This is a genomic window from Streptococcus sanguinis (assembly GCF_020729765.1).
GTDB lineage: Bacteria > Bacillota > Bacilli > Lactobacillales > Streptococcaceae > Streptococcus > Streptococcus sanguinis_Q.
Window position 1 is genome coordinate 346,030 of record NZ_JAJEPD010000023.1, and the last position, 56,054, is coordinate 402,083.

Below are 56,054 nucleotides of genomic sequence, written 5' to 3' on the forward strand. Positions count from 1 at the left end.
GTTGGTTGATGGAATCAAGCCAGCAATGACACCGACTGGAACTCCAACTTCCAAGACTTTCTTTTCCTTGTCTTCGCTGAGAACCCCAACCGTTTTCATATCCTTGATTTCTTCAAGAATACCTTTGGAAGCAAGAGCATTTTTCAACACCTTGTCTTCCCAGCGGCCAAAGCCTGTTTCCTGAGCTGCCATCTTAGCTAGGCGTTCACGCTCATCATAACAAGCTTTCGCTACTACTTTTACAATGGTATCAATTTGTTCTTGGCTCATTTTAGCAAGTTCTGCTTGGGCTTTCTTTGCATCCCGAATCAAATTCCTTACTTCCTGAATCGATACCAAATCTTTATCTTCTAAAAACATCCGCAATTACTCCTCTCCTATTGTTTCCATCAAAGTCTCAACGAGAAGTTTCTTGTTGGCAAATTTGATTTCTTTCTTGCTGAGACGGATACCTTCTTGATGATAGGCAAGGCTGCGTAGTTCGACGACTTTTAGTTTTTCCAGTTCTTCTCTGGTGTAGATCCTTGTCTCTCCTTCAAGCTTCTCTGCCGGTTCAGCCTTAGTTTCCTTTACAGGCTGAGGCTTTTCTTCGATTTTTTCTGAAGGGATTGTTTCCGCCGTAGAAGCAATCTCTTTTTTAGCTGTTTTACTATTTCTCTTTGGTACAAAGAGAAGGTCTGTCTGATTATCCAGCCTAGAAATTACATGGCTGGCCAGATAGTAAGGTTTATCCTGTACCAACTCAACTGCTGCATCAACCGCTGAGCGGACTGCACTGACATCGCCTATCAATTGAACCGTATTCAAACCAGCTTTGACCGTTTCAATATTAAGCAATGATACATTGGCAGCCTTCAAAGCCGCATCTGCCGCAACTACAGCACCTAGATAACCTTTTACTTCAATTAAACCTAGTGCTCTATCTGCCATTTAATCAACTCCTAATCAATAACTTTTAGGATCATTTGCTACTGCGATAACTGCATTCGCAAATGCGTCGCAGGCAGCTCGGCATGCTGACTGTGATCCGACCAGAAGTCCGCCGGCAAAGTTGGTTTCACTTGGTGGTCCGTAGAAGGCTCCAACCTGCACATCTGCCGCTTTCAAAGCCGCATCCAGTGCCACCATTGCTTCACCTGGTGGAGCAATCAAGTAAGCAATTGCTGTTCCTTCTTCTGCATTAGCACCCTCTGACAGGTAAGAACCCGCACGAGAGATACAATGTGCAAAATAAGGAATGCTGTCATCGTCATTAGCACTGTAGAAGCTAGCCCCATTTTCGATTTCATAGACTGCTACATCCAGACCGCTGCGAACTTCTTCTGGGTTTGGACCAGCCAAGATACCGATGACTTCACCAGCCAGCTTAGTTGAAGCGTTGCCTGCACCAGCATACATACTGCGAGCATAGACCACTTCGACATCTGCTGCCTTGGTTGCTTCATCCAAGGCTACATAAGTGACATCATCACAGTCAGAAGTGATAATTCCCAGGCTTCTGTGATGTGGTTTAAGCTCCAAAGAAGCTGCCAAACCTGCATCCACGTTTGAAATCAGAAGGGCACTTAATACATTTGCACCTAATCGATCATTTTTCAAAGCCACTACCTCCTATTATTTCAAATCAATTCCTGATTTCTTATTATCAAGAATCTTCTTAATGATTTCTGCTACATAGGCTCCAGCTTCAACGGCTGGTGTTCCGCCTTTATGAATATTGGAAACAACGGTCCGTTTCGCTTCTGGCATACCAACTGTTGGCTTGTAAGCCAGATAAGCACTCATAGACTCAGCTGTTACCAGACCTGGACGCTCACCGACCAGCATACAGATAACTTCTGCTCCAGTCAGCTCTGCGATTTGGTCCATAGCTGCAACCCGAGCATGCTTGATAAAGAGTACTTCGCCAAAGTCCAGCCCGAACATTTTCAGACCTTGCTTCAGAGCTGGCAGGAAGTCTTTGACGTTAGCCTCGATAGCTGATGAGCTAAGACCATCACCAACGACAATCTGAACTTTAGCATTAGGTTTGCATTTTTCCTTGATAATAGCCTGCTGATCTTCTGGGAAGACCCGGCCAAAATCTGGACGTGTCAAGTATTCATCTTTAGTAGTCGCCTTAGTCTGTACAGGAATGAAGCCCATTTCCTTGATAAAGTCATCTGAGACATAGGAGAAGACCGCATCCTGAGCTGCCGCATGGTCTGCACGGAAACGCAAAACACTTTGTGTCTTGTAACGATCACCTGCCCGCCATAAGCCCAGACGTGCCGGAGTAAATTTCTTAATCTTCCGGTAGGCTTCTTCATTGATGGCATTCGGAACCAAGAACTGTTCCTGAATATCTACTTCCGTTATATCTGGAATGATGCCATCTTCAATCACTGAAGTGTCTTGTTTGACTTCTTCCTGCAGAGAAACCGCAGGTTTTTCAGCTTTGTTCTGGTCAGTCGCTGCTGTTTCTTTAACAGCTGAGTCGCCGCCCATCTCATTTAACAATGAGCGAATCATTTCTTTTAATTGCAATTCATCCACAATGATTTCCTCCTTGCTAATTTGATTTCATAAAGATGGAGCCGTCTCCGCCGATTTCTGTCAGGTGGCCATCTTCCATCAAGCCCATCTTTTCCATCCACTCTTCAAATTCCTTAATCGGACGTTTATTGAGAAGTGAACGCATGGTTGCTGTTTCATGGTAACCAGTTGTTTGATAGTTAAGCATGATATCGTCACCATGAGGAATCGCCATGATGTAGTTAACATTAGCTGCTCCGAGAAGAACCAAGAGATTTTCAGCATCGTTTTGGTCAGCCTTCATGTGGTTAGTGTAGCAGATATCACAACCCATTGAGATGCCGGTCAGTTTGCCCATGAAGTGGTCTTCCAAACCAGCACGGATAACCTGCTTAGAATCGTAAAGATACTCAGGTCCGATGAATCCAACAACGGTATTTACCAAGAATGGATCGAAGCGTTTAGCAAAACCATAACAACGAGCTTCCATAGTCACTTGGTCTGCTCCATGGTGAGCATCAGATGAAAGTTCAGAACCTTGACCTGTTTCAAAGTACATGACATTCGGTCCAGCAGCTGTTCCCACTTTCAGAGCTGTATCCCAAGCTTCTTGAATGATTTTAGCATCAAAACCAAAGGCTTCATTTCCTTTTTCAGATCCAGCGATAGACTGGAAGACCAATCCTGTCGGAGCACCTTGATTCATGGCTTCAATCTGAGTAGTAACGTGAGCTAGTACACAGTGCTGAGTTGGAATCTTGTACTCTTCGATGAAGTCGTTAAACTTATGCAAGACCCGTTTGGTACTTTCTACTGAGTCGTCTACTGGGTTCAATCCTAAGAGAGCATCCCCACATCCATAAGCAAAACCTTCCATAGTAGAAGCCATGATACCGTCTGGATCGTCTGTGGTATGGTTTGGTTGAAGACGAGAAGAGAAGGTTCCCGGCATACCAATCGTTGTATTGGCATGTTTGGTAATGACAATCTTATTGGCAGCTACAATCAAGTCCAAGTTGGTCATCAACTTAGCAACCGCTGCTACCATTTCAGAAGTCAACCCACGAGACAGCCACTGAATGTCTACGTTCTTAGTCTTGTTATCCAAGATCCATTCACGCAGTTCTTCTACTGTCCAATTCTTAATCTTTTCGTAAGTACGAAGATTGACGTCGTCGATGATAATCCGTGTTACCTCATCTTCTTCATAAGGCACTACTGGATTATTGAACAAATCAGACAGTTTTAGCTGAGCTAGTACAACCTTAGCAGCGACACGCTCTTCAGCAGATTCTGCTGCTACTCCGGCTAGCTGATCCCCGGATTTGTACTCATTGGCTTTGGCCAGCACTTCTTTTACGGATTTAAATTCGTAAAGCCGACCAAACAATTTTGTTTTCAAAATCATGGATTACTTCCTCCTTTGTGTAAATAAAAGTTTAATTAAACACCAATGTTTTCACGACAATCGGTAAGACCGATCCTTCAATGACTGGATTACCGATATCGATATAGTCACCATTCTGGACATCCACTGAGTCAATGCAGACAAATGGATAATCCTTAGGCAACTGAGCAAAGAGACATTGACCTAGAACCTTGGCCATATCTTCTCTGACCACCACTAGCAACGGAATTTTCTTTTCAATGCTTTCGCTCATTCCCTTGACAATAGCCTCTGCGTATTCCAAAACCCGGGCGAAGCTTGGGCTTTTTTCTCCATTGATTGCCAAAGCCACCTGCTGGACTTCATTTTCCAGTGTGAACCAGGCCACCTTGTCCTTGATAATCTGCTGCAGCCCCTCCTTGTCCTCATGCTCATCAGAAGCTGCCAGCTTGAGAACTGGAATGTTCTTAATAGGAAGGATATCGGAGATGTAGGTAATGGTGCTGCCGCTGACATCGGTCGTATGGCTGCCCGCTCCAACAACGGTTGCCCGGATGGTCTCAGCTGACTGGATGACTTTCTTTTGATCAAAAATCTTGGATTTGCTCAGCGCCCTGCCTAGCAAGATACCGATATCCCCATAGCGGAAATCATCCGCCGAGGTAGTTTCCAAGTATATTCCATCAGCTACACCACCAGAGAAAGATACGCAGTGGAGATCATAGTTCAACTTGAGACCGTGGTTGGTCTGTAGGAGCTCATAGTAAGGACTGTGATTGTCAATTCCTACAGACTGTTCTAATACGGAGACCATTTCTTGAATCAGCCGATCCAAATCAGCTCGATGGACCGTTTCACCAACTGCCAGCTGAAGCCCCTGCTCTGCAATGATAGTCTGCAGTTTTGGAGCAATATAGCTAATCCGCTGGGTCTGCGGATCCATCTTTATCAGCCGACCTCCGATATCAAAACACCCTGTATCAATCACATCTCCTTCTCGGAAGACTGCCAGATTGGAAGTCCCCCCACCAATATCAATATTGACTACTGATGTATGATGCTCTTGAGAATATTGATGGCTGCAGGCCCCTTTACCAGCGATGATACTCTCAAGGTCTGGACCAGCAGTCGCAACAACAAAGTCCCCAGCGTAGCCACTCAGTGCTTGGAGCACCTGACTGGCATTTTCCTTGCGAGCTGTCTCACCAGTAATGATGACTGCTCCCATCTGAATGTCTTTTTTCTGAATGCCTGCTTTCGCATACTCATTCAGAACAAAGTTTTTGATCTTATCTACCTCGATCAAAAGTTGATCCGAAATTGGTGTGAAGATAATTTCACTTTTATAAAGAACTTTTTTATCTGTAATATAGACACGAGGAATAGTAAACACAGAAGCAATATTCTCGATGGTAAGCTCTGACAAGATCAGCTGTGTAGTGGCTGTCCCGATATCGAGCCCCACACTCAAAATTTTATCTGACATACTAAAAACCTCCAAAAAAAGACGCTCAAAGCAATGCAAACAAACAGAGTTCATTTACATTCTTCAAGCGTCATTGCTTTTTTCGACTGACATCATTGTTAGTCTGGTAGTATTTATTTTTTAAAACGAATGGTCGTTGCCGTTCCCTCATGGTCTGAGTGGATAGACAAGGTTCCAAACAACTTTCCTTGGACAAAGCGTTCCACCAAGAGGAGACCCAGATGATTTTCAAAGGAATGCTCTTGGTTGTAACCGCTACCATTATCCAGTACTTTTAAAGTTATTATATCATTTTTAAGTCCAACCTGCAAACGGATTTGCGGTTTTTCTGGATTTTTTTTGTCCTTAAAAGCATGTTCATAGCTGTTCTGCAGTAATTCATTGACGATTAGCGCCAGTGAAGTGGCCCGGCTACTGTCGAGACAGAGTTCCGGTTCCAGGCTGTAGGTCAAGGTTATTTCCTTATGCCCGGAAAAACAGCGCTGAACATTTTCGATAACTCTCTTCAGCAGATGCTCAATCTGAATGCTGTCATCCTGCTGAGAAGACAGGAGCTCGTGAGTCGCTGCTATGGAGAGCACACGATTCATACTGTCATTAAGAGCTTTTTTTGTGTCTGCTCCTGGACTTTGCTGAGCCTGTAGTCGCAGCAAGGAAACAACGGTTTGCAAGTTATTCTTTACCCGATGGTTCATTTCACGAATGGTAGTTGTATGGGTTAAGAGCTGTGCTTCCTTTTCCTTGATGTCTGTAATATCCTTACAGATCATGACCACATTTTCACTCTCAGCCAGCAGATAGCGTTTGACCAAAAAGCAATAAGTGCCATAATGTACCTCAACTTGGTGAGGTTTTTCTTGAGGGGCTTGCGGTCCCAGTTGCTGGATTTCTTCAAAAGTCAGACTGTCTAAGACCAGATTGCTGTAGTTCATTCCCTCAATCGAGTCCATATAGCCCAGCTTATGGCGATAAGAATCGGCAGCTGCTTGATTGAAATACTTGAGATAGCCCTGCTGGTCAAAGACCAGACAAGCTTCGTCAATATGATCAAATAAAACAAACTGCTCTTGAGCTGAAATCTCAGGAGTGCTCCGCAACCCAAAATCGTCGTCCTCTTTATCCAAAGAAAAGTGGTCCGGTAAAGTCTGAGGAGCATTTTTTTCGATAATCAGCGTTCCGATGACGCGCTCTTCTCTCACTATCGGAAAGACCGTCTGGTGGATGGCTAAGCCCTCCTGCGATCTGGCCGAAAGCCCAATCGAGGGAGCGCCCGTCTCCAAGGTCCGGATAACACCTGGCTCATTTTCCAGGTAAGCCATAGCACCTACGACCGATTTTTCGTACAAGCTGAGCTTGCTTTCCGGTTTTTTGTGAAAGATGACAATGGCATGTTCCGAAAAGATATTCTTTACGTCAATGAAGACATCTTCATTAGCATAAGCTGAGTTTTTCAATAATTCGTCAGCCTGTTGGACAAGATGCTCGATATCAGCCTCATCCAAATTTGTCTGTTCCTGACAAAGCTGCTTTATCTTATCTTTATACATCATTACACATCATCTTGGAGCACCAGCAATTTGGCAATCTCAATCATCGGCACTCTCTTTTGCATACTAATTGTCCGAATGCGCTTGAAAGCTTCTGGCTCTGATAAATGATCACGAGCCATCAGCAAGCCTTTGGCCTTTTCAATCACAATCCGATCGTCTATCTTTTTCGACAGCTTGACCATTTCATTGGACATCTGCTGCAACTGACGGCCCTTCTCAATGCAGACCTCTACCATTGGAATCAAGGACTTGGCATCCAAAGGTTTAACCAAGTAAGCACTAATCCCATTAGTTTTGGCTTTTTGAACATAGTGTTCATCACTGTAGGCTGACAGTAGAATCACACTGTAGGCTAAAGCATCTTCGAGTATCTTCTTACCTGCTGTCAGGCCATCCAGAAGCGGAAGCTTGATGTCCATCATGACCAAGTCACAACGATATTTCTGACACAAATCAATAGCTTCAAAGCCATCGGACGCCTCAGCCACCACTTCATAATCAGCTTCTTCTAATATATTTCGGATATCTAATCTTACAATTGGATCATCATCAACAATTAGTATTCTGCCTTTCATACTTCCCCTCGACAGTTTGATTTTTTATGTCCGCGTTACGACAGTGCTGGAGAAGCCCAAAATCTCTTCCAGACCTTGTAAAACGGCAATGAGAGCTGCCTCAACAGAAGAAACGTCACCTGTCATCACGACAGAGCCGCTGAAACGATCCACAAAACCAACTTGAACATCCGCAGCCTTGGTCGCAATATCAACCGCAATGATAGCCGCTTCACTCGGAGTGATCGTCAAGATTCCAATCGCATCCTTGATTTCTGCCTGCAATCCCAATTTTTCAAAAATGACTTCATCAGGATTAGCGATAAGGTGCGCCAAGGTCACTTGTTTCCCAGGAACGTATTCCTGTATCATTCTTTGTTTTTCTTCCAATTTAGTAAACCTTCTTCATGATTTTAAACGTTCAGAAGTGTACTGCATGCTCTTAATCATTATACAATAATTTTGGCATAACAGCAATTCAGAGGATTAAAACGCTTTCTCTAATACTTTAAGCAGTTCTTCTGCCGTAGGGACACGAGGGTTAGTCGGAGTACAGCCATCATGCAGAGCAGCTTCTGAAATTTCTACCTTGTACTGAGCAAAAGCATCTGCTTTCACACCATATTCTCTGAGAGAAGTTGGCATCTCCAACTTTCTCTGCAGCTTCTTGATAGCTTCAACCAGCTGTCTCACTCCTGACACAGGGCTTGAAGCACTGCATCCCAGTAGTTTGGCAATATCCTGATAGCGACTTGCTACAGTCTTGTCTGTCGCCTGCCGGTTCCGATTGTTGAATTCGATACCAGCATTATACTGAATGACATGGGGCATTAAAATACTGTTTAAACGACCATGAGGTACATGGAACTTAGCTCCTGCCGCATGTGCCAGACTGTGATTGATACCCAAAGAAGCTGTGTTAAAGGCCATACCAGCCAGAGTGGATGCTGCATGCATCTTTTCACGCGCTTCTACATCCTGACCATTTTTGTAGGCTTTAGGCAGGTATTCAAAGACCAGCTTAATTGCCTTTTCAGCCAAGGCATCAGAGAAGTCCGTAGCCTTGGTCGATACATAAGCTTCAATGGCATGGGTCAGTACATCCATTCCAGTGTCAGCCGTGATGTTACCAGGAAGTGACAGAACCAAATCCGCATCTAAGATAGCTACATCCGGAAGGATTTCTTTGGTCACTAAAGGATATTTGGTACCTCTCTCTGCATCCGTGATGACAGAAAAGGACGTTACTTCAGATCCAGTTCCGCTTGTTGTCGGAATGGCGATGAGAATAGCCTCTGAGAAGGCACCCTGCTTCTTGGCAAAATAATACATAGCCTTGGAAGCATCAATGGCAGATCCGCCACCAATAGAAAGCACAATGCTGATTGGCTTGTCTCCTGCACTCTTGATACCAGCCACAACCGTTTCGATTGGCGGATCAGGCACAATGTCTGTGAAAACAACAATGTCATTGCTGTCATCAAAGTTGGCTAAAATGGCATCCAACGTGCCAGATGTCTTCAAAAAAGGATCGGCAACGACTAGAATATGCTCGTTTTTATAATGGCTTAATTGCTGCAGAGCGCCTTTGCCCACATGCAATTCAGTCTTATAGGAAATCTTATACATCTTTTCTCCTTTCTGTTGTATCTATTTTTAAACAAAAAGAAACTATATGAAAATAAGACTGCTCCCCTACACACGTCACAGCATTTTCATATAGCTTCATTGCTTATTTATCTTCAGTACCCCTTTGTACTATATTGAATTATAACACAAAAGCGCTTTCAAGGCAATGAAAAAGTCATTAATATAAGAAATTTTTACTGCCGAATCTCCTTACAAAGCCAAGTTTATTTGAAGAATTAAATTTTTATTAAAATTTAGTTCATTTTCCTTGTAATTCCCTGTGAAAGGTGTTACAATTTAGTTACTAGGAAATTGATTTTAGTACTTTTAAGGGTATGGAAGTCTGGTGCAAATCCAGCGCGGTCCCGCCACTGTGATAAGCTTTTCAGCTTTAAGTCAGGTCTTTATTCTTAAATTTTAGTAGATTTCATGCCTCGATGTAAGGTAGTGATGTCAGTTTGGAACAAACATTTTAGCTTAGTTTCCATTATTGACTCTACGTTTAAGTACGTTAATTTTCTAAAGATGAGGTTTCTCTTGTCTTTCTGCAAAGGAGCAGAGTCAATAATTGGAAAGCTAGTGCTAATCAACGAAGCTTAGCATGAAGATACGATGATGTATAAGCGGCTTTCTTTTTTAGAAGATCAAAATAAGTTCTGTCCTTCCAAGACTTGGTAAAAGTCAATTTGGAAAGACAGAACTTTTTCTGTTTCTTTTTGTCACTGGCGTTTGCTAGCCCAACGCTCAACATCCGCCTTGGTGATATTGTGGAAGACCTTAGCACCTCTTTCGTAGGCGATGTCTTCTTGATGCTTGGTAAAGTTGATTACTCGAGCCAAGGCAAAGAAGTAATCTGATAGACGGTTGACAAAAATCAGGACATTATTGTTAATTTCCGTAGTCCACATAGCCCCTACGATATGACGTTCTGCCCGTCTTGCAATGGTCCGAGCCACATGAATCATGGAAGCAATCTCGTCACCGCCCGGCAGGATAAACCTTTCCAGAGCCGGTGGAATTTCTGCGTAAGTATCAATCCTCTCCTCAATCCAGTCAATCAGCTGCTGATCGACCTTATAAGGGTAAACTCCCTTTGGTGTAGAGAGGTCTGAACCACAGTCAAAGAGATAATGCTGCAGCTGGAGCAGCTCATCTCTCAGCTTATCATCCTTGTCCAGCTTGGTAATAGTATAACCAATCCAAGAGTTAAGCTCATCAATGGTTCCATAAGCATTAACTCGTTCTGCATCCTTGGCGACACTTTGGCCGCCAACTAGCTTGGTCAAGCCCTTGTCACCTGTTTTTGTATAGAGTTGCATATTTTTCCTCCTTTAAGTCACATTTTTGCGAATATCAACATAATCTTCTTCTTTCAAGCTGCCTTCTGCAAAGGTTGGCATGTGCTCCATGGTGTAAACAGCATTTTCCAGCAGAAAGAAAGCCAAAGGACAGCCCGAGCCTTCACCTAGCCGCATATCCAGCAAAAGCATAGGCTCCAGTCCTAGAAAGTCACTGACCAGTCTGTAAGCAGGCTCCGTCGAAGCATGGGAAGCAAAGGTATAGTCCAAGACATGAGGAGTCAGCTGATGGGCAATCAGAAGCCCCGTCAGAGAGATAAGGCCATCCACTACACATGGCAGCCGATAGCGGGCACAGGCAAGATGAGTGCCTGCCATAGCCAGCATATCCAGCCCACCAAGCTTAGCGGTCAGATCCAGAATATCTCCATAAGGAGCGTGGCAATCCAAACACTGCTGGATAACAGCCGTTTTATGAGCCTTCATATCCTGAGTCAGACCAGCTCCATAGCCTGTGACGTCTTCTGCTTTAAGGCCGAGAACCGCTGCAATGACAGCAGCTGAGGTCGTGGTGTTGCCAATCCCCATTTCTCCTGTTCCAAAGAGACGATAGCCGTCTTTGATTAGGGCCTCTGTCTTCTTGTAGCCGACTAGAATTGCCGCTATAGCCTGCTCGCGGGCCATGGCCGGCTCCTTGAGCATATTGCGCGTCCCATGACAAACCTTGTCCTTATTTTCCTCAAAGATATCCTTCTTGCAGCCAATGTCTACCAGGCAGATGTCTGAACCTGCATGTTTAGAAATAGCACACAAGCCTGACTTCCCTGCTAGAATATTGCAAGCAACAGTATAGGTCGTTTCCTGAGGATTGGCAGAAACGCCTTCAGCCACGATGCCATTATCTGCCACGTAGACGAGGACAATCTTCTTCTCCAAATCAATTGGATCAGAAAACATAGCATGCAAGCGAGCATAGATAGTCTCGAGCTTTCCCAAGGAACCTGGTGGCTTTCCTAGCTGATCACAGTAGCACTGGCCTTCTTGAATCTTGTCTTTGTCTAACGGAAGAATCTGTTCAATAATTTTTTCTAAGTCTTTCAAACTAGTCTGTCTCCTCCCTGACCGGCTGCACCCCTTCAAAAATAATCCTGCTCAAGGTCCGAGTCTGATAATAAGCCCCACTGGCTGAGCGAGCTAGTTCAGCCTCTAGCTTGGGAAAGACTTCTAGCTGTTCCTTGTTCAGCAACAAACCAACCAATGTACCACTATGGGCAACATTGAGCCCTAAGCATTGGTATTTTTTTACCAAATTCAGTAATTCTTTCAGATAGGGTTTGGATAGCCGTTGGTTGTTCAACAAAGCACTATAGCTCGCTAAATGGCCAAGTTTTTCCAAACTCTTCTCCTGACAAGCCTCCTGAAAGAGAGGAAGCAAACACTTAGACTCCTCAGCTGGATAGCTAGGACTGTCCTTCATCCGAACCAAGTCAAGAGTTGTCACCATCTCCACAGGCTCCAAGATATAAACATAGAGCTCCGGTCGCCAGTCTGTCTGCCAGACAACTTGACCAGTCAGGGGATTAATAACCGTCCAGTCCGCAAAAGCCACCGAGTCAGTAGGCTCAATCTTGGCACAGAGACGCGTCAAATCTGTCGCCTTTAGAGGCTGCTTTTGTCCCAGAGCAACTGCCTGCAGGCAGCTAATCATATCAGCTGTGCTGCTAGAATAGCCCTTGCTGATGGGCAGGTCTGACTCCTGAACAAAAGAGAAAACATTGGGCTCAGGTAGGAGCTCCAAAGCTCGTCGTACCTTTTCACCTTGAGCTTGCCTTGCGAGAGACGAAGCCCCGTCCAATCTCACTCGACTTCGCTTCTCAATCCCATAGGAGAGCAGAACCTCCTGCTCTCCTACTAAACCTTGAAATAATTCACCGCAGGAACCTGGACAAGACACGATTGCCTTAGTCATAAGGAGCCTCTTTCGCCAAGACCTCTGTCAGACAAGCCAGAAGCTGTTCATTTTCCTGATGGCTGCGGATGGCTATGCGGTAATGCCGTTTTGTCAGATCATGATAATTTTGACAGGAACGGATGAAAATCTTTCTCTGCCGAAGCTCCTGACGCAGGTCCAGCCGACCTAGATACTCAAAGAAGATATAGTTGACACTAGGCTTGACCGGCCGAAGCTGTGAAAATGCAGTCAGTCCTTGAAAAAGGAAATCTCTTTCTACTCGAAGCCACTCCTTGGTAGCTTGCTGATAGGCCTGGTCTTCCAAAAGGACAGGCAGGGCGTGATCCGCCATGGCATTGACCGACCAAGGAGCACGGCTCCCCTCTATCTCATCAAAGCAAGTCGGATGACAGCTGAGAGCATAGCCCAATCTCAGACCAGGAATAGCATAAAACTTAGTCAGAGACCGCACCACTACTGCATTTGGATAGGTGGCCAGACGTGAAACGAAGCTATAGTCCTCCTCATCGTCCAGAAAGTCCATAAAAGCCTCATCCAGTATCAAAAAGATTTGCCGCTCCTGCAGGTCCTCAGCCAGCTTTTCTAACTCAGTACGCCGAATCAAGGTACCCGTCGGATTATTAGGATTGCAGATGAGCACAGCGTCACCTGCAGCCAGTGAATCCAAGGCTGGCATCATATCAGCTAGATTCCACTCATAGGATGGAGAAGGTAGGCTAAAGCGCTCCACCTTAGCCTGCACTTGCGAAAAGGCTTTTTCATATTCCATGAAAGTAGGGCTCAGAGTCAGGACCGTTTTTGGACGCAGGAAGCGGGCCAGCTCATAAAAGACTTCTACCGCACCATTTGCCAGCAGGACATTGTCCTTTTCTAGGCCATGATGATGTGCTAAAAGCTCTCTGGAGTGGCTGTAGCTGATGTCTGGATAATGAACCAGCCAATCAATGGACTCGGTCAGACAAGCCCTCAGCCGCGGAGAAATCCCCAAAGGGTTGATATTGGCACTGAAATCCAGACAGTCTTCTAGAGAAAAACCAAATTCCTCAGCCAAAGCTGCCGCATTTCCACCGTGCTCTACTTTCATAAATAGACATCCCTTCCTCGTTTCCTTGTTAGAATCTAGTATACCATATTCGGCTTTTTCGTCCTTAGTCTGCCTCCAGATAAGCCTGGAGACGGTCAATTCCTTCGTTTTCCGTCGCTGATATTTCAAAAATTTCCTTGGCTCCAGCCGCTTTCAGCTGCCGCCGTGCTTTTTCAATCTGCTCTTCCTTATCAGCCATATCAATCTTGGTGACAATGCCAATCACTTCTTTATTGAAGAGGGAAGAAAATCCTTGAGGAAAGGTCTGCATCTGATTGGAAGCCGCCACCAAGAGACCAATCACATCAGCTTCTGTTGCTGTCACGTTCAGAGCATTATAATACTTACGATGCTGGAGAAATTCTCCGGGCGTGTCAATGATGGCATCATAGAACTCAATAGCCTGAGTCTTAAAGTAGGTCAGCTCCAAACCTTTCAGTCGCTGGGTCAGAGTAGTCTTACCCACTCCGACTGGACCGACAAACATGATTTTTTTCATATCTTGCATCCATTCCTCTCTATGACAGGGGACTGCCCGCTATTTACTGAGCTGGGCTTCCTTACTATCTAGTTTGATAGTTTCCCTGCCGTTGAGCAGTACACCTTTATTTTCATCGCGGCCTTGCAGGTAGTAAAGGGCATCTTCCTGGCCGTAAGTTTCAATTGCCTTAGTTTGCAAAAGACCGATTCCCTTGCTAGGATCTCTCAAAAGATTGAAGATAATACCCATTTGCAGTTTAGGGAAATCCTTGAGCATAGCATAATCACCATTACTGTCACCAGCAATCAGGATTGGTTCTTGATTGTCATGATTGACAGCAATCAGCTTCTTGATGGTCTCTGTCTTGCCCTCACCTTGAGTCTGAGCATAGTTGGTATCGTATTCCGGCTGAATCACACCCTTATCATCCTTTTTCAGGCGCATACCAGTAACATTTTCTTTAGGAATATTGTAGCCATACTTAGAATTGCTAGCATAAGGGATAATCACATCGATATAAGACGCTGAGCAGATATAGACATCAATGCCGTTAGCCATCAGAGTCTTATAGAGATTTTGCATTTCCTTGACCGAGCGAACACCGCGCTTGAAGGTCACAGTGATTTGGCCTGACTCACCTTTCAATCCTTCTGGACTTTCCCAAGTTTCAGAAGTCAGCTTGTCTTGAAGAGCTTGGTCAATAGACTTTTCAGATAGAGCTTGAACTTCTTCAGAAGTCATACCTGCATAGAGGTAGGTCACCCATGGATAGCTGATGTCAGAGCTGAAGGTGTCACCAATCGCTTCGTAAAGATAGCGGAGTTTAGCAGCAAAGTCTTGGTATTCATCGGTCTTTTTGACTTCTTCCAGAGACTTGTCTCCTTGCATTCCCTTATAGCTATTGTAAATAGCCGTGTAATCAGAAAGCAAGTCAGCCGCAATCTTGTCAATGTTCACTGGTTCACCATCTTTGTTATGGAAATCTTCAACAAAATCGTCGCTCGGTATATTGGTCCGTACTGCTTGGTCAAATTCTTCCGGCGTCATCTTAAAGGCTAGATTTTCAATTTGATAGGTAAAGGTTGCTTCGCCAATGTCGTTAATGACGGTCGTATTGTCCCAGTCGAAGACGGCATAAGGCTTTTTATTTTTATCATAGCTAGAGCTGGTGTTCCCATTCTCCTTGATGAGCTTAGTCAGGCGGGCATAAAGCTTGTCTTCCCAAACGCCCTTATCCAAAGTCTTAGCCTTGTCCTTATCCGTTGTCTCTGTCTTAGCCGAGGATGACTCCGTCGTCGTCTTATTATTCCCCGCTTGACAAGCTCCCAGAAGCAAAGCCAAACTACAAAGCAGCACAATTCCTTTTGTCCGCATAGAAACAATCCTCCATAAAAAATAATAGTGCGCAAAAAAATGGCATAGAAAACCCCTTTGATTCTGAAACACTCGCTTCATTGCGATCAAATCAGGCTTCCTTGCCATTTTCTATACTGTTATTATATTATAAACTATCTGATTGACTTTGTCAATGAAGCGCTTTCAGATTTGTAAAAAATAAAGGCAGAGAAAAATTATTTCTCTACCTTACTGATTAAAATGCATATACTCTAATCTTCTCAATCAATGTGTTAGAGGAAACCTAACGTATTCAAGACTAGACAGACAATCCCCTTTAATTCTACCATTTTTCAGGCACTTGATTTCTCCAGCCTGTGAAAACTTGTGCATAGCCCAATAGATACAAGGGCGTCAATGCGATGCTCAAGCCTACCAAGGCAATAATCATATAGATTCCTGACAGCATAAACAAGCGAGTGATGACTGCTACTGCTGCTGACAAGCAGCACAGGACGATGGCGTGAATCTGCAAAATATTGATTTTTTGTTTCTGTTCAAAATATCTCAATTTTGAAACGATCACCATCTGATAGAGCAAATTAATCAACTGATAAGACAAGCTGAGTATGATAAAAATCATAAAAAATGCTAAGTGGTTCTCACCAAAAAAGATGGAGCCCCAAAAAAGCAATTCAAAATGCAGAAATAGGTAAGAGCTGGTCGGAATGAGCTGCAAGGCTTTGGTATCAAAAAACTTTTGGAAGAGTAAAAAGGCCAGGAACAAGATAAGCGTGTGAACAATAGTAAAATTCATGACTATCATGCTCAGGTGATGCATCTCCCCGCGTAAGAAAATAGAAACGATAAATACCAGTGAGATAAAAAATAACTCAACTAAACCAGCCTTATAAAAATCTAAGTTTTTGATTGGATTACAATCCGTAACAAGAACATTCAAAAATTCATAATATCTCTTTTTCATTTTGTAAACTCCCATTGTTTAACTTTATAAAATTTCCCCTAAACTTTGTGGAACTTTCTATAAAAAAATTCCACATTTCATTATATCATACAGTATATAGGCTAAGGAAGTCTTATAAAACTATAGGTATATCTCTATAGGATAGTTCCCTTTCTCAATCATTCGCCAAGTTGGCATTTTTCCGCTATAATAATAAGGATGAACATCAAAGAAGAAATTATTAACTTAGCAAAAAAAATTGGGATTTCTAAGATTGGTTTTACGACAGCGGATGATTTCGACTATCTGGAGAAGTCGCTGCGCTTGGCTGTAGACGAAGGGCGAAATTCAGGATTTGAACATAAAAACATCGAGGAACGGATCAAGCCCAAGCTCAGTCTAGCCTCAGCCAAGACCATCATCTCTATCGCGGTCGCCTACCCCCACAAGCTCAAGCAGCAGCCTCAGAAAACGGCCTATAAACGGGGGAAATTCACCCCTAACAGCTGGGGGCTGGACTACCACTATGTCCTACAGGACAAGCTGGACCGGCTTGCCAAGGGAATCGAAGAACTAACCGCTGACTTTGAATACAAGGGCATGGTGGACACGGGCGCCTTGGTCGATACCGCTGTAGCCCAGAGAGCAGGAATCGGCTTTATCGGCAAGAACGGCTTGGTCATCTCTAAGGAATTTGGCTCCTATATGTTTTTAGGAGAGCTCATCACCAATCTGGACATCGAGCCTGATCAGCCCGTCGACTACGGCTGCGGAGACTGCAACCGCTGTGTGACAGCCTGCCCCACTTCCTGCCTGATTGGTGACGGCAGCATGAATGCCAAGCGTTGTCTATCCTTTCAGACTCAGGACAAGGGCGTCATGGATCTGGAATTTCGCAAGAAGATTAAGACTGTCATCTATGGCTGTGATATCTGCCAAATTTGCTGTCCTTATAATAAAGGCTTGGACAATCCGCTCGCAACAGAGATTGATCCCGACCTTTCTCATCCGGAGCTCCTGCCTTTCTTGGAGCTTTCCAACGGTCAGTTTAAGGAGAAATTCGGTCATGTGGCTGGCAGTTGGCGGGGGAAAAATATCCTGCAGCGCAATGCCATTATGGCTCTGGCAAATGCCAATGACCGCTCTGCTATTCCCAAAATGCTGGAAATTATTGACAAGGGGCAAAATCCCATTCATGTCGCTACAGCTATCTGGGCTCTGAGTCAGCTGGTGCGTGAGGTCCATCCAGAAATGATAGAACTGGTCATGGGCATCAAAAATCCAACACCGCAAATCCAAGAAGAGCAAGGTCGTTTTCTAGAGAAATTTGGCCTAGAAGAAAAACTTGTGATAGAAAACTAAACCGCTGAGATTCTTCAAATCTCAGCGGTTTCTTTATTTTTCTTCTTGTTTTCGGATTTCTTTGATAATGGAGCCCATCTTGACTGACTCGTCGCTGAAATAGCGGTAAAGCCGTCCATCACCATCTCCCATGTAGCTGATAGGGGAAAAGCGGTCGCTGCGGAAAGCATCATTCTCATCAATCAACTCCTCATCTACCACGCGTCGAGTGACACGGGCGATGACATTGGTCAAGGCACCGCATTCGACCATATCCAGCACCTGACACTCAATGGATACAGGGCATTGGTCTACCAGCGGAGCATCCACAGTCTCGCCGATTGTGTAGCTAAGACCTGTCAGGGCAAACTTGTCCTTGCGGCTGTTGAAGCCAGCAATTTCAGACTCTTTGGTCAAATCCTTCTCTGGGACATTGACTGTGAATTGCTGGTGCTTGGTAATCTCTGTAATGGCATTCCCCTTGGTACGCATGGCAATAACCATCATGCTGCCCAAGGAATAAACCGAGCTTGAAGTCGAAATATTATAGCCGTGCACATCGTCCTTATAGCCTAAAAAGAAGACTGGAAAGCCGAAGTAAAGTTTTCTCGTTTCAAAAGTACGTTTCATATATGTTCCTTTATTTTTAATTTTAAAATAGATCAGCTAGTTAAGATATTCGTCAGCTAAAATGTCCCTTGTCGCCTATCAACTTTTTTGTCACAGGGTGATGAGCCTGGATAGGAAGCTCAAAGTCCTTTATCTCGTCAACGATTTCCCCGTCTGCCATGACCAAAATCCGATGGCAGAGAGCGTAGCTCAGCTTGAAGTCATGTGAGATGAAAAGATAGGTCAGCTGGTATTTCTCCCACAAATCATATAGGAGGCGTAACAACCTTCCCTGAACAATGGGATCCAGACCGCTCAGAGCCTCATCAAAGATAAGAATATCTGGCTTTAAGAGCAGGCCGCGGGCGATGCAAATCCGTTGGAGTTGGCCGCCACTGAGCTGGCGGGCAGGCTGATTTAGATAGCTTTTATCCAGACCGACGTCTTCTAGAATGGCTTCTACCTCTTCTCTAGCCACATCCTTTGGCAGGGCCTCTGTCAAGACCTGCTCGACTGTAAAGTGCGGATTGACCGAATGGAGCGAGTCTTGAAAGACCAGTAAAATTCTCACGCCAGATTTTTTGACTGAATAGGGCTGACCATCCAGTAAGACCTGGCCTTGACTGGGCTTTTCTAGACCAATCAGCAATTTAGCCAGTGTACTCTTGCCACTGCCGCTCTCGCCCATCAGACCGATTATTTCACCTTTCTGGACGGAGAAGTTACAGTCTTTGACAACCATTTTGCCATCGAATTTTTTAAAAACATGTCTACATTCCAGCATCTTGTCTCACCAACCGTTCGTATGGATTTCCTAAGATAAGGTCTTGGCTATAGGTCTGCGAAGGACTTTCGAGGAGCTTAGCCACCGGCCCTTCCTCCATGATAGCCCCCTGATACATGACAAGCATCTTGCCTCCCAGCTCCCGCGCCAAATGATAGTCATGAGTCACTGTGATGAGGGTCTTTCCTTTAGCCAACTGCTCCTTTAAGATGAGGATAATCTGCTCGCGATTGTGGATATCCAGCGCCGAAGTAGGCTCATCCAAAATGATGGTCTCTGGCTCTAGGCAAAGCAAGATAGCCAACATGACCCGCTGCAGCATACCGCCGCTGAGCTCAAAAGGATATTTCTTCAAAAGCTCTTCCGGCTCTCCCAGTCTGACTTCTTTCATAGAGGCTAGGGCCTTAGTCAGACAAGCGCTCTTTGAAATCTTGCTATGGCTGCGCAGGGTTTCCCAAAAATGACTTTGAATGGTCTGAAAAGGATTGAACATAGCCATCGGATTTTGAGACATATAGGCCACTCGTCTCCCCCGCAGCTGCTGCCAGTCCTTGAGAGAGTTGCGCTCCAGAGACATGTAGCCATAGTGAACTTCTCCTTGCATGCTCAAGGATAAAGGCAGCTGGCCAATCAATATCTTGGTTAAGAGGGTTTTACCAGAACCACTCTCCCCAATGATGACCAGAGACTGACCCGCCTCCACTTCAAAGCTGATGTCCTGCAGTATGGTCTTTCCCTCAATCTGGGCTGTCAGTTGCTTTACTGCTATTTTTTCCATATCTGTTTCCAGCCTTTCTCTTCAAAGCATTCGGCAAATAGATTAAAGGCGACCACAGTCAGAAAGATAGCCAGTCCGGGCGCCAGCATCATCCAAGTTGCCGTTTGAAAATGGCTTCTAGCATCATGCAGCATCATACCCCATTCGGTAATATTGGGCTGGACACCGATTCCCAGAAAGGAAAAGCCAGAAATCATGAGAATGATATTCCCAATATTCATCAGCACAATAATCAAAATAGGCTTGTAGATAAAGGGCAGGATATGAGTTTTGAGAATATGAATCTGAGAGAGTCCCATGGTCTGGGCAGAAATAACATAGGCTTCCTCTTTGGCACTCTTGACCAGATTGGCCGTCACCCGAGCATAATAGACCCACTCTATGATGACAATGGCTAGAATCATATTGGTCATTCCCTGTCCCAATATCCCAACTGTAGCTAGCGATAGCAGGAAGCTAGGAAAGGCGGAAATAACATTTGCAAACCATAAGAAGGTGGCTTCCGCCTTTCCCTGGTACCATCCAATCAGCAAGCCAACTGCCACACCGATAACCACTTCCAGCAGACTGATAGTCAAGGATAAAAAGAGGGAATAACGAGCCCCGTGCAGCAGACGAGACAAGACATCTCTGCCCAGCTGATCGGTCCCCAGCAGATGAACAGCGTCAGGTGCCATTAGTTTATTTGAAATCTCCACATGCTGGGGATCAAAAGAGGATAGATAGGGAGCAAAGAGAGCGCAGATGAAGAGGACCAGCAAAATGACACTTGAAAAAATAAATCGTTTAGACATTGCTCCTCCTTTTTCTGACTCTAGGATCTATCCAGAGCGGCAGCTGCTGGGTTAGAATGTTATTTCCCAAGAATAATAGGCCAAATAAAAGCATACAGCACTGGATAATGGGCAGATCCACAGACTGCAGCGCATCTACAAAGAGGGAACCGACACCATTCCAAGAGAAGACTTCTTCGACAATTAAGGATCCTGTCAGAAGATAGACCAAGGTCAGGCTCAGGCCTGTCGCAATAGCTGGCAGTGAATTTCTCAAGAGATGATTCTTGACCAGGAAGAACTTACTGACTCCGCGCAGGAGGGCATTTTCGACATGAACACTGTTCATCTGCTCCAGCACGGCCTTGCGGATCAAAGCAGTATATTGGCCAATCAATGACATACTGAGGGTCAGACTAGGAAGAATCAAGCTGCTAAGGTCCTGCTTGCCCGAAACTGGCAGCCATCTGAGCTGAACAGCAAAAACTACAATCAGCATGTAACCTAGCCAAAAGCTGGGCATGGAAACACTGGAAAAGGATAGAAAGCGAGTGACCTTATCAAAGAGAGAACCCTTGTAGACTGCACTAAAAATCCCCAAAGGAATGGACGTAAGCAAAATGAGAGCAAAGGATGTCAAGCCCAGAGAAAGGGTCGACTGGAAACGCTCCAGCACCAAGGGCAGGACAGGAACCTTTAAGAGATAAGATGTTCCAAAATCCCCACGAAGGGCCTTAGTCAGCCAACCTAGATACTGCTGGGGCCAAGGCTGATTGAGTCCCAGATAATCTCTGGCTTTTTCCAAGGATTGAGGAGTCACTTGAATCTTAGATACCCTTAGATAATTTTCTGCTTGATCCGCCGAGGATAGCTTGGCCAAGAGAAAGGTCAATACTGATATCATCAATAGAGCAGCTAAGAAAGAAACTATTTTTTTAAATAAATCTTTTTTCATAGTCCTTAAAAGAAAAGGGGCGGCTGATAAGCTTTTCAACTTAGCAGCACTACTCCCTTTATATTAAAATTTGCAGTTATGAAGTCAGCTTTTATTTTTTCTCAATATAGCGCAGTGGGAAAGCATTTTCTTCTGGGGCAAAGCGCATGCCTTCGAGTTCTCCCTTGCGGTAGACGGAAACAACGGACTGGTAAGTGATTGGAATATAGATAGCTTCATCGTGGAGCATGGTGAGGACTTTCTTATAACCTTCATCGACTTTTGCCTCGTCTGGTTCGACCAGAGTTGCCTTGATAATTTTATCAATTTCTGGCTTAGATGGCAGAGCTTCTAGGGAAACATTTTCTGGGTGGCCATGGTCAGCTGGTGAAGTCAGGGCAGTCATCCAAGCATGTGGATCCCAAGGTGCTCCCCAAGAGAAGGTTAGCATCAAATCAAAGTCGCCAGTCTTAATATTTTCCCAATAGTCATCTTCTTCCATCGCTTTAAGCTGAACGTCAATTCCGATTTTCTTCCATTCGCCTTGGAAGTACTCAACCAAGTCCTTGTCTGTCGCCTTAGACGAGATATAAGGAACATTTAGGCTCAATTTCTTGCCGTCTTTTTCACGAATACCGTCAGAACCTTTCTTCCAGCCTGCTTGATCCAGCATCTTTTCAGCCAGCTCGATATCGTATTCATAGGGAGTCAGATTGGCGTCAGAGTGAGGGGTAGATTTAGAGAAGATGGTATCAGCTGGTGTTTCTGTTCCGCGGAAAATGTCTTTCGCGATAGACTTCTTATCAACCGCATGGTTCATCGCCTGACGGACAGTCTTGTCTTTGAAGATTTCCTGCTTGGCATTTAAGAGCATGAGGCGGCTGGACATTGGCTGAGATACGTCTGTCGTGTACTTATCATCCTTGGCATACTTAGCAAAGTTATCCAAACCGATAACGCCATTTCCATAGATCAAGTCAACATTGCCAGACTCAAACTCAAGAGCACGGGTTTGTGGGTCTGGGATAATCTTGACCGTTACTTCTTTCAGTTTAGGCTTTTCACCCCAGTACTTTTCGTTACGGGTAAAGGTGATGTACTCGTTTGGCTTCTTGTCTTTGACAACCCATTGACCGGTTCCGATTGGCTTCTTGAGGTTGTCCTTGGTCGTATCATCTCCATCAGGGAAGGCAGCATCAGCTATGAAGCGGATTGGACGAATCATGGAAAGATCATAGAGAGTTGCACTGTAAGCTTGTTTGAGCTTAATCTCAAAGGTATGCTCATCTACAACTCGATAGCTTTCCAGCTGGTTAGTGAAGTCAAACCAAGTATGGTTTTTCTTATTTTCTTCTGAAAAGACAGTATCGAAATTGCGTTTGACATTCTCTGCATTAAAGTCAGAGTCGTCTGAGAATTTTGCCTTTCTCAGCTTGAAGGTATAGGTTTTACCATCTTCGCTGATATCCCAGCTTTCAGCCAAGGCTGGCTCGATTTTACCATTGTCACCGTAGCGGACCAGGCCTTCATAGACCATATCCTGAATGACAAATTGGTCTGGATTGTAGCGGTGAGGATTGACATCCCCAAAGTCTTCGCCCCAAACCATGGTGAGTTTGTCTTTCTCATCGACCTTTTGGGAAGAGTTTGAATTTTGCTGGCAGGCTGCCAAGAATAAAGGCAGCAAGAGGACAACTAATAAAAATAATTTTTTTCTCATTTTTATTGAATCACTTTCTTGTATTCATATTTTTTTATTGCAGTCCCAAAAGATAGGGGCTGCAATTTTTTTAGCTGTTGTTTTTTTGATGATTAACTCATGCGATTGTACTTGCTGTTGAGAGCATCCCCGAACTTGGTAAAGAGGAGAATGGTCAGAATCAGCAAAATACAAGGAAAGACCACAATCCAAGGGGCTTCCTGAATGTAAATCCGGCCGTCATTAATCATGGCTCCCCACTCAGGCGACGGCGCCTGAGCTCCCAATCCGACAAAGCTGAGACCAGCGATTTCCATGATAATGGTGCTGATGTCAAAGCTCATGGTTGTCAGAATCTGAGGAAAAAGACTGGGGAAATAATAGTTTTTCAGAGTTGTCCAAAAACTATTGCCATACATTTTTGCAGACTGGATATAGGGTTCATTTTTGAGCTGCAGGGTCATGGAGCGCATCAGGTAGGCATACTTGGTCCAGGCCGTCAGGCAGATAGCGATGAGGGTTTGCTGGAGACCGATGCCCAAGATACTGACGATGGCAATGACCAAAATGATAGATGGAAAAGACTGAAAAGCCGTGATTACCAGCAAGATGAGCTGGTCAAATTTCCCGCCGATGAAGGCGCTAGTCACCCCGATAAAGGAGCCCACCGCCGCAATCAGCATTAGAATCATCAGGGCTGGTAGGACTGTTTCCGCACCTCCGCTTACTGCACGCGCAAAGACAGACCGACCCAGAGCGTCCGTTCCGAACCACTCACTGCTGCTCGGTCCTTGCAGGGCTTGTCCCAGATTGACCTTGGTCAAACTATCACCCAAGAGACGAGGAGCCAAGGAAGATAGGAGCAGGGCCAGGACGATAAGGCCGCCCAAGATCAGGAGTTTTCGATTAATTTTCTTATCCATACGAACCCTCCTTGCTTGCTTTTAATTTCTTCGTGCGCGGCAGCAGTTTGGGATTTTCCTGAGCCAGTCGGACGCGCGGATTGAGCCAAACCATGAGCAGCTGAAAGACTAGATTTACAGTCAAGACTCCCGCTGTGATAAAGAGGACCGCCCCCTGAACAAGGGGATAATCCCGCTTGGCGACTACGCCAATCAGCATCTTACCGATGCCCGGCCAGGAAAAGAGGTGCTCGATAATAGCCACACCGCCTAAGAGCGAGCCCAGAGAAAGGCTGACCAAGGTCAGAAGAAAGGGCAGAACATTGTAAATCACATCATGCAGCAGGATATGTCCCTCTCGAATCCCCCGACCTCGCGCACCTTCGACTTCTGGTGAATGCAGTATTTCTATCAAAGCGGTCCGCAGCTGCGGGATATAGCGAGTAGACATGATCATGGCCAGTGTCATGACTGGCAGGACTAGGCCCAGCTCATTAGCTGTTGCCTGAATGGGAAGCCAGTGAAGCTGAACAGAAAAAATCAGAATCAGGATAATCCCCATAACAAAGCTAGGAATGGCATTCAGGAAGGCCAGACCTGCCATCAGGAAGCGGTCGATAGGCTTTCCAGCATGGTAGGATGTGTAGAGAGCTGTCGGCAGGGAAATTCCCAGAGTCGCTAGCAGGGTATAGAAAGCTAAGTAGACTGTATTGGGAAAATAGAAAACAAGCTGCTCCCAAACCGAAGCTCCAGAATTATAGGTCACACCAAAGTCACCATGGACAATCCTGCCCAGCCAGGCCAGATATTGCTCCATAAAGCTGCCATTCAGTCCCATCTCTGCCCGCTTGATTTCCAGCAGTTCCTTGGTAAAAGGAATGCCCTGAGCATTGAGGATACTATCAGCCGGATCTCCCGGTGCTAGATAAACCAGCAAAAAGGAGATAAAGCTGACGCAGAGCAGGATGAGGACGAATTGCAGAATAGTTTTGATAATAAATTTAATCATGCGCCTCCCTTTCAGATGTCCGGTAGCTTTCAGGATTCTTGCTGGCAACGGCCAACAGCACTTCGCCTTGGTGGACGACCAAGGTCGCTTTCTGGTAGAGGACCAGACCGTCTTCCTTGGCAGTCACCTTTTCTAAAATATTGCCATAAATATCACAGATTTCACCGATGACCTGACCAGCCTGTACTGTTTGATTGGGCCGGACAAAGCACATCCAGCAGCCCGACCTCTGACAGGTCAGATAGTAACTGTCGTCAAAGATTAGCGGCGCCTGCTTATAATAGGGCATGGTCCCTTCAAAAAGATAACGTGCGACTTGTTTGACCGACTCTTTCATGGCCAGCACATCCTCTGGCAGACAGGTGCCATTTTCTCCCTGCTCCAGAAGGATGCTGGGCAAACCATAGTCCACCGAGGCAGCGTGATAAAGATTGCCGCGGTCCTGAGACTGATAGATAATCGGTGTCCCAGAAGCCTGCAGCATCTGATAGGACTTTTCGACCACCTCTGGATTCGCCCGCAGAGAATAGTAACCATGAGGGGTCAGCAGTTCTTCCCGATTGCCACTGTGCAGGTCAATGAGGAAATCACTGACGCTAAAGACCTGGCTCTCAATCACAGACCGAATCTGATAGCTGAGGCTGGAAACTGGCTTTTGGTCTTGAAAAATCCTGTTCAGATTGAGGCCGTCTTCAGGTACAAGCGTCGTCTCCCGAGCCCAAAAGCCACTGACATTGACGGCATGCAGGAGGAGGACAGAGCCCTGAAAGTTAAAGTCCCACTCATGCGCCAAATCCATCAGCGCCTTGACACCGACATACTCGCAGCCATGGACTGCAGCACTGATAGTCAGCAAGGGCTGGGAGGCCTGTCCTTTGAGCAGGGTGTACTGGATAGCCAGCTCATCTGTGATGGGCAGACTGCCTTGATAGCTGCTGCAAGAAGCCATAGAGTCTAGTTTTTGCTTAATCCTCATCTTTATCCTCTCTGTACTGACTGAGCAAGAGCTTGGTATAGTCACTCTTGGGAGCAGAGACGACCTCTCGCATGCTGCCCTTTTCTTGCACGATTCCGTCCTTGAGGACGATCAAATCCTCTGCAAAATTGCTGACCAGAGCGATGTCATGAGAGATGAAGAGAAAGGAGGTCTGCGAACGCTCCTTGATATCTGCCAGCAGCTGCATGACCTCATACTGAACGGTCACATCCAGAGCACTGGTGATTTCATCGCAGATGAGCACATCGGGATTAATCAGCAGGGCACGGGCAATAGCCGCCCGCTGGCATTCTCCTCCGCTCAGCTGGTGCGGCAGCCGCCGAGCAAGCTCAGGTGTCAGACCAACCGATCTCAGCAAGTCATGGATGGCCTGCTTTCTATCTGACTGCTGCTGATAGAGAGAGAAGTTTCGACAGACCTCTTCTAAACTCTGCTGAATGCTGCGCTTGGGATGAAAGGTCGACTGGGGCTGCTGGGCGATGTACTGGACCCGAGCATAGTAGTCCCGGTCCTTGTAGGCAGAGACTGGCTTGCCCAGTAGAGTCAGCTCCCCTTGGTCTGGCTTTAAAAAGCGACAGATAAGGTTGGCAATGGTACTCTTACCAGAACCAGACTCTCCGACCAGCCCCATAGCTCGTCCCTTTTCTAAGCTAACATCAATATCAAAGACACCGATTCTCCGATCACCAACCTGACCATACTCGTAGGTTAGCTTGCGACCGACCAATACTTGACTCATAGCTGCTCCCCTTCTCTAAACTCTGCCAGCTTGGGTACGGCTTCCAACAACTTCTGGGTATAGGCCTGCTCAGGATGGCAGAGAACTTGATGGGCAGGACCGCTCTCGACAATCTGTCCTTCCTTCATGACAACTACTTTTTGCGCAAGATGCTCAGCTACGCTGATATCATGAGTGACAAAGAGAATGGCCATTTTTTCCTCCTGATGAAGCTTGCTCAAGAGATCAAGCAACTTCATTTTCGACAGGACATCCAGAGCGCTGGTCGGCTCATCAGCCAGCAGCAGTTTAGGCCTGCTCGCTAGAGCCAGCGCTACACCGACTAGCTGCATCATACCGCCGCTGAGTTCGAAAGGATACTTATTGACGACTTTTTCAGGCAGCAGCCCCACCATCTCTAGGCATTCTTCCAAAGGACGGAAATCGGTGGCTTGCTGGCCATGGCTTTTTACCAGGTCCTGATAATGCTTTTTGATCTTACGACGGTTATTAAAGCTGAGACTGGCATGCTGACTAATCCAGGCCACTTCTCGGCCTACAAAAGTCAGATAAATGCGGTGGTCCTGGGGCTGGATTTCCTGCCCCTCAAAGACAATACTGCCTTCTTCCACTGTCAGCCCCCTGAGAGGGAGACCCAGCAGCATCTTGAGCAGGGTGGACTTGCCACTGCCACTCTCGCCCACAATCGAAAGGGACTCCCCCTCAGCAAGAGAGAGGGAGACCCGATCGAGAATGACTTTATCTGCTGACTGCACCAGAAGATCTTTTATTTCCAGCATGTTTTATTCCTTTGATAGTTTGTTGCTGACGTGATAGTAGTCTGTCGGATGGGATTCCAGACCAGAGATAGACTTGTCCATCACCAGAGCGACCTTGAAGAAGCCGATAATGGTAAAGCCGTAGTCCTTGTCCATGATTTCTTGGATTTCCTTGCTGAGCTGATTGCGCTTAGCTGGATCAGTTTCAGTCGCTAACTCTTCGATTTTCTTGTCTGCTTCTGGGTTGCTGTAATGACCGATATTGGCTGCACCATTTGTCTTAACAGCGCTGTTGAAGAAGGCATACGGATCACCGATAGGAGCTGCTACCACCGCATAAGGTGTGAAAGCATAGTCCTTTTCACTGGCAACGGCACTGACTTCAACTTTCTTAATGGTCGCTTCGATTCCGACTTCCTTGAGCTGTTGTTGGCTTGCTTCTACAGCCAGCGGCATTTCAGGCAGACGGGTGAAGGACAGCAGCTCAATGCTGACTTTTTGACCGTCTTTTTCACGATAGCCATCGCCGTCAGCATCCTTGTAGCCAGCCTCATCCAAGAGTTTCTTAGCTTTTTCTACGTTAAATTCATGTACGCTCTTTTGCAGGGCAAAGGCAAAGCCAGTAGGGAACGGTCCGACAGCAGGCACAGCTGATCCTTTAAAGAGGGATTCTGAGTAGGTCTTCTTGTCAACCAAGGTATCCAAAGCCTGACGGAACTTATCATCTGCCACATAAGGATTTTCAAAGTTATAGTAATAAGCTAGGTAACGAGAGCCTTCTACCTCAGAAATCTTGTAGTTTTTATCAGAAGCATAGGTACTTAGATTTGCATAAGGCAGACCATAGACGGCATCGACTTCCTTAGACTTGAGGGCAGCGGAAATAGCTGTCGGATCAGAGAAGTATTTGATCTTCAGATTAGCAACTTTTGGCTTGCCATCCCAGTAGTCGTCATAAGCCTTGAGCTCTGCTCCGCTCTCAGGAGTGTACTTGGTCACCATGTAAGGTCCAGTTCCGACAGGAGCCTTGTCAGATGCGCTCTTACCAGTCGTATCGACAATAGCTGAGTAGGGCTCTGCCAAGAGATTAGCCATGATAGGCTGCACAGCCTTGGTCTTGATGGTCACAGTCTGACCCTCCGCAGAAATACTGTCAATGCCCAAATCGGCAGCTGCCCGTTCACTCTTCTCAACCAGGCGTTCCAGAGAGGCTTTAACCTTTTCGCCAGTCATTTTTTCACCGTTTTGGAAGACAACCTTATCCTTGAGGGTGATTTTCCACTCTAGGTCTGAAACTGCTTCGATTTTCTCAGCCAACCAAGGTTTCACCTCGAGTTTGTCGTCCATCTTAAAGAGGGTTTCTCCCACTCCGTAACGAACCGTGAACCAGCCATTATATTCCGCTGCTGGGTCAATATTTTCTGGAAACTGAGTGTAACCGATAGTCACAGTCTTGCTGTCTGTCTCACCAGCAGGCTCGCTGGTTTTGCTAGGGTTTACACAGGAGGCTAGGGCTAGGCCTGCCAAGGCTAAAACCATTATTTTTTTTAAATGTTTCATAAAGTGTTCAAATTCCTTTTCTATTTTGTAAACTACTTTAAGACGGTCTGTCCTAGTCAAATCTAAATAGACTTTAGCTCTCTGTCTAAGGTGGTTCTATGTCCTGAAGATGAGAGAGCAAACGAGTGAAAAACAAATGATTGCTCATTCTCTTTCCTCCTTGGGGATTTGCTTGTCTTAATCTTTTCCTTCCAGATAGCTTCGGGCATCTTCGACAAAGGCCGTTGGCAGAGCCAAATCAGCCTGCAACTCATCGCGATAAGCTCTGATGACTTCTGCCTCTCGGCCGGAGACAACCTTTTCAGCCCAGTCTGGGTCTAGGAGTAGGGCCTTGCCGAGGGCAAAGAGAGGAATCCCCGCATCCAATACTCGCTGGGCATCCTGCTTGGTCTTTATCTGACCGACACCAATCAGGGGCACTCTACCATTAATTTTTTTGATAATTTTCTGAATCACTGGCTCTGAGTCCTGAGAATCTCTGATAGACGAGCGCCAGACATCAGAGGTCGAAATATGTAGATAGTCCACTTGATGATAGATGAGCTGCTCCAGCAACTGCAGGGTGTCATAAAGCCGGATACCTGGCTCTTCAATCTCTTCTGGAGAAAAGCGGTAGCCAATCAGGAAGGGGCGGTCGGCCTCTTCTTTGACTAGTTGCTTGGCTCTTTTCAGCAAGGTCTTTGGAAAGCGCAGGCGGTTGTTAAGACTGCCGCCCCACTTGTCCTGACGGACATTGGAATGAGGGGAGACAAACTGCTGGATCAGGTAGGTATTGGCGCCATGAAGCTCGACTCCATCAAAGCCAGCCTGAATGGCCCGTCTGATAGCTGACAGAAAATCCTCTATCACCTGCTCTACTTCAGAATTCTTGAGAGCTCTCGGCTCTGCCAGATAGTCGCGCGGAGCCTTGACAGCGCTAGGTGCGACTGGCTGACCGTCAATCAAATCAGGCAGAACCATACGACCACCATGATAGAGCTGAACAATAGCCAGAGCCCCTTGGTCCTTGATGGCATTGGCCAGACGGCTAAGCCCCTCAATCTTATCGTCCTCGGCGCCGCTGAAGCTCTCCGCAAAGGACTTACCCAGAGGATGGACATAGGTACTGCCAGTAATGACCATACCAACCGACCTAGACCGGCGGGCAAAAAAGTCAATATCTGCCTGAGATACATAGCCACCCGGCTCACTAGCGCAGATGGTCATAGGAGCCAAGACAACGCGATTGCGCATGGTCTGACCATTTTTAAAAGTAAATTTATCCTGAATCTGTGTATTCATCTGGTCACCTCTTTCCCAAGATAAATCATGTTGTTTTTTAATAATAAAACCTTAGAGTAAGGTCGCCTGCCAAGTCTGGTCCCGCTCTTCCAAGAGCAGTACTCGTCCTTGGGGGACATCAATGTTCCAAAAAACAGCCTCTCGGTCAACCAAATGCTGGTAAATTAAGCGAAGGACTCCCAAATGAGCCACTAGAGCGATTGACTCATCAGCACTATCTAGCAGGCGGTCTGTTGCTGTCCAGACTCTGGTCTGAAAGTCTGAGAAAACTTCTGCCTCAGGAGGCGTGACCTCAAAGGGGGCCTCCAACCAAGCTTGCCAGACTTCTGGAAAAGCCGCTTCAATCTCATCAGCTGTTAAGCCTTCCCATTGTCCAAAGCCCCGCTCGTCAAAGTCGCCTATGGCCTGGACTTGCCTGTCTGGAAAAGCCAGCTGGGCTGTTTCCTGCGTCCGCTTGAGACTACTAGTGTAGATTGCATCAACCGCATGCTCCTGCATCAGCAGGGCCAGCTGCTTGGCGTCCGCTTGGCCTTGCCCGTTGATAGAGACATCATGGCTGCCATAGAAACAGCGCCTGCGGTTGTAGTCTGTCTGACCGTGCCGCATTAGATACCATCTTTTCATCCTAGCACCACCAATCCTAAGAGATAGAGGAGCTGGGCAATTTCGACATAGGCTCCTAGCGTATCGCCTGTGTGGCCGTCAATTTTATTATAAACGAACCGGCGATAGCCGATTGCTCCCAGAAATACCAAGCCGTAAGCCAAGAGACCTCTCCAGCTGAAAACCAGCAGAGACAGGAGCAAGGGAAGAAGCTGGGCAAGCAGGATATGACTAGTCTTGCTGCCACTGAAGAAATTTCCCGAGCCGCCGCCTTCTCTGGCATAGGTCATCCGGTAGAGCTGCAGGCTCAGACCGGCCTTGCCAATCATGGTCAGACTGGCCACGATAAACCAGCGAGGCTCTGGCAGATAAGAGTAGAGAACCAGCATCAGAGCATAGTAGAGAATGAGTGCCAGTACGCCATTGCTGCCAATGCGGCTGTCCTTCATAATCTCCAGCATCCGCTCCTTTTTACGAGAGGAGAAGAGACCATCCGCCGTATCCGCTAAGGCGTCTAAGTGAAAACCACCTGTCAGCAGAACATCGAAAGCAAGGGTCAGAATCCAAGCGACAATCCCTGGCAGAACTAGACTCATCAGGAAATAAAATCCACCTGAAATCAAACCCAGCAAGAGACCAAAGAGGGTCAGAAAAGGGAGGCCCCGTCGTAAATAGGAAATATCCACTGCCTTTGGAATCACAATCCGGCTAAAAAATTGAGTATAGATAATCAATGCCTTTATCATTTCAACTGCTGAGCGAGACCGCAAATGACTAGATAAGCCTCACTCGCCTCCTTTGCAATCAGTTGGTTAATCTTGCCCTGCACATCACGGAAGAAGCGTCCTAGTCTGGTCTCTGGGACAATGCCCAGACCAACCTCGTCCGTTACAATCCAGCACTCAGCATCAGTCTGATAGATTGCAGATAGGAGTTCTTGCCATTCTTCTTCCAAGAGCTGCAGCAGGAAAGACTGCTCCTGCCGGCTGAGAAAGTTTTCTTCCGTCAGCTCCAGCTTGTCTGGAAAATGCTGGGCAATTAAATCAAAGAGGCGATTGCTGGTCAGAAGAGTGGCACAATCCAGCAGATAAACTGGATGCGACTGCTCTCGCAGCCAGTCGGCCAGCCCTGCATACTGCTCCTGAGTCGTCCAGGAAGCCGGCCGCCGTTCTTGGTGCAGCCGAATCCGCTCCTGCCATTCTGGATCTTCTCCTCGGGGTAGGCCGGTCGCAATGTAGCAAACTCGCTCTCGGTCCGCTAACTGCTCCTCCGCAAATGCCGACTTGCCGCTTCTGGCTCCGCCTGTTACTAACACAATCTTAGCCATTTGCTTCTTCTTTCATTGCTTGAAATGCCTGCTCAAAGGCTGCCAAGGTCTGGTCTAGATCCGCTCTAGTATGGGCACTGGACATAAAATTGGTTTCATACTGAGATGGCGCCAGATAGATACCCTCTTCCAGCAAGAGACCGTGCAATCGTGCAAACTGTACATGGTCAGCCGCCTTAGAATCCTCAAAATTGCGGACTGGCTTCTGGCTGAAGAAGAAGCCAAACATGGTTCCTTTTGATACGACTTGCAGATCAATGTTGTACTTGTCTGCTAGACTTCGTAAGCCATCACAGAGGTAGCTTGTTTTCTCTTCAATCTCAGCAAAGAGCTCCGGTGTCAGCTGTTTCAGCGTTTCGTAACCGGCCGTCATAGCGACTGGATTGCCCGACAAAGTGCCGGCCTGATAGATGCTGCCTAGAGGCGCTACCTGATCCATATAGATGGCCTTGCCGCCAAATGCTGCGACTGGGAAGCCGCCACCGATAACCTTGCCCAAGCAGACCAGATCCAGCTCTGTCTGATAGAGGCCAACTGCCCCCTGATAATGAGCTCGGAAACCACTCATGACCTCGTCCACGATAAAGAGAGAGCCGTATTCCTGAGTGAGGGAGCGAATAGTACTGATAAAGTCCGCATCCGCTGGAATCAAGCCCATATTGCCCGCAACTGCTTCTAAAATGACACAGGCAATGTCGTCTCCGTGCTTTTCAAAGCAAGCCTTTAGAGCATCTGTGTCATTGTATGGCAAGGCCAGAGTTTCCCCAGCTACCTGAGCAATGACTCCGGCAGAATCAGCAATCCCAAAGCTGGCCAAGCCTGAACCAGCCTGAACCAAAAAGGAATCGCTGTGGCCGTGATAGCAGCCGATAAATTTGACAATTTTAGAACGCTTGGTCACCCCACGCGCTACCCGAATGGCGCTCATGGTCGCTTCCGTTCCCGAATTGACCATCCGCATTCTTTCCATGAAAGGCAGACGCTCCTGCACCAGCTGGCCGAGGGCAATCTCTCTGGGGCTCGGAGCACCAAAGCTGGTTCCCTCCCAAATAGCTTCCTCAACTGCTGGTAACACATCCTTAGGAGCATGCCCCAAAATCATAGGCCCCCAAGACAGGACGTAGTCAATATAGCGGTTGCCATCGACATCATGCAGATAGGCTCCGCTGGCTTTTTCGATAAAAAGCGGGTGGCCGCCCACAGCCTTAAAAGCCCGGACAGGACTGTTGACCCCGCCTGGAAAGAGCTTTTGAGCCTCTGTGAAATATTGGTTGGAATGTTCTCTCTTCAAGTTCGTCCTCCTTATCTAGAAAACTGCTGATTTTCCGCAGTCTCTATCCTTCTTTCAGATAACCGGCCGCATCTTTGGCAAAATAAGTGATAATCAAGTCTGCACCAGCCCGCTTCATACTGGTCAAGGTTTCCATGACAATGGCTTTTTCATTGATCCAGCCCTGCTGAGCTGCTGCCTTGACCATGGCGTATTCTCCACTGACATTATAGGTCACCAGAGGCAGCCAGGTTTCCTGGCGCAGCTCTCTGAGGATATCCAGAAAGGCCAAAGCCGGCTTAACCATGAGAAAGTCTGCTCCCTGCTCCTCATCACTCTTAGCTTCTCTAAGAGCTTCCAAGCGATTGGCCGGATCCATCTGATAGGTCTTGCGGTCGCCAAAGGCCGGAGCGCTCTCACCTGCATCTCGGAAAGGTCCATAAAAGCTAGAGGCAAACTTAATCGCATAGGACATGATGGGAATGTCTTCAAAGCCCGCCGCATCAAGCCCCTGACGGATAGCCGCCACAAAACCGTCCATGGCATTGGAAGGCGCAATGACATCTGCTCCAGCCCTGGCTTGGCTGACAGCGACTTCTGTCAGTCTAGTCAGAGACAGATCATTGTCCACTTCCTCCCCTCGCAAAATACCGCAATGTCCGTGACTGGTAAACTCACAGAGACAGGTGTCTGCAATGACGACCGTCTCAGGAAAATGCTTCTTGATTAGACGGATAGCTTCTTGGACAATGCCATTTTCAGCTGAAGCCTGACTGCCTATTTCGTCCTTTTCTGACGGAATGCCAAAGACGATAAAAGCTCGAATGCCCAAGTCCACACATTCCTGAACTTCTGGCAGCAAATCCTCGAGGGAGAACTGATAAACTCCCGGCATGGAAGCTACTTCTTGCTTTTCAGTCAACCCTTCCTTGACAAACAAGGGTTGGATAAAATCATCCACAGACAGCTTGGTTTCTCGAACCAGCTGCCGCAGACTGCTGCTTCTCCTCAGTCTGCGATGTCTATAAAATTCCATGCTTCTTCTCTTCTTTCTTGATTATTTCCTTGACCATTTCCTCAACAGAAGGACTCTGGGGCTGGTAATCTACCCCATAGCCAGACTCCTTAACCTCCTGAGCCGTTGTCTGACCAATCACTGCAATCTGATGGCTAGATGCTAGATGGGGCTTAATAGCACAAAAACTCTGCCAAGCCGATGGACTGGCAAAGGTCCAAATCACATCCTCTTGGGACAGATAGGTCTCGAGCTGGTCCTGACCAGCAGGATTTGAGGTCGTTTCGTACATAGGCCAAGCCCAGACCTCATGGCCTGCTTCTTTTAATTTCTCAGCCAGACTGGGATTGGACAAGCTGCTTTGGGGCAGCAAGATCTTCTGCGTCGGCAGATCCAAAGCCAGCCACTCTTGAATAAAGTCAAGACCATAGTGGCTGCTGGCCTGAAAATCACAGGCTCGGCCTAGCTTGTCCAGCGCCTGACTGGTCTGCGGCCCAATGGTCGCAATCTGGTAGTCAGCTTTCAGATAGGGACTAAAAGCCTCCACTGCGACAGCACTGGTAAAAAAGACCCAGTCAGCTTCTGACAGAATTGCTTGGACAGCTTCTGGCAAGGGCAGAGACTGACAGCGAATGAGAGGAACATGATGCGTCTCAAATCCAGCCTGTCTGATCTTTTCTAGCCAGGCAGAGTCCGGCGCCTGCTCCCTGGTAAAGATTATTTTTTTAACCATGGCATTCCTACTGCTCCCTTATCGGCTAACTGGCGCACAGCCTGCTCTGCTAATTCCTGACCATCCTGCCCTTTAAGGCTGACAAAGACACATTGGCCGTCCTCCTTGGCCAGCATGGCCTCTAGCTGATAGTCCTGACCTTTTTTCTGGGCCAAAGCAGCGATAGGGAAGGTGCAGTCTGCATTCATCTGAGCCAAAACTGCCCTCTCAACTGCCACTTCAGCTGCTGTCTTCTCATCCTGAACAGCCGCTAACAGACTCCGCAGTTCCTCATCCTCTTCCCGGCATTCCACTGCCAAAGCTCCCTGAGAAATAGCCGGCAGACAAAGACTGGTCTCTAAAGGCTGAATGTGAAGACGGCTTTGGTCCAGCCAGCCTAGGCGATTAAGACCGGCCATAGCCAAGACAATCGCGTCGTACTCGCCTTCTTCCAGCTTCTTGATGCGTGTATCAATGTTGCCTCGAAGTGGTTTAAAAGCCAAATCCGGTCTCTGAGCCTGCAGCTGAACCTGTCGGCGAATGCTGCTGGTTCCTATAAGAGCGCCCTCAGGAAGATTAGCCAGCGTCTGGCCAGCTTGACGGAAAATCAAGCAATCTCGGACATCTTCTCGCTGACTAATCGCACCGAGCGCACAGCCCTCAGCTAGTTTGGCCGGCATGTCCTTGAGACTATGAACCGCCATATCAATCTCACCAGCCAAGAGGGCTCGTTCGATTTCCTTGACAAAGACTCCCTTGCCCCCAATTTCCTGGAGACTGACGTGAGTCAAGCGATCTCCTTTTGTGGTATAGGGAACGAGGACAAAATCCCGCTCTGGATGGAGCTTCTTGAGCTGGTCGACTAACTGCTGGGTCTGGGTCATAGCCAGCTTACTCTTGCGGGTTCCTACCTTAATGACCTTCATCTTTTCCCCTTTCTCTGTGCAAGCCAAATATCTTGGCAATCAAGGCAATGTCATAGTCTGAATGCTCTCCGACTGACAGCTCTTTGAGCTGCAAGATTGGCTCCTTCAAGACTTGGTTGATAATACTCTTCATGTGCTTGGAAATCTGCTTCTGCTCCCGCTCGGTCAAATCTGGAATCTTGCGATTAAGGCTTTCCATGGCCGAAGCTTGAGCTTCCAAAGCTTTATCCCTGATTTCCTGAATCAGAGGAATAATGCCCAACTGCTGACGCCAGTCAGCAAACTTGACCAGCTCCTCATCAATCTCCAAAGCAATCCGACCGGCAATCTCCTGCCGCTCTGCCTTATATTGCTCCAGTTGATTGGTTAGATTTTCGATATTATAGAGCTTCAGAGACGAGCTCGGATGGCAGGAACGAGGCAGACAAAGGTCAAATACAATTGCACCCTCCTTAAGCATGGAGGGAAAGATAATGTATTCTTCCGTTTTAACCGCTGAAAAGACCACATCCGCATCCGCCAGTACTGCTTCCAATTCATCCCAGCCATGGGCAGACACTCTGCCTTCTGTCAGAAAAGGCTGGGCCTTGCTGACCGTCCGATTGAGCAGCATAACTGACTTGAAAGGCCGCTGTAGAGCATACTTAGTCACCAGCTGACCAATCTCTCCCAAACCGATAACAGCTACCTTTTTAGTGCTGTAATCCAGCCCCAGTCGGTCCAATTCTTGGATAGCCGTCAGGCCGATAGAAATAGGCCGGTCATTGATTCGATAAGTATCATGCATGCGCTTGGCAAAGGTCAGCGCCTGCTTGAAAGCCTGATTGAGGACAATTCCAGTCGTACCAGCATCTTGCGCTGTCAAGAAAGCATGCTTGAGCTGGCCCAAGACCTGACTTTCACCGACAATCTTGGATTCTAGGCCGATAGAAACCCGCAGCAGATGCCGCAAGGCTTCATCCCCCTCACGAAAGACTAAATACTCTTCCAGCTCCTTAACAGGAATCTGAAACCAGTCCGCCAAAAAATGCTTGGAATAGTAGCGGCCAGTGTGCAGCTGGTCCACCACCAGATAGAGCTCGGTCCGATTGCAGGTGGACAGGATGATATTTTCCAAGATACTTTTTTCTCTTTTCAGGAGCTTCAGAGCTTTCAGCCCCTCCTGATCTGAAAAATGTGCTTTTTCCAAAATTGACAGCGGCGTTTCCCGATGGGTCAAACCCACGTATAATAGGTGCATGCTTCTTTCCTTCTTTTAAAGTTGGTCTAAAATCGCTTCTATCTTCTTGCGAATCTCCTTGGAACGGCTAGGCGAAAGACCGTTGGTCGAGATCATGACAGATACGTCCTTCTTTCTCGCAATGGCTACATTGTAGAAGTCAGAAAAGGTCTTGTCGCCCGTATTGTTTACCAGCTGACTGGGTGCCGCATCCTCCATAATCTGACGGTTAACTTCCGCCTGATCTGTACAGGCAAAGACCAGTTTCGCGCCTTCCAAATCACCTGTCTGGTAGGGTCTAGCTAGCCATTGCACCTCAGTCTGTGGAATGTCAGCATGCAGAGTCGGACTGACCACTGTCACAGCAGCCTGCTCAGCCAGCAGGGTCTTAATCTTCCGCGCGGCGACCTTGCCGCCTCCCACTACCACGACTTTCTTCTCTCTGATATTAATCATGACTGGATACATGCTAGCTTCTCCTATTTCTTTTCCCGAAAGATTTTCGCGCTGCGTTTGTAAACTGTATCTGGCTCCTCTAGGCGGTCATTGACCAATCGAGCCAGCACAAAAAAGTAATCCGACAGACGGTTGATATAGATCAAGCCTATCTCATTGACCGCTTCTTCTGCCTCTATAACAGCTACCATACGGCGTTCTAGGCGTCTAGTCATGGTGCGGGCCACATGCAGGAGACTCGCAATCCGATGGCCGCCCGGAATGATAAAGCGGTCGATTTTCGGAGGAATATACATATACTCGTCCATCCGCTCCTCCAGCCAGCTGACATTGGCTGGCTCTTGCTTGTAGGGGCGTAACTCCCGCGGCGTAGCCAAGTCGCTGCCGCAGTCAAATAGATGCTGCTGGATTTCCTCGCATTCCAGACGTAGGTCATCCAAGATAGGATAGTCGCGCATCTCAGATACGACATAGCCTAGATGAGAGCATAGCTCATCCATCGTTCCATAAGCTTCGACCCGAATATGGGTCTTGGATACTCGGTCCCCACCGTAGAGCCGTGTAAAGCCCTTGTCTCCGTATTTCGTATAAATTCTCATTTTTCTTCTCTGTTGATGATTTGATAGATCTGCTCCATATCCAAAGACTGGCGCAGGACGTCTGCCAACTTATCATACTCTCTATCTTTAAAGTCTTTGATACTGACAAGCTGGTCCTCTAGCGGCTCTAAGCCCTTAGCCAGCCGAAGTTCATTCAGGTACTGACGAGTCCATTCTAGATTGTCAAAGACCCCATGAAGGTAGGTCCCTTGCACCTGCCCGCCATAAGCCACTGCTCCATCCAGACGCTCGGTTGCCTCACCATTTTGCTCCTTGATGATGGAGAATGGCTCCAGACTATCCGCCAGCTGGGTTTCCCCCATGTGAATCTCGTAGCCCTCTAGCTCTTGCCCCTCATGCAGGGCTCTGACCTGAGTCGTCCGCTTGACCGGCTGAAGCACCGTCTCTGTCTCTAAAATTCCCAGACCGCTAATCTCTTCTAAGTCAGACTCTAGGTGCAGCGGATCGCTAATCTTCTGCCCCAGCAGCTGATAGCCGCCACAGATACCAAAGATTCGCACGCCCTGCTCCAGACACGCGAGAATCTCGGCTTCAAGACCAGACTCGCACAGATAGTTCATGTCTTCAATGGTGTTTTTACTGCCCGGCAGAATCAAGAGGTCCGGTCGACCGATTGCATCCCCAGGCTGGACATAGCGGACAGAAACATCCGGCTGGATTTCTAAACTATGAAAATCCGTAAAGTTGGACAGGCGCTTGAGGCTGACAACTGCGATATCCAGACTCTTTCTGCTATCAAAGCGCCGGCTCTTCTGCACCAGTGCGACACTGTCTTCGCTGTCAATATCCAGCTGGGCATAAGGCACGACCCCGATAACCGGCACCTGGGTCAGCTCCTCAATCATATCAATGCCAGACTGCAGCAAGGCCACATCGCCGCGGAATTTATTGATAATAACCCCCTTGATCCGCTTGCGATCCTCAGGCGGCATGAGCTCAATCGTTCCGTAGATAGAGGCAAAAACGCCTCCCTTATCAATATCCGCCACTAAAATCACTGGCGCATCAACCAGCTTGGCCATGCCCATATTGACAATGTCTCGGTCATTGAGATTGATTTCAGCTGGACTGCCAGCGCCCTCAATGACGATGATATCATTCTCAGCGCCCAGCTCCTCATAGACTTCCTTAATCTTAGGCAGGAGCCGCTGCTTGTATTCATGGTATTCGACGGCATCCATATCCCGCAGGACACGTCCTAAAAAGACGACCTGAGACTTGCGGTCAGAGGTTGGCTTGAGCAGGACTGGATTCATGCGGACATCTGGCTCCTTGCCAGCTGCCTCAGCCTGAACGACCTGAGCCCGGCCCATTTCATCTCCTTTTTTGGTGATAAAGGAATTAAGCGCCATATTCTGCGACTTAAAAGGCACCACTTCTAGGCCATCCTGCTTAAAAATCCGACAGAGACCCGACGCAATAATGCTTTTTCCAGCATCTGAGGCAGTTCCCTGTACCATCAATGATTTGACCATTTTACATTTCCTCCTAGCTGCTCAAAGAAAGCAGCTTCATTTTCTGCCAGTGGCGTCTGGATAGTCTGATGAAGCTTGACAATCCAAGGCACAGCCAAGCCTGCCTCTACTAGCAGATTTCCCTGCTGGAAGAAATCAAACTTGCTGCCCTCCGCAATCAAATGCCCTTTCTGCAGCAGGTAGGCATAGTCGCAGCAGTCATACATCAGATCCATGTCATGGCTGGATACGATGATGTTTGTCCCAGCCTGAACCAGCTTTTTCATGGTCTCGGCCATCTGATCCCGCCCTTTGGGATCCAATCCTGCCGTAGGCTCATCAAGCAGCAGATACTTGGGCTGCAGGGCCAGCATGCCAGCAATAGCCACCCGCTTTTTCTGGCCATAGCTCAGATACTGCAGCGGTCTGTCCTGCAGATGAGAAATGTCCATCATCTCTAAAGCCGTCGCCACTCTGCTGGTTATCTCGTCTTCTTCATAGCCTAAGTTTTCCAAGGCCATGCCAATATCGTCCTTCACAATGGTATAAAAGAGCTGCTGCTCTGGATTTTGAAAGACCATATTGACATGCTGCCGATACTGGAACAAGGCCTTCTTAGAGTCGCCTACAGGCTGACCATCATATAAAACACTGCCCTTCTGCGGTTGGAGCAGTCGGGTGATGATTTTCATGATGGTAGACTTACCTGAACCGTTGACTCCCAGAATGCCAGTAATCCGGCCCTCTTCGAAGTCCATAGAAATATCGTGCAGCGTTGGATTTTCGTCATACGAAAAAGAAATATTCTTTACTTGTAACATCTATGTTTCCTATCTACTTTCCATTATAGTATAAAAGCAGTCTTATTGTAAATGCGCTTTCATTATTCACTGTGCTCTGCATCAAATCTTAGCGTCAGTACTTCATTTAAATGCTGATTATCATCTAGCAATTTAACAAAAAGAGTATTGGCTAATCTGCCCCAAGCTTGGTGTTGCTTCCTTTTATTGTAAAAGGAGAATTTCAAGTCCAAGGTATCCCGAATGGTCACAAACTCATAGAAGACCAGGAAAATAAAGCGATACATGAGGACAATCAAGTCTAGCAGTACCCGTGGCACATGCATGGCTTTAAAAAGCCGCAGCATCTGAGCAAAAGGCACCGTCAGGACAAAGAAATAAGTCGAAACCAAAGATGAATAGATGCGCAAGAGGATAAAAATGGTCTGCTGGACAGAGGATTGGCTGATGCCCAGATAGCCCTGACCTAAAGGCAAGGCCAGCAAGAGCTGCTCCTGACTGTTCTGATAGGTCAAGACAAAGGTCAAGAGACTAATCAGGATAAAGATACTGGCATGCAGATACCACTTCAGATAGCGCAGCCACGGAAGCCGAGCCACATAGCAAGTCAGAGGCGCCACCAAGACGATAAGTCCTAGCTGCAGACTCCTGACACCAGAAAAGCTGGCAGCTAACAAGAGCAGATAGATGACAAATTTATAAGCAACCGGCAGATTTTTCAGCCGATTTTGATAGGCGTATTTATCAATCGCAAACAAGTGGAGGTCTCCTTTCTAGCTTTGTTTTTACCATGCCCCCAGTACAGAGCAGCTCCGGTCCCAAACAAGCTGAATCGCTATCAAGAACCAGAGCTCTCTCATACTGTTGAAGGCTTTTATTTATGTTCAGAGTTTTCCTTTTGTTGGCCTTGCTTTTTCCCTTTGTGGTAGCCAATGACATAGAAGATGATACCCGCTCCGATACTGCCTTGCAGGGTGAAGAGCAGACTTTCTACTTCCGGACCTGCTGGCTCAAAAATTGGTGAAAACCAAGGCTCATAGTCCTTTTGGATAGAGCTAATGGTTTTTTCAGCAGCGTCATCTGTTCCACTGTATTCCACACCCTTAGGTGCAAAGATAAAGGCAGCTAGAGTGACTGCTACTGCAGCCAAGATTAAGATGATATTCTTGTATTTTTTCATTTGAACAGACCTGCTCTTTCTTTGACATTTTCTGAGATTAAGTTATAGAGGACAACTGTCAGCAATCCTTCTACGATAGCGATTGGGATTTGAGTAGTCAAGAAGACACCCATGAATTTCAGTGCAGAACCAACAAAGCCACTGTTAGCATCAGGGAAGACCAAACCGAGCTGGATAGAAGTTGTCGCATAAGTCGCCAAGTCCGCAATCACAGCACAGATAAAGATTGAAACCGGTGTAGAAAGCTTGATGGATTTAGCAAACTTGTAAACGAAATAACCAACAAATGGACCAACCACTGCCATTGAGAATGCATTGGCACCCAGAGTTGTCAAGCCGCCGTGAGCCAAGAGAAGGGCTTGGAAGAGCAAGCAGATGGTTCCCAAAACGCTGATAACGGATGGGCCAAACATAGCTGTCCCCAGACCAACCCCGGTCGGATGCGAACTAGATCCTGTAACAGACGGAATCTTCAAAGAAGACAGGATAAAGATAAAGGCACCGGACAAGGCCAACATAGTCTTGGAATTTGGATCCTCTGCAACGATTTTCTTGATGCGCATCAATCCTACTACAAAGAAAGGCAGGAATACGGCGAACCAGAAGATACACCAAAAGAGTGGAAGATAGCCTTCCATGATATGCATAGCTGACACAGACTGGGTACTCAGTACCGCCAAAATAGCCAGCAAGGCAACAAAAGTTACTTTTTTATTTTTTAATAGTTTCATGTTTTTTTCCTTTTCTAAGAGCCTGAGCTCACAAGAATGAATCTTCATCCTTGAACATAGACTCTGATTTTAAAAAATCTTCTTTTTCACGAGGAAGGTAGTAAAATAAGGCAACTTGGTCTCTGGTGTGATTCCTTCGAGACCCAGCAGAGTCTGCTGCTTATCCGTCGAAGAGTTGCTAACCATAAAAGTCTGCTGCAAGAGACCGAGCTTTTCAAGCAGAGGCAGGACTGTATCCAGGTGATTGGCTACCTTCATGATCACAATCGAGTCATGTAGCTCAAGCGCCGCCTCAATCTTCTCAGCAGAAGCCGTAGCCGGCATGACCGCCAGAGACTCCTCATCCATGGTCAGGGGCTGACCTAGCTCAGAAGCCATGCTGCAAAAAGAGGTAATGCCAGGGATGGTCTGACAGTCGATTTCCTTTTCCAACAGGGCCAGCAGATAGCTGTAAGTGCTGTAGACCATGGGGTCTCCCAATGTGACAAAGCCAACATTCTTGCCAGACCTCACATCCTCTGCGATTTCAGCAGAGATAGCCTGCCACTGGACTTCCTTGGTCGAATTGGAACGGACCATAGGGAAATGCCGCTGCTTGATTTCCAGATGCTCTTTCAGATAGGGCTCCGCAATGCCTAATGCAAAGCTCTTGCTTCCCTTCTTAGCCTCTGGTGTATAGAGAATATCTAAGTCTTCCAAAAGCCGACTGGCCTTGATAGTCACTAGCTCGCTATCACCCGGTCCCACACCAATTCCGTAAAATTTTGCCATTCCTTCCTCCTATTCGATGATTTCTTCTAAGTGCTGGATGTAGAGCTGCTGAACCTCAGGGTATTCGCCCAGACCAACCAGATGAGCCTTGACTTCATATCCCCGCTCCTTGAAGAAGTGATACCAAGAACCTTCCTCATCTGAGCTCATATCATTGGTCGCATGGTCGCCCGCTACCAGCATGAAAGGTGCCAGGTGAACTTCTCGGACACCCTCTTTCTTCAGTTCCTGCTCAATCAGCTCAACCGGAGGATAGCTCTCTACACATCCGATATAGACTGAGCTTCCCTTCATCATATGATCCAAGGCTGCATAAGCTGTAAAGGCATAATGCTGGCTGCCATGGCCCATCAAAACTGTTGCTGCATCCTGACCCTCATGGCCATACCGTTCCAGCAGAATATCCTTGACAGCCTCATAGTCTTCCTGACTATTGAGCAGAGGCTTGGCAACGACTAGCTTTTTAAAAGCTGATTCAAACTCTTTGGCTTGGGTGAGAATCTTCTCATACTCGCTGCCCAAAATGACATGGAGAGGCTGGATATAGACCACTTCAGTACCCGCTTCCAAGAGCTGCTCCAAAACCTCTTTGACCGTAGGGATATCTAGCCCTTCCTGCTTCTTAATCCGCCGTCTAACGACATTTGAGGTAAAAGCACGATGGACCGGATAATCTGGAAAATGTTCCTGAATGGCCTGCTCACAAGCCTCGATTGTTTTGCGTCTGGTCTCGGGATAGGTCGTTCCGAAACTGACTACTACTATAGCTTTACTCATGACCTGCATCCTTTCAGAGAATTTCCCGACATTTATCGATGATGGAAGCAATAGTCGCTTCATCCGTCTCAACAATCTTGCTAAAGCCTGCTTCCTCTAAAACAGCCCGCGTGCTGGCACCCATGACAACGATTGGAACATCCTTCCAGTCATATCCAGCTTCTTGACTGGCTGCGACAAAGTTCATGGCCGCAGCAGAGTTCGGAAGACAGACAACTTCAATCTCTGACCAATTGTCACTGCTAATCTGACTGTCAAAGGCCAGTCTGTGACTAGCAATAATCGGCAGCGAATAGAGTTCTGCCAGACTGGCTTTCTTATGCTCAGCTGTCAGAATATACCAGTTGCCGCCTTCTTTTTCAAGAGCAGCTGCAAAATCCGCATCCGACTGCTGAGGCGTCATCCGATCCAGTACAATACCGCTCGCTTCGATAGACTTAGCCGTATGATGACCAATAGCCGCAAAGCGGATGTGCGGCAGACTGCGCAAGTCTCTGCCTGCCTTGCGGAGGGCTTTCAAAAAGAGAGGCCAGCTCTGCATGTCTGCAAAGAGGAGACCGTCTACCTGCTCTAAATCCGGTAGTTGCAAGTCTAACTCTTCAACCAAATCTCGACCTGGGAAAGTGGTCAGCGCAGCTCCAGCATCCCTGAGCAAGCGAGGCAATCTGCCCGTCTCTGACTGCTGGATAAAGATTTTCCGACCGAACAGAGGCAGATTCTCATGGAAATTTAGCTGCTGCCTATAGGCTACGACATCACCTACCACGATGACACTCGGCGCCTTAAAGTTCTCAGCTTCTGCTAGTTCTACTATGTTACCCAAGGTTCCTTCCACCGAGCGCTGCTGAGGATGGGTTCCCCATTCAACGATGGCGGCTGGCTTGTCCTTACCATAGCCTCTAGCCGTCAGCTCTTGGACGATGGAAGGCAGATTTTTCATGCCCATGAGGAAGACCAAGGTCCCTTTGAGCTCAGAAATTGCTTCCCAATTGAGCATTTCTGTCTCATCCTTGAGATGGGCTGTAAAGACGTGGAAACTCGTCGCTACATCTCGGTAGGTCATAGGAATCCCAGCATAGGTCAGACCAGCCACAGCAGAGGTGATGCCTGGCACCACTTCAAAGTCCACACCGGCTTCCACCAGCTTGACTCCTTCTTCTCCGCCCCGGCCAAAGATATAGGGATCACCGCTCTTAAGGCGGACTACCCGCTTACCCTGACGGGCTTTTTCGATGAGAATCTTTTCAATCTCTTCCTGTCGGATGCAGGGCTGGCCTGGCTTTTTACCGACATCTATCTTTTCGCAGTCAGACTTTAGATGCTGAAAGAGCTCTTGATTGACCAAGCGGTCAAAGACCAATACATCTGCTTCTTGAAGCCGTCTCTTTCCTTTGAGGGTCAACAACTCCGCATCGCCTGGACCTGCTCCCAGTAATGTTACTAAACCGGACATTTTTTCTCCTTTTATTAGCTATTTTGTCAGATAAGCCTCTAGCTCTTCTAAGCTAGAAACCATCTGCGGATAGGCCACAATTGGCCGAGAGATGATAATGCAGTCCATCCCCAGCTCTTGACAGCCATCAATCTTTTCACGAATACCACCGACGGTACCGCTCTCCTTGGAAACAAAGACATCTGCTCCTGAACGCAGCAAGAGCTCTTTATTACACTCTTTGGAAAATGGAGCCTTAATCGCATCAATCTGATCTGCTACCAGTCCCAGTTGTTCACAAGCCAGAAGCACTTCCGAAGTCGGCAGAACGCGAACGACAATCCGCTGCTCTGGTAGGCCCTTAACAAAGAGCGGCAAGGTCTTGCTGCCCGTTCCCAGATAAACAGTCTTGTAGCCGCGCTTGGCAATCTCATCAATCGCTTCTTGGGTCGAATGCACCACGATGGCTCCGCTCAAATCCAAGGTCGCCTGGCGCTCAAAGCGCAGGTAAGATACACCGGCCATCTCTGCCGCCCGAATGGCTTCCTTGGAAACAATATCCGCAAAAGGATGAGTTGCATCAATGATTTCATCCACATCATTTTCTTTGATAAAGGCAACCATGTCTTCGGCTGTCAGCCGACCCTGAATGACCGGCTGGCCGAATTTGGAAGCCAAGTGCCGACCATAGTCTGTGACAACAGAGCTTGTTACATCAATCTTCATGCGGTCAAGCACTTCTAAAATAGCGGTGCTGTCGGATGTCCCTCCCAGCAGTAATTTCATCATAAAGTATATCCTCGAGGTGTAATCATGCGTCCGTTTTTAACATAAGTTTCTTTGTTTCCAACGATAACGATTGTCGTCATATCTACCAAAGTTTCATCTAAGTCTTTGATAGTCGTCAAGATGATTTCCTCATCCTTACGGCCAATATCCTTACCGATACCGACAATAGTATCCTCTGACTTATACTCAGACATGATAGAAAGTGCTTTTGCTAGATGGTCTGGACGTCCCTTACTCCGAGGGTTGTAAAGGCAGACAACAAAGTCACCTTGAGCTGCGGCATGCAGACGCTTTTCAATCATTTCCCAAGGCGTCATCAAGTCACTCAGACTGATATGACAGAAGTCGTTCATGAGGGGAGCTCCCATCGCTGCAGCTGCACCCAGACTAGCTGTGATACCTGGAACCACTTTAACTTCTACATCACTGGCATCTCCCAGCAATTCTAAAATCAAGCCAGCCATTCCATAGACTCCAGCATCTCCACTGGAAACAACTCCGACATTTTTGCCAGTCTCTCTAGCTAAATCAATGGCCTTTTGACAACGGTCGATTTCCTGGCGCATACCATTCGCTACGAGCTCCTTGTCCTTGACCAAATCAAGAATCAACCGCATATAAGTCGAGTAGCCGACGATAATTTCACAATCGGCTATAGCAGTCAATGCTTCTTGTGACATCAATTCTTCTTTACCTGGGCCTAATCCGATAACGTATAACATATATTTTTTCTCCTTTATGGGTATGATTAAACTTTATAAGGGCAGTTGGTTCATAGGACCATCTGCTTTTTTTGATTTACTTTTTAATTATTGCTTTTGCAAGCGCATAGGTACAGCCGTTCTTGGCAAAACGCTCTGTCAGGACTTGACCCTGACTGGCCAGATCTGCGCTGGCCAAGGCGACACTGCCGACTCCGACTGTCTTTTTAACAAATTCTGACTGAGGATAGCGGTCTGCTACAACAGACAGTTCTTCCTTACTAAAGGTTTCAAAGGGACAGCTCAATTCCTCAGCCAAGGCCAGAATGGCTGCTTCATCCTTCTTGACATCAATGCTGACGATTTTGGAAATCTCACTGGCAGAAATCCCCTGCTGCTGACAAAATTCCTCAAAGCCTTCTCGAAAGACAGCAGGAGCCACATCTTTCCTAGCACCAACTCCTAAGATATAAGGTTGAGGATAGATGAGAGCCAGGTTTTCTCTTTGAATATCCTTTTTTTCAGCAGTCAGGAGAATCAGCGGTTCCGTTCCTTTGAGAACAGCCGCAAGTTCTTCCTCATCCACCAGAGTCAGACCGCGAAGGTCCGTAACCCAGTCCTTTTCCTGATAGAAATAGACGGTTCGGCCGCTGCCTAGATAGCTGTTGAAAGGTTTGATGAATTCTCTCAATTCCGGCCGCCAGCCATTGACTGATTGAGCCAGATTGTCTAGAGCTGTTACATTTTGCACATCTGTCGCTGTCGTGATAACAGGATTTGAACCGAGCAATTCTGCGATGTCTCGCGTCACTTGATTGGCTCCACCTAGATGTCCGCTCAGCAGGCTGATGACATTGGTCGCTTTCTCATCCATGACCACTACTGCTGGATCGCTCGCCTTGTCTTTCAAGACTGATGCAATAGCTCGCACAACTGCCCCGATAGCCATGATACAAATGAGAACATCCACTTCCTGAAAGAGCTGACCAAGCGCCTCAATCACACGTCCTTCGATGGCAATGACCCTGTCATCTGCCAAGCGAGGCGTCGTATAGATAGGGATTTCCTTGCCCAGCTTTTCTCGCAGAGTCAGAGCCAAGTCCTTGCCGACCGCTGTCACTGTTGCGATTGCGTAGCGAGGTTGCGAATTACTTGGCATGGCTGCTCTTCCCCCGTCTAAACTCATGCTGGAAATCCGCATGGTAGAGCTTGGAATAGTAGAATTCCTGACCTAAAAAATCACCAACCAAAATCAAAGCTGTCTTTCTAATTTTAGCTTCCTTGACCTTCTCAGCAATATTTGTCAAATCACCAAACACCTTCTTTTCATCCGGCCAAGTCGCCTTGTAAATGACAGCCACAGGCGTTTCAGGAGGATAGCCACCCTCGATCAGCTCGCTGACGACCTTTTCGATACCTTGAACGGACAGGAAGATAGCCATAGAGGTCCGGTGCTGAGCATAGCTTTTCAGGGATTCCCGATCTGGCACAGGCGTCCGGCCGGCCATCCGAGTGATGATGAGGCTTTGAGAAACCTCTGGCACGGTATACTCCGCCCCGATACTGGAAGCAGCTCCCAGAAAAGAACTGACGCCCGGCGTACAGTCAAACTCTATGTCGCGCTTCTTCATCTCTTCGATCTGCTCTCGAATGGAGCCATAAATGGAGAAATCTCCCGTCTGCAGGCGAACTACATCTTTACCAGCCTTGACTCCAGCCTCCATGACATCGATGATTTCCATCAAGTGCATGCTGGCGCTGTCGTGAATCTCAGCTCCTTCCTTACAGTAGTTGAGCAGGTCTGGATTGACCAAGGATCCCGCATAAATGACCACATCAGCCTCAGACAGCTGCTTGTAACCTTTTAGCGTAATCAGTTCCACATCACCTGGGCCTGCTCCAACAAAATGTACTTTGGACATCAATTAGCCTCTCTTTCTTTTTTCTTACAGGAAACGATAATGGTCGGATTCTGAGGCTTGAAGTAGTGGCCCTTGCCTATACCTGTCCAGCGGCTAGCCTGAACCGAGACAATCTCTAGATCCTCCCAGTCCATCTGCTCCGCTATTTGAGCTGCTTCTAGAGCATTCTCAAGAAGGATAAAATTCAAGACCAGCCGACCGCCCGGCTCCATGAGTTGGGCACACCAGTCGAAAATCTCCTGCATGTTGCCCCCAGTCCCTCCGACAAAAATGGCATCAAAGGATCCTTCCAGCTCAATCGGAGCCAGTCCTTGATGGAGACGGACATTGTGGCAGCCAAAATGCTGGATATTCTCCTGCGTCAAGGCCACCGCGTCTTCATTGCGCTCCACTGCCACCACTTCCAGTTCTGGATAGGTTCGGGCTGCCTGAATCGTGACACTGCCAGTGCCAGAGCCGACATCCAGCATGCGCTTGGCTCGATGCAGCTCCAACTTATCCAAACTGATGGCTCTGACTTCTTCCTTAGTCATAGGGACTTTAGCCCTGATAAATTCCGAATCCCTCATCTAACACCACCACCACATTCATTTCATATTCTCTATCTTCTACCTCACTCGCAGGCAGAATGGTAATACGCTCGTCTTCATAACTCAGCTGCTCACCAATGACTATCACCTTATCTAAGCCTCTTTTAACGGCCTCTTGAGCAATCTCGTAGGGGCCAACTTTCTGATCGGTCACCATAAAGACTTTGGACAGACTCATAATCAAGTCAAAGTTAGGTGCCTTAGCATGGCTGCTCGTCAGATAAGCATCGTTCATGGGCAGGGCAATTCTGCTGGCCAGATACTGCATGGCACTGATTCCCGGTGAGATGACCACGCGCCCCTTGAACTTCTCTGACAGCCACTTGCCCAAGCCGTAAATCAGCGGGTCACCTGAGGCCAGATATAGAATTTCTTCATCCTCACCAAAGCTCTCCAGCAATTCTGCCAGCGCAGCTAATTTTTTAGGAGGGACCAGGCCCTTATCCCGATAAGCCGGCGGTAAAATTTCCAGATGGCGTTCACTTCCCAAAATGCGGTCAGCCTTTTCAAAATAGGCTTCCTGTCCCAGAAGACCATAGCTCGGATCTCCCGGACCAATTCCGATAACATAAATCATGTCCATTCCTCCTTTATCTGCTCTAAAGGCTGAGTTGATGCCAGATAGCCTTCCTCAGTCCCAAAGACGACCACTTCAATATTGACTTCTGGCTTACGATAGCGGAGCAGACGCTCACTTCTAGCCTTAATCTTATCCGCCAATACCTGATATACACCCTCATAAGAAAATTCTTTAATGGCTGTTCCAGCTGCCTCGGTCGTCAAGCACTTATCAACCTTTTCCAACAGCTCCATAGGCGCCCCCATCAGGGCTAGATTAGCCACCAGCGTTTCCATACGGGCATCCGAGTCCTTACTGTGGGTAGAGAAAATCCCAGCCGCCACTTTGACAAACTTGCCCATGTGACCAATCATCAAAACCTTGGTAAAGCCGATGCGCTGCACTTCTTTGAGGACATGTCCGACAAAGTTACTCATATTGACGATGCGCCCAGCTGGAATCCCCACAGTATTAGTAGCAAAATCTTCACCGTAATTTCCCGGTACCAAGACGACTGAACGATGTCCTTGATTGTAGAGCATGGTCAGCTCAATCGTAATGGACGCTTTCCAGCTATCCTCGGACATAGGATTGACAATCCCTGTCGTTCCCAAAATTGAAATACCACCGACAATACCTAGTCTGGAATTGTAGGTCAGCTTGGCTGTCTCTTCCCCACCAGGAACGGAAATGATGACCCGCGCCCCACAGTTGGGACCGATAATTTCACGGACATGCTGCTCAATCATCCGTCTAGGAGTCGGATTGATAGCCGCCATGCCGACATCGCAGGCCAGCCCCTTCTCGGTCACGCGCCCGACGCCCTGACCTCCGTCAATCTCGATTTCCTTCTGATCTGGCAGAAGAGTCACGGTCGAATAAATCAAGAGTCCGTGCGTCGCATCCGCATCATCGCCGCCATCTTTTTCAATGGCCGCGGTCGCTTCTTCTGGTCCGAAGGAAGGATTGTGAACATCCATGGTCACTTCCACGCCTGAAGCCGTATGCACAGTAACCTTTTCTTCCCTTTCCTGATTTAAGATCATGCTCAAGGCTGCAACAGTCGCTGCCGTTGCGCAAGTACCAGTTGTAAAACCTTTTCTTAATTTCTTTCCATTGACATAAGCGTATTCATCCATCATCAGCCCTCTCCTTTCTCCGGAGCCTGCTTTTTATCTGAAACACTGTAACGCTCATAGTCTGTAGTGTCGAGCTTGAGCTGGTAGAGAATGGCATTGACCACAGCTGCTGCGATGGTACTGCCGCCCTTTTGACCCAGTGCTGCGATAGAAGGCACAGAACTTTCATGCAGCTTGAGCTTGGATTCTGCCGCTCCGACAAAGCCGACCGGAACTCCGACAACCGCATCCGGCTGCAAGCTCCCCTCTTCAACCATATCCAAAACCTTAAAGATAGAAGTTGGAGCATTCCCAAAGACAAAGAGCTTTGGACCGTCCACTTTAGCTGAATATTCTACAGCAGCCATGGAGCGAGTGATTCCTTTCTCCTTAGCTTCCTTAAAAATTGCTGGCTCATTGACCAGACAACGGTAGGAAACACCTAGATCATCTAGCAATTTCTTATTAAAACCGCCCAATACCATGGTTGTATCCGTAAAAATGGTACCCTTATTTCGGAGGACGTAGAGGATCTTCTCAATAACCTGATTGGAAAACTTGATATTGTAGAGGTAGTCAAAGTCTGCACTGGTAAAGACAACCCGCTTGAGCACTGCCTCTTCAAAAGGATCCGAAAAATGAATATCTGGATGCTCTTGATCAATAATTTCCTGAATCTTGCTGAAACTAGCTTCTTCAATCTTGTGCGCTGCTTTTAGATAGGACATCTAGTTCTTTCCTCCTTCTTTACTGGATGGTGTAGAATAACGGACATAGTCATCCGTCACCACTTCCCTCAGCTGGTAGATAATGGCATTGACAATGGCTACTACAATCGTGCTGCCTCCTTTTCTACCGAGATTGACAAGGGCCGGAAGACCTGACTGAAGCAGTTCTTCTTTGGATTCTTCGACATTGATAAAGCCGACTGGAACCCCAATCACCGCGTCCGCTTCTACCAGCCCCTGCTCTGCCAGCTCAATCAAATAAGACAGAGCCGTAGGAGCACCACCGAAGGCAAATACTTTAGGCCCTTCAATCTTAGCTGCTATCTCAACAGCCGCCATAGCTCTGGTAATTTGCTTTTCCTTGGCCAGCGCAACTACTTCTTCATCGCTAATCAAACAGCGGTAGCTCACACCCAGCTGGTCAAGCACGCGTTTATTAATCCCATTGAGAGAAATATTAGAGTCCAGCAGGATGGTACCCTTAGCTCTGATTACCTCTTCAATTTTTTTAAGGACATCGTGCTCAAAGCGCATGGTATAGAGATAATCAAAATCTCCCGTCGTATGGATAGCCCTCTTGATGATGGATTCTTCCATTTCCGAATGGAAGACATAATCAGGATCTTTTTCAGTAATCATAGACTGAATAATTTGAAAGCTCTTTTCCTCAATAGAGGAAGGATTTTGGATATATGTCATAGTATACTCCTAAAAATATGCTTGCATTACTAAATAAAAAAGAGTGAACAAGATTAAACCTATCATGGTGCTTGTATAAAGCAGAGAGATAGCCGTCTGAATATCATCCGCCTCAACCGGTCTGGAAATCTCTCCAATGAACGGCTTCTCAATTAGCTCCCCATGATAGACGTGCGGTCCGCCTAGCTGAATGCCCAGAGCTCCTGCCACAACTGCCTCCGAAAAAGCACTGTTGGGACTGGCATGCTGATAGCGATCACGCCAGCCGATTCGCAGGGCTCCTTTGACATCCAGCAGTAAAATCTGACTGCTGAGAATCAAGAAAAGCCAAGTCAAACGCGCAGGAATCAGATTGGCCAGATCATCCATCTTGGCAGATATGAGACCGATTTTGCGGTATTTCTCCGTCTTGTAGCCTACCATAGAGTCTAAGGTGTTGATTGCCTTATAGGTCATTGCTAGGATTGGTCCGCCTAGAAAAAGGCAGAGCAGGGGGCCGATGACACCGTCACTGGTATTTTCAGCCACCGTCTCAATCGTCGCCTTGCTGATTTCCTCTGGTGTCAGCTGAGAAGTTTCACGGCCGACAATCATGCCAACTTGCTTTCTAGCTTCTTCCAAAGTGCCAAACTTGAGCCTATGGTAAACCTTTTGGGCCTCAAAAGCCAGACTTTTAGCCGCCAGACTGGCATAGGCCAGATAGATCCAGACGATCCAGTAGACGACGGGATGAACCAGACCAGCCAACCAAAGCAGCCCGTAGCTAACTCCCAGCGCCAGTCCAACTGTTGTCAACCAGAGGAAAAAGCCAAACAGATAGGGCGAAAACTGCCTTTTCTCCTGCAAACGCATACATAAATAAATATAGGAACCCATCCACTTGACTGGATGAGGCCAGCTATAGGGGTCGCCAATCAGCCAGTCCAGTAAGACGGCCCAAAAAATTGCAATGAGTGTCATATCAGTTCGCCTCTTTGATATAGTCCAGCCAGTTGACTAGCAGCTGCTCATCCTGATAAAAATGAACATGCAGGTAGCTAGCAAAGGTCCGGCCCTTTTGATAACCGCCTGTCCAGGCAGCTACGACCTGACCGTCTCTGACCTTCTCTAGCTTGAGGACCGTATCTTCCTCCGTTTCAAAGACTGAATGGTGAAACTCATGTCCCCTGACTGCCGTACCTTTAGGACCAAAAAGACTGTCTATCTGCGTTTCTGCTTGACAGTAGCCAAAGCTTTTCAGACCGGGGGTCATCAGGCTCTTGCCCTTGAAAATGCCGACCATCTCATAGACCTGACCCTCTACTTCCAGCAACTCTCCCAGATACATGAGTCCGCCGCATTCTGCGTAGATTGGCCGGCCCTGCTCGTGAGCTTTCTGAACCGAAGCCCGAAAGTCAGCATTTGCCATCAGCTCCTGAGCGTAGACTTCTGGAAAACCGCCGCCAAAATAATAAGCATCTGCAGCTGGCAGTTCCTTATCTTTCAGAGGGCTGAAAGGCACTAGCTGGACATTGAGCTCTCTTAAAAAGTCTAGATTATCTTCGTAGTAAAAGTGGAAAGCATCATCCAAAGCATAAGCCAAAGTCAAGGGCTGATCATTATGGATATGAAAAGGATTGGTCATCCGCTTATGGGGCAGGTCTACCTTTTCCAGCAGCCTGTCTAGATTTATATGCTTGGCTGCTGCCACTCCCAATTCCTCAAATCGACGGTCCAAATCATCCATTTCTACGTCAGGGATTAGACCCAGATGACGCGATGGCAGCTCTGCTGTTGCATTCTTAGGCAAATAGCCCAGCACTTCCACATCCGTATAGCGCTCTATGGCGCCCTTGATGAGTTCATAGTGGTTCTGTGACGCCACCCGATTGATAATGACTCCAGCAATATCCAAATCTGGATCAAAGGTCGCAAATCCATGGACCATAGCAGCTGCTGAGGTGGATGTTGCCTTCCCATCAATAATCAAGATAACCGGAATGCCCAGCTTCTTAGAAACAGAAGCAGAAGACGCACAGTCCTTGTCCGTTCCCAGACCATCAAAGAGCCCCATGACTCCTTCGACTACTGCCACATCCGCATCTCCATGCCATTTATAGTAGGACCAAGCCAGACTCTGTTCGTCCGGTATCATAAAGCTATCCACATTCCGTGACGGCCGCTTGGTAATCCGACTATGATAAGCTGTATCAATATAATCAGGTCCTACCTTATAAGGCTGGACCTGATAACCTCTGTCTGCCAGAGCTTTCAAAATCCCTAGGGTAACTGTGGTCTTTCCGACACCGCTGGAAACACCAGCCAGCATAAATTGCTTCATCGCTTTACTCCAGATTCGCTGATAAAAAAAGTACTACAAAAAAATAAGGAATTTTTATTTTTTTGTAGCACCGTTGCTCACTTATATGTAGAGCAAACACCCCGTTGTGTTCGCTTTCAGTTCTTATATTAAATTTATTTTAATATAAAGCATAAAAGCTGTCAAGTTTTTAATAGAGCATCTGCGAAAAAAGTCAGGATTTTAGAGCGTCTTCACTGAAAAATGAGCATTTTTTACAATTCTGTTAAATTTAAAAAAAAACATCAGAAAAACGAACATTCCTGATGTTTTATTTGAGCATCAACTTGCATCTTCCTCTACAAACTGACTATTATAGAGATCCGCATAGAAGCCATTCTGATCCATGAGTTCATCGTGGTTACCCTGCTCGATGATATTTCCATCGCGCATGACCAAGATAAGATCTGCATTACGAATAGTGGACAGGCGGTGAGCAATGACAAAGGAAGTCCGACCCTCCATGAGTTTGTCCATGGCCTTTTGAATCAGCTCCTCCGTCCGCGTATCGACTGACGAAGTTGCCTCATCCAAGATCAAGAGCGGTGCATCTTTCAACAGAGCACGAGCAATTGTCAATAGCTGCTTCTGACCGACTGATAAGTTGACCGTGTCATCCAGCACTGTATCATAGCCCTGCGGCAGAGTCATGATAAAGTGATGAACACCGACCGCCTTCGCCGCAGCAACAACTGCTTCATCTGTCACATGCTCCTGATTGTAAATCAAGTTCTCCCGAATCGTCCCCTCAAAGAGCCAGGTATCCTGCAAGACCATTGAAAAGGCATCGTGAACCTCAGAGCGTTTCATATCCTTAATATCTATACCATCAATGCTGATACGTCCCTTGTCAATTTCATAGAACTTCATAAGGAGATTAACGATAGTCGTCTTACCAG

The 56,054-nt window shown here is 47.1% G+C and carries 61 protein-coding genes and 1 riboswitch (2 of these 62 only partly in view); of the genes, 1 reads left to right on the forward strand and 60 read right to left on the reverse strand.

What is annotated here, in order from left to right; all coding sequences use genetic code 11:
- The 17 genes from K4H96_RS03405 to K4H96_RS03485 all read right to left on the reverse strand — a co-directional run.
- Window positions 1-360, reverse strand: the 5' portion of a protein-coding gene (locus K4H96_RS03405) for an acetaldehyde dehydrogenase (acetylating) (protein ID WP_002901059.1). Its footprint begins 1,119 nt before the window's first position; only the first 360 of its 1,479 coding nucleotides appear in the window; it begins with the start codon at window positions 358-360; its stop codon lies off the left edge, out of view.
- Window positions 361-366: 6 nt separating this feature from the next.
- Window positions 367-930: a BMC domain-containing protein gene (locus tag K4H96_RS03410; RefSeq protein WP_223337435.1), complete on the reverse strand. Its 564-nt coding sequence runs from the start codon at window positions 928-930 to the stop codon at window positions 367-369.
- A 15-nt stretch (window positions 931-945) separates the two neighbouring features.
- The gene (eutL, locus tag K4H96_RS03415; protein ID WP_009659835.1) at window positions 946-1,599 is read right to left on the reverse strand and encodes an ethanolamine utilization microcompartment protein EutL; all 654 of its coding nucleotides are present in this window, start codon (window positions 1,597-1,599) and stop codon (window positions 946-948) included.
- 15 nt (window positions 1,600-1,614) lie between these two features.
- On the reverse strand, window positions 1,615-2,535 hold the full coding sequence (gene eutC, locus K4H96_RS03420) for an ethanolamine ammonia-lyase subunit EutC (RefSeq protein ID WP_002919542.1): 921 nt from the start codon (window positions 2,533-2,535) through the stop codon (window positions 1,615-1,617).
- 16 nt (window positions 2,536-2,551) lie between these two features.
- Complete coding sequence (locus tag K4H96_RS03425) at window positions 2,552-3,922, reverse strand: ethanolamine ammonia-lyase subunit EutB (RefSeq protein ID WP_002903902.1); 1,371 nt, start codon at window positions 3,920-3,922, stop codon at window positions 2,552-2,554.
- 31 nt (window positions 3,923-3,953) lie between these two features.
- Window positions 3,954-5,387, reverse strand: coding sequence for an ethanolamine ammonia-lyase reactivating factor EutA (gene eutA, locus K4H96_RS03430; RefSeq protein WP_049544267.1), 1,434 nt, complete (start codon window positions 5,385-5,387; stop codon window positions 3,954-3,956).
- Window positions 5,388-5,500: 113 nt separating this feature from the next.
- The gene (locus tag K4H96_RS03435) at window positions 5,501-6,937 is read right to left on the reverse strand and encodes a sensor histidine kinase (protein WP_223337434.1); all 1,437 of its coding nucleotides are present in this window, start codon (window positions 6,935-6,937) and stop codon (window positions 5,501-5,503) included.
- A complete protein-coding gene (locus K4H96_RS03440) occupies window positions 6,937-7,512 on the reverse strand; it encodes an ANTAR domain-containing response regulator (RefSeq protein WP_002898214.1) in 576 nt (191 codons plus the stop codon). The genes K4H96_RS03435 and K4H96_RS03440 overlap by 1 nt, the downstream gene beginning before the upstream one ends.
- 24 nt (window positions 7,513-7,536) lie before the next feature.
- Window positions 7,537-7,881 carry a BMC domain-containing protein gene (locus K4H96_RS03445; RefSeq protein WP_002898216.1) on the reverse strand — a complete coding sequence of 115 codons (345 nt, stop codon included), beginning with the start codon at window positions 7,879-7,881 and terminating at the stop codon, window positions 7,537-7,539.
- 96 nt (window positions 7,882-7,977) lie between these two features.
- Complete coding sequence (locus K4H96_RS03450; RefSeq protein ID WP_002896393.1) at window positions 7,978-9,120, reverse strand: 1-propanol dehydrogenase PduQ; 1,143 nt, start codon at window positions 9,118-9,120, stop codon at window positions 7,978-7,980.
- Window positions 9,121-9,430: 310 nt separating this feature from the next.
- Window positions 9,431-9,579, forward strand: a riboswitch (adenosylcobalamin (AdoCbl) riboswitch).
- 260 nt (window positions 9,580-9,839) lie between these two features.
- Window positions 9,840-10,439, reverse strand: coding sequence for a cob(I)yrinic acid a,c-diamide adenosyltransferase (locus tag K4H96_RS03455; RefSeq protein ID WP_002932314.1), 600 nt, complete (start codon window positions 10,437-10,439; stop codon window positions 9,840-9,842).
- A gap of 12 nt (window positions 10,440-10,451) precedes the next feature.
- Window positions 10,452-11,519 carry a nicotinate-nucleotide--dimethylbenzimidazole phosphoribosyltransferase gene (gene cobT / locus K4H96_RS03460; RefSeq protein WP_223337433.1) on the reverse strand — a complete coding sequence of 356 codons (1,068 nt, stop codon included), beginning with the start codon at window positions 11,517-11,519 and terminating at the stop codon, window positions 10,452-10,454.
- Between the two features lies 1 nt (window position 11,520).
- The gene (locus K4H96_RS03465; RefSeq protein ID WP_223337432.1) at window positions 11,521-12,387 is read right to left on the reverse strand and encodes a GHMP family kinase ATP-binding protein; all 867 of its coding nucleotides are present in this window, start codon (window positions 12,385-12,387) and stop codon (window positions 11,521-11,523) included.
- Entirely contained in the window at window positions 12,380-13,474 is a 1,095-nt protein-coding gene (cobD, locus tag K4H96_RS03470; RefSeq protein WP_223337431.1) for a threonine-phosphate decarboxylase CobD, read from the reverse strand. The genes K4H96_RS03465 and cobD overlap by 8 nt, the downstream gene beginning before the upstream one ends.
- A 64-nt stretch (window positions 13,475-13,538) precedes the next feature.
- Window positions 13,539-13,973: a EutP/PduV family microcompartment system protein gene (locus tag K4H96_RS03475; protein ID WP_080555538.1), complete on the reverse strand. Its 435-nt coding sequence runs from the start codon at window positions 13,971-13,973 to the stop codon at window positions 13,539-13,541.
- A 39-nt stretch (window positions 13,974-14,012) separates the two neighbouring features.
- Window positions 14,013-15,329 carry an HAD family hydrolase gene (locus K4H96_RS03480; RefSeq protein ID WP_032909496.1) on the reverse strand — a complete coding sequence of 439 codons (1,317 nt, stop codon included), beginning with the start codon at window positions 15,327-15,329 and terminating at the stop codon, window positions 14,013-14,015.
- Window positions 15,330-15,633: 304 nt separating this feature from the next.
- Entirely contained in the window at window positions 15,634-16,290 is a 657-nt protein-coding gene (locus K4H96_RS03485; RefSeq protein WP_223337430.1) for a lantibiotic ABC transporter permease, read from the reverse strand.
- A 183-nt stretch (window positions 16,291-16,473) separates the two neighbouring features.
- Here K4H96_RS03485 and queG point away from each other — a divergent pair, with 183 nt between their 5' ends.
- The gene (gene queG, locus K4H96_RS03490) at window positions 16,474-17,616 is read left to right on the forward strand and encodes a tRNA epoxyqueuosine(34) reductase QueG (RefSeq protein ID WP_223337429.1); all 1,143 of its coding nucleotides are present in this window, start codon (window positions 16,474-16,476) and stop codon (window positions 17,614-17,616) included.
- Between the two features lie 33 nt (window positions 17,617-17,649).
- Here the strand turns inward: queG and K4H96_RS03495 are convergent, their stop codons facing one another.
- The 43 genes from K4H96_RS03495 to K4H96_RS03705 form a co-directional block, all read right to left on the reverse strand.
- Entirely contained in the window at window positions 17,650-18,225 is a 576-nt protein-coding gene (locus tag K4H96_RS03495; protein ID WP_002915845.1) for a flavin reductase family protein, read from the reverse strand.
- Between the two features lie 52 nt (window positions 18,226-18,277).
- Window positions 18,278-18,988 carry an ABC transporter ATP-binding protein gene (locus K4H96_RS03500; RefSeq protein WP_223337428.1) on the reverse strand — a complete coding sequence of 237 codons (711 nt, stop codon included), beginning with the start codon at window positions 18,986-18,988 and terminating at the stop codon, window positions 18,278-18,280.
- Window positions 18,975-19,766 (reverse strand): ATP-binding cassette domain-containing protein, encoded by a 792-nt coding sequence (locus K4H96_RS03505; RefSeq protein ID WP_223337427.1) that lies wholly within the window; start codon window positions 19,764-19,766, stop codon window positions 18,975-18,977. Before K4H96_RS03505 ends, K4H96_RS03500 begins: the two co-directional genes overlap by 14 nt.
- Window positions 19,754-20,560, reverse strand: a complete 807-nt coding sequence (locus K4H96_RS03510; RefSeq protein ID WP_002925733.1) for an ABC transporter permease — start codon at window positions 20,558-20,560, stop codon at window positions 19,754-19,756. Before K4H96_RS03510 ends, K4H96_RS03505 begins: the two co-directional genes overlap by 13 nt.
- On the reverse strand, window positions 20,553-21,494 hold the full coding sequence (locus tag K4H96_RS03515; protein WP_032908233.1) for an ABC transporter permease: 942 nt from the start codon (window positions 21,492-21,494) through the stop codon (window positions 20,553-20,555). Before K4H96_RS03515 ends, K4H96_RS03510 begins: the two co-directional genes overlap by 8 nt.
- A gap of 91 nt (window positions 21,495-21,585) precedes the next feature.
- Window positions 21,586-23,193 (reverse strand): nickel ABC transporter substrate-binding protein, encoded by a 1,608-nt coding sequence (gene nikA, locus K4H96_RS03520; protein WP_223337426.1) that lies wholly within the window; start codon window positions 23,191-23,193, stop codon window positions 21,586-21,588.
- A 92-nt stretch (window positions 23,194-23,285) separates the two neighbouring features.
- A complete protein-coding gene (locus tag K4H96_RS03525) occupies window positions 23,286-24,095 on the reverse strand; it encodes an ABC transporter permease (protein ID WP_223337425.1) in 810 nt (269 codons plus the stop codon).
- Window positions 24,088-25,083, reverse strand: coding sequence for an ABC transporter permease (locus tag K4H96_RS03530; RefSeq protein ID WP_223337424.1), 996 nt, complete (start codon window positions 25,081-25,083; stop codon window positions 24,088-24,090). Before K4H96_RS03530 ends, K4H96_RS03525 begins: the two co-directional genes overlap by 8 nt.
- Window positions 25,076-26,059 (reverse strand): M14 family metallopeptidase, encoded by a 984-nt coding sequence (locus K4H96_RS03535; RefSeq protein ID WP_223337423.1) that lies wholly within the window; start codon window positions 26,057-26,059, stop codon window positions 25,076-25,078. The genes K4H96_RS03530 and K4H96_RS03535 overlap by 8 nt, the downstream gene beginning before the upstream one ends.
- Window positions 26,049-26,819: an ABC transporter ATP-binding protein gene (locus K4H96_RS03540; RefSeq protein ID WP_223337422.1), complete on the reverse strand. Its 771-nt coding sequence runs from the start codon at window positions 26,817-26,819 to the stop codon at window positions 26,049-26,051. The genes K4H96_RS03535 and K4H96_RS03540 overlap by 11 nt, the downstream gene beginning before the upstream one ends.
- Window positions 26,816-27,598, reverse strand: a complete 783-nt coding sequence (locus K4H96_RS03545; protein WP_223337421.1) for an ATP-binding cassette domain-containing protein — start codon at window positions 27,596-27,598, stop codon at window positions 26,816-26,818. The genes K4H96_RS03540 and K4H96_RS03545 overlap by 4 nt, the downstream gene beginning before the upstream one ends.
- A gap of 3 nt (window positions 27,599-27,601) precedes the next feature.
- Complete coding sequence (locus K4H96_RS03550) at window positions 27,602-29,197, reverse strand: ABC transporter substrate-binding protein (protein WP_223337420.1); 1,596 nt, start codon at window positions 29,195-29,197, stop codon at window positions 27,602-27,604.
- A 117-nt stretch (window positions 29,198-29,314) separates the two neighbouring features.
- Window positions 29,315-30,418 carry an NADH-dependent flavin oxidoreductase gene (locus K4H96_RS03555; RefSeq protein WP_223337419.1) on the reverse strand — a complete coding sequence of 368 codons (1,104 nt, stop codon included), beginning with the start codon at window positions 30,416-30,418 and terminating at the stop codon, window positions 29,315-29,317.
- A gap of 51 nt (window positions 30,419-30,469) precedes the next feature.
- On the reverse strand, window positions 30,470-31,042 hold the full coding sequence (locus K4H96_RS03560; RefSeq protein ID WP_223337418.1) for a histidine phosphatase family protein: 573 nt from the start codon (window positions 31,040-31,042) through the stop codon (window positions 30,470-30,472).
- Window positions 31,039-31,767 carry an adenosylcobinamide-GDP ribazoletransferase gene (gene cobS, locus K4H96_RS03565; protein ID WP_223337417.1) on the reverse strand — a complete coding sequence of 243 codons (729 nt, stop codon included), beginning with the start codon at window positions 31,765-31,767 and terminating at the stop codon, window positions 31,039-31,041. The genes K4H96_RS03560 and cobS overlap by 4 nt, the downstream gene beginning before the upstream one ends.
- The gene (gene cobU, locus K4H96_RS03570) at window positions 31,764-32,348 is read right to left on the reverse strand and encodes a bifunctional adenosylcobinamide kinase/adenosylcobinamide-phosphate guanylyltransferase (RefSeq protein WP_223337416.1); all 585 of its coding nucleotides are present in this window, start codon (window positions 32,346-32,348) and stop codon (window positions 31,764-31,766) included. The genes cobS and cobU overlap by 4 nt, the downstream gene beginning before the upstream one ends.
- Window positions 32,341-33,639: a glutamate-1-semialdehyde 2,1-aminomutase gene (gene hemL / locus K4H96_RS03575; RefSeq protein ID WP_223337415.1), complete on the reverse strand. Its 1,299-nt coding sequence runs from the start codon at window positions 33,637-33,639 to the stop codon at window positions 32,341-32,343. Before hemL ends, cobU begins: the two co-directional genes overlap by 8 nt.
- A 43-nt stretch (window positions 33,640-33,682) precedes the next feature.
- The gene (hemB, locus tag K4H96_RS03580) at window positions 33,683-34,654 is read right to left on the reverse strand and encodes a porphobilinogen synthase (protein ID WP_223337414.1); all 972 of its coding nucleotides are present in this window, start codon (window positions 34,652-34,654) and stop codon (window positions 33,683-33,685) included.
- Window positions 34,641-35,366 (reverse strand): uroporphyrinogen-III synthase, encoded by a 726-nt coding sequence (locus K4H96_RS03585; RefSeq protein ID WP_223337413.1) that lies wholly within the window; start codon window positions 35,364-35,366, stop codon window positions 34,641-34,643. The genes hemB and K4H96_RS03585 overlap by 14 nt, the downstream gene beginning before the upstream one ends.
- Complete coding sequence (hemC, locus tag K4H96_RS03590) at window positions 35,351-36,271, reverse strand: hydroxymethylbilane synthase (protein ID WP_223337412.1); 921 nt, start codon at window positions 36,269-36,271, stop codon at window positions 35,351-35,353. The genes K4H96_RS03585 and hemC overlap by 16 nt, the downstream gene beginning before the upstream one ends.
- Window positions 36,258-37,511 (reverse strand): glutamyl-tRNA reductase, encoded by a 1,254-nt coding sequence (hemA, locus tag K4H96_RS03595; RefSeq protein WP_223337411.1) that lies wholly within the window; start codon window positions 37,509-37,511, stop codon window positions 36,258-36,260. Before hemA ends, hemC begins: the two co-directional genes overlap by 14 nt.
- Before the next feature lie 15 nt (window positions 37,512-37,526).
- The gene (locus K4H96_RS03600) at window positions 37,527-37,958 is read right to left on the reverse strand and encodes a precorrin-2 dehydrogenase/sirohydrochlorin ferrochelatase family protein (protein WP_061602896.1); all 432 of its coding nucleotides are present in this window, start codon (window positions 37,956-37,958) and stop codon (window positions 37,527-37,529) included.
- An 11-nt stretch (window positions 37,959-37,969) separates the two neighbouring features.
- Window positions 37,970-38,545 (reverse strand): cob(I)yrinic acid a,c-diamide adenosyltransferase, encoded by a 576-nt coding sequence (locus tag K4H96_RS03605; protein WP_223337410.1) that lies wholly within the window; start codon window positions 38,543-38,545, stop codon window positions 37,970-37,972.
- On the reverse strand, window positions 38,542-40,041 hold the full coding sequence (locus K4H96_RS03610) for a cobyric acid synthase (RefSeq protein WP_223337409.1): 1,500 nt from the start codon (window positions 40,039-40,041) through the stop codon (window positions 38,542-38,544). The genes K4H96_RS03605 and K4H96_RS03610 overlap by 4 nt, the downstream gene beginning before the upstream one ends.
- Window positions 40,026-40,841: an energy-coupling factor ABC transporter ATP-binding protein gene (locus K4H96_RS03615; protein WP_002898254.1), complete on the reverse strand. Its 816-nt coding sequence runs from the start codon at window positions 40,839-40,841 to the stop codon at window positions 40,026-40,028. The genes K4H96_RS03610 and K4H96_RS03615 overlap by 16 nt, the downstream gene beginning before the upstream one ends.
- A gap of 62 nt (window positions 40,842-40,903) precedes the next feature.
- Window positions 40,904-41,578: a CbiQ family ECF transporter T component gene (locus tag K4H96_RS03620; protein WP_002932250.1), complete on the reverse strand. Its 675-nt coding sequence runs from the start codon at window positions 41,576-41,578 to the stop codon at window positions 40,904-40,906.
- A 116-nt stretch (window positions 41,579-41,694) separates the two neighbouring features.
- Window positions 41,695-42,000, reverse strand: a complete 306-nt coding sequence (locus K4H96_RS03625; protein WP_002896451.1) for an energy-coupling factor ABC transporter substrate-binding protein — start codon at window positions 41,998-42,000, stop codon at window positions 41,695-41,697.
- A complete protein-coding gene (locus K4H96_RS03630) occupies window positions 41,997-42,731 on the reverse strand; it encodes an energy-coupling factor ABC transporter permease (RefSeq protein WP_002901131.1) in 735 nt (244 codons plus the stop codon). The genes K4H96_RS03625 and K4H96_RS03630 overlap by 4 nt, the downstream gene beginning before the upstream one ends.
- A gap of 69 nt (window positions 42,732-42,800) precedes the next feature.
- Complete coding sequence (locus K4H96_RS03635) at window positions 42,801-43,502, reverse strand: cobalt-factor II C(20)-methyltransferase (RefSeq protein ID WP_223337408.1); 702 nt, start codon at window positions 43,500-43,502, stop codon at window positions 42,801-42,803.
- 9 nt (window positions 43,503-43,511) lie between these two features.
- The gene (locus tag K4H96_RS03640; protein WP_223337407.1) at window positions 43,512-44,279 is read right to left on the reverse strand and encodes a sirohydrochlorin cobaltochelatase; all 768 of its coding nucleotides are present in this window, start codon (window positions 44,277-44,279) and stop codon (window positions 43,512-43,514) included.
- Window positions 44,280-44,292: 13 nt separating this feature from the next.
- On the reverse strand, window positions 44,293-45,732 hold the full coding sequence (gene cobA / locus K4H96_RS03645; protein ID WP_223337406.1) for a uroporphyrinogen-III C-methyltransferase: 1,440 nt from the start codon (window positions 45,730-45,732) through the stop codon (window positions 44,293-44,295).
- Window positions 45,733-45,750: 18 nt separating this feature from the next.
- On the reverse strand, window positions 45,751-46,500 hold the full coding sequence (gene cobK / locus K4H96_RS03650; protein WP_111676397.1) for a precorrin-6A reductase: 750 nt from the start codon (window positions 46,498-46,500) through the stop codon (window positions 45,751-45,753).
- Window positions 46,497-47,222: a precorrin-3B C(17)-methyltransferase gene (cobJ, locus tag K4H96_RS03655; RefSeq protein ID WP_125407471.1), complete on the reverse strand. Its 726-nt coding sequence runs from the start codon at window positions 47,220-47,222 to the stop codon at window positions 46,497-46,499. The genes cobK and cobJ overlap by 4 nt, the downstream gene beginning before the upstream one ends.
- Window positions 47,223-47,298: 76 nt before the next feature.
- Window positions 47,299-48,360 carry a cobalt-precorrin 5A hydrolase gene (gene cbiG, locus K4H96_RS03660; protein WP_223337405.1) on the reverse strand — a complete coding sequence of 354 codons (1,062 nt, stop codon included), beginning with the start codon at window positions 48,358-48,360 and terminating at the stop codon, window positions 47,299-47,301.
- Window positions 48,350-49,123 (reverse strand): cobalt-precorrin-4 methyltransferase, encoded by a 774-nt coding sequence (locus K4H96_RS03665; protein WP_002896463.1) that lies wholly within the window; start codon window positions 49,121-49,123, stop codon window positions 48,350-48,352. The genes cbiG and K4H96_RS03665 overlap by 11 nt, the downstream gene beginning before the upstream one ends.
- Window positions 49,123-49,692, reverse strand: a complete 570-nt coding sequence (locus tag K4H96_RS03670; protein ID WP_004188187.1) for a decarboxylating cobalt-precorrin-6B (C(15))-methyltransferase — start codon at window positions 49,690-49,692, stop codon at window positions 49,123-49,125. Before K4H96_RS03670 ends, K4H96_RS03665 begins: the two co-directional genes overlap by 1 nt.
- A complete protein-coding gene (locus K4H96_RS03675; protein WP_223337404.1) occupies window positions 49,664-50,296 on the reverse strand; it encodes a cobalt-precorrin-7 (C(5))-methyltransferase in 633 nt (210 codons plus the stop codon). The genes K4H96_RS03670 and K4H96_RS03675 overlap by 29 nt, the downstream gene beginning before the upstream one ends.
- A complete protein-coding gene (cbiD, locus tag K4H96_RS03680; RefSeq protein WP_223337403.1) occupies window positions 50,287-51,414 on the reverse strand; it encodes a cobalt-precorrin-5B (C(1))-methyltransferase CbiD in 1,128 nt (375 codons plus the stop codon). The genes K4H96_RS03675 and cbiD overlap by 10 nt, the downstream gene beginning before the upstream one ends.
- Window positions 51,414-52,118 carry a cobalt-precorrin-8 methylmutase gene (locus K4H96_RS03685; RefSeq protein ID WP_223337402.1) on the reverse strand — a complete coding sequence of 235 codons (705 nt, stop codon included), beginning with the start codon at window positions 52,116-52,118 and terminating at the stop codon, window positions 51,414-51,416. Before K4H96_RS03685 ends, cbiD begins: the two co-directional genes overlap by 1 nt.
- Complete coding sequence (locus K4H96_RS03690; RefSeq protein WP_002910554.1) at window positions 52,119-52,817, reverse strand: cobalt-precorrin-8 methylmutase; 699 nt, start codon at window positions 52,815-52,817, stop codon at window positions 52,119-52,121.
- Between the two features lie 9 nt (window positions 52,818-52,826).
- Window positions 52,827-53,777 (reverse strand): adenosylcobinamide-phosphate synthase CbiB, encoded by a 951-nt coding sequence (cbiB, locus tag K4H96_RS03695; RefSeq protein ID WP_223337401.1) that lies wholly within the window; start codon window positions 53,775-53,777, stop codon window positions 52,827-52,829.
- Between the two features lies 1 nt (window position 53,778).
- Complete coding sequence (locus tag K4H96_RS03700) at window positions 53,779-55,137, reverse strand: cobyrinate a,c-diamide synthase (RefSeq protein ID WP_223337400.1); 1,359 nt, start codon at window positions 55,135-55,137, stop codon at window positions 53,779-53,781.
- Between the two features lie 300 nt (window positions 55,138-55,437).
- Window positions 55,438-56,054, reverse strand: the 3' end of a protein-coding gene (locus K4H96_RS03705) for an ABC transporter ATP-binding protein (protein ID WP_223337399.1). It continues 1,141 nt past the right edge of the window; 617 of the gene's 1,758 nt are visible here — the last part of the coding sequence; the start codon falls outside the window, past its right edge; it ends in the stop codon at window positions 55,438-55,440.

What these genes read in the sequence shown, in the direction of transcription:
- K4H96_RS03410 (WP_223337435.1), bottom strand. Translation starts at nt 930, where the DNA reads ATGGCAGATAGAGCACTAGGTTTAATTGAAGTAAAAGGTTATCTAGGT.
- K4H96_RS03555 (WP_223337419.1), bottom strand. Translation starts at nt 30,418, where the DNA reads ATGAATACACAGATTCAGGATAAATTTACTTTTAAAAATGGTCAGACC.
- K4H96_RS03700 (WP_223337400.1), bottom strand. Translation starts at nt 55,137, where the DNA reads ATGAAGCAATTTATGCTGGCTGGTGTTTCCAGCGGTGTCGGAAAGACC.
- K4H96_RS03600 (WP_061602896.1), bottom strand. Translation starts at nt 37,958, where the DNA reads ATGTATCCAGTCATGATTAATATCAGAGAGAAGAAAGTCGTGGTAGTG.
- K4H96_RS03690 (WP_002910554.1), bottom strand. Translation starts at nt 52,817, where the DNA reads ATGACATATATCCAAAATCCTTCCTCTATTGAGGAAAAGAGCTTTCAA.
- K4H96_RS03630 (WP_002901131.1), bottom strand. Translation starts at nt 42,731, where the DNA reads ATGAAACTATTAAAAAATAAAAAAGTAACTTTTGTTGCCTTGCTGGCT.
- K4H96_RS03475 (WP_080555538.1), bottom strand. Translation starts at nt 13,973, where the DNA reads ATGAAAAAAATCATGTTTGTCGGTCCAGTCGGAGTGGGTAAGACTACT.
- K4H96_RS03640 (WP_223337407.1), bottom strand. Translation starts at nt 44,279, where the DNA reads ATGAGTAAAGCTATAGTAGTAGTCAGTTTCGGAACGACCTATCCCGAG.
- K4H96_RS03605 (WP_223337410.1), bottom strand. Translation starts at nt 38,545, where the DNA reads ATGAGAATTTATACGAAATACGGAGACAAGGGCTTTACACGGCTCTAC.
- K4H96_RS03670 (WP_004188187.1), bottom strand. Translation starts at nt 49,692, where the DNA reads ATGAGGGATTCGGAATTTATCAGGGCTAAAGTCCCTATGACTAAGGAA.
- cobD (WP_223337431.1), bottom strand. Translation starts at nt 13,474, where the DNA reads ATGAAAGTAGAGCACGGTGGAAATGCGGCAGCTTTGGCTGAGGAATTT.
- K4H96_RS03435 (WP_223337434.1), bottom strand. Translation starts at nt 6,937, where the DNA reads ATGATGTATAAAGATAAGATAAAGCAGCTTTGTCAGGAACAGACAAAT.
- K4H96_RS03440 (WP_002898214.1), bottom strand. Translation starts at nt 7,512, where the DNA reads ATGAAAGGCAGAATACTAATTGTTGATGATGATCCAATTGTAAGATTA.
- cbiG (WP_223337405.1), bottom strand. Translation starts at nt 48,360, where the DNA reads ATGCCAAGTAATTCGCAACCTCGCTACGCAATCGCAACAGTGACAGCG.
- K4H96_RS03510 (WP_002925733.1), bottom strand. Translation starts at nt 20,560, where the DNA reads ATGTCTAAACGATTTATTTTTTCAAGTGTCATTTTGCTGGTCCTCTTC.
- eutA (WP_049544267.1), bottom strand. Translation starts at nt 5,387, where the DNA reads ATGTCAGATAAAATTTTGAGTGTGGGGCTCGATATCGGGACAGCCACT.
- K4H96_RS03560 (WP_223337418.1), bottom strand. Translation starts at nt 31,042, where the DNA reads ATGAAAAGATGGTATCTAATGCGGCACGGTCAGACAGACTACAACCGC.
- K4H96_RS03500 (WP_223337428.1), bottom strand. Translation starts at nt 18,988, where the DNA reads ATGCTGGAATGTAGACATGTTTTTAAAAAATTCGATGGCAAAATGGTT.
- K4H96_RS03485 (WP_223337430.1), bottom strand. Translation starts at nt 16,290, where the DNA reads ATGGGAGTTTACAAAATGAAAAAGAGATATTATGAATTTTTGAATGTT.
- cbiB (WP_223337401.1), bottom strand. Translation starts at nt 53,777, where the DNA reads ATGACACTCATTGCAATTTTTTGGGCCGTCTTACTGGACTGGCTGATT.
- queG (WP_223337429.1), top strand. Translation starts at nt 16,474, where the DNA reads ATGAACATCAAAGAAGAAATTATTAACTTAGCAAAAAAAATTGGGATT.
- K4H96_RS03455 (WP_002932314.1), bottom strand. Translation starts at nt 10,439, where the DNA reads ATGCAACTCTATACAAAAACAGGTGACAAGGGCTTGACCAAGCTAGTT.
- K4H96_RS03665 (WP_002896463.1), bottom strand. Translation starts at nt 49,123, where the DNA reads ATGTCCAAAGTACATTTTGTTGGAGCAGGCCCAGGTGATGTGGAACTG.
- K4H96_RS03465 (WP_223337432.1), bottom strand. Translation starts at nt 12,387, where the DNA reads ATGACTAAGGCAATCGTGTCTTGTCCAGGTTCCTGCGGTGAATTATTT.
- cobK (WP_111676397.1), bottom strand. Translation starts at nt 46,500, where the DNA reads ATGATGAAATTACTGCTGGGAGGGACATCCGACAGCACCGCTATTTTA.
- cobA (WP_223337406.1), bottom strand. Translation starts at nt 45,732, where the DNA reads ATGTCCGGTTTAGTAACATTACTGGGAGCAGGTCCAGGCGATGCGGAG.
- K4H96_RS03545 (WP_223337421.1), bottom strand. Translation starts at nt 27,598, where the DNA reads ATGCTGGAAATAAAAGATCTTCTGGTGCAGTCAGCAGATAAAGTCATT.
- K4H96_RS03450 (WP_002896393.1), bottom strand. Translation starts at nt 9,120, where the DNA reads ATGTATAAGATTTCCTATAAGACTGAATTGCATGTGGGCAAAGGCGCT.
- K4H96_RS03610 (WP_223337409.1), bottom strand. Translation starts at nt 40,041, where the DNA reads ATGGTCAAATCATTGATGGTACAGGGAACTGCCTCAGATGCTGGAAAA.
- hemA (WP_223337411.1), bottom strand. Translation starts at nt 37,511, where the DNA reads ATGCACCTATTATACGTGGGTTTGACCCATCGGGAAACGCCGCTGTCA.
- K4H96_RS03625 (WP_002896451.1), bottom strand. Translation starts at nt 42,000, where the DNA reads ATGAAAAAATACAAGAATATCATCTTAATCTTGGCTGCAGTAGCAGTC.
- hemB (WP_223337414.1), bottom strand. Translation starts at nt 34,654, where the DNA reads ATGGAATTTTATAGACATCGCAGACTGAGGAGAAGCAGCAGTCTGCGG.
- cobJ (WP_125407471.1), bottom strand. Translation starts at nt 47,222, where the DNA reads ATGTTATACGTTATCGGATTAGGCCCAGGTAAAGAAGAATTGATGTCA.
- K4H96_RS03505 (WP_223337427.1), bottom strand. Translation starts at nt 19,766, where the DNA reads ATGGAAAAAATAGCAGTAAAGCAACTGACAGCCCAGATTGAGGGAAAG.
- K4H96_RS03635 (WP_223337408.1), bottom strand. Translation starts at nt 43,502, where the DNA reads ATGGCAAAATTTTACGGAATTGGTGTGGGACCGGGTGATAGCGAGCTA.
- nikA (WP_223337426.1), bottom strand. Translation starts at nt 23,193, where the DNA reads ATGAGAAAAAAATTATTTTTATTAGTTGTCCTCTTGCTGCCTTTATTC.
- K4H96_RS03425 (WP_002903902.1), bottom strand. Translation starts at nt 3,922, where the DNA reads ATGATTTTGAAAACAAAATTGTTTGGTCGGCTTTACGAATTTAAATCC.
- K4H96_RS03615 (WP_002898254.1), bottom strand. Translation starts at nt 40,841, where the DNA reads ATGTTACAAGTAAAGAATATTTCTTTTTCGTATGACGAAAATCCAACG.
- K4H96_RS03685 (WP_223337402.1), bottom strand. Translation starts at nt 52,118, where the DNA reads ATGTCCTATCTAAAAGCAGCGCACAAGATTGAAGAAGCTAGTTTCAGC.
- K4H96_RS03480 (WP_032909496.1), bottom strand. Translation starts at nt 15,329, where the DNA reads ATGCGGACAAAAGGAATTGTGCTGCTTTGTAGTTTGGCTTTGCTTCTG.
- K4H96_RS03585 (WP_223337413.1), bottom strand. Translation starts at nt 35,366, where the DNA reads ATGGTTAAAAAAATAATCTTTACCAGGGAGCAGGCGCCGGACTCTGCC.
- K4H96_RS03535 (WP_223337423.1), bottom strand. Translation starts at nt 26,059, where the DNA reads ATGAGGATTAAGCAAAAACTAGACTCTATGGCTTCTTGCAGCAGCTAT.
- cbiD (WP_223337403.1), bottom strand. Translation starts at nt 51,414, where the DNA reads ATGATGGATGAATACGCTTATGTCAATGGAAAGAAATTAAGAAAAGGT.
- hemC (WP_223337412.1), bottom strand. Translation starts at nt 36,271, where the DNA reads ATGAAGGTCATTAAGGTAGGAACCCGCAAGAGTAAGCTGGCTATGACC.
- K4H96_RS03515 (WP_032908233.1), bottom strand. Translation starts at nt 21,494, where the DNA reads ATGAAAAAAGATTTATTTAAAAAAATAGTTTCTTTCTTAGCTGCTCTA.
- cobS (WP_223337417.1), bottom strand. Translation starts at nt 31,767, where the DNA reads ATGATAAAGGCATTGATTATCTATACTCAATTTTTTAGCCGGATTGTG.
- K4H96_RS03540 (WP_223337422.1), bottom strand. Translation starts at nt 26,819, where the DNA reads ATGAGTCAAGTATTGGTCGGTCGCAAGCTAACCTACGAGTATGGTCAG.
- cobU (WP_223337416.1), bottom strand. Translation starts at nt 32,348, where the DNA reads ATGGCTAAGATTGTGTTAGTAACAGGCGGAGCCAGAAGCGGCAAGTCG.
- K4H96_RS03525 (WP_223337425.1), bottom strand. Translation starts at nt 24,095, where the DNA reads ATGGATAAGAAAATTAATCGAAAACTCCTGATCTTGGGCGGCCTTATC.
- K4H96_RS03530 (WP_223337424.1), bottom strand. Translation starts at nt 25,083, where the DNA reads ATGATTAAATTTATTATCAAAACTATTCTGCAATTCGTCCTCATCCTG.
- K4H96_RS03675 (WP_223337404.1), bottom strand. Translation starts at nt 50,296, where the DNA reads ATGGACATGATTTATGTTATCGGAATTGGTCCGGGAGATCCGAGCTAT.
- K4H96_RS03495 (WP_002915845.1), bottom strand. Translation starts at nt 18,225, where the DNA reads ATGAAACGTACTTTTGAAACGAGAAAACTTTACTTCGGCTTTCCAGTC.